The sequence below is a fragment of the Thiomonas sp. FB-6 genome (genome assembly GCF_000377645.1).
Lineage (GTDB): Bacteria > Pseudomonadota > Gammaproteobacteria > Burkholderiales > Burkholderiaceae_C > Thiomonas_A.
The window spans coordinates 1-47,583 of record NZ_KB898494.1; the positions used below are offsets into that span (position 1 = coordinate 1).

General features: G+C 70.3%; 39 protein-coding genes and 1 pseudogene. 21 read left to right on the forward strand and 19 right to left on the reverse strand.

What is annotated here, in order from left to right; genetic code table 11:
- Positions 1-206 precede the first annotated feature (206 nt).
- The 7 genes and pseudogenes from D466_RS0114750 to D466_RS0114780 all read left to right on the forward strand — a co-directional run bounded on the left by D466_RS0114750 (position 207) and on the right by D466_RS0114780 (position 10,751).
- Positions 207-1,679 (forward strand): DUF3375 domain-containing protein, encoded by a 1,473-nt coding sequence (locus D466_RS0114750; RefSeq protein ID WP_018914480.1) that lies wholly within the window; start codon positions 207-209, stop codon positions 1,677-1,679.
- Positions 1,680-1,706: 27 nt separating this feature from the next.
- Positions 1,707-2,384 (forward strand): DUF4194 domain-containing protein, encoded by a 678-nt coding sequence (locus D466_RS0114755; RefSeq protein ID WP_018914481.1) that lies wholly within the window; start codon positions 1,707-1,709, stop codon positions 2,382-2,384.
- 7 nt (positions 2,385-2,391) lie between these two features.
- Complete coding sequence (locus tag D466_RS21920; protein ID WP_018914482.1) at positions 2,392-5,814, forward strand: ATP-binding protein; 3,423 nt, start codon at positions 2,392-2,394, stop codon at positions 5,812-5,814.
- Entirely contained in the window at positions 5,811-7,034 is a 1,224-nt protein-coding gene (locus D466_RS0114765) for a DUF3322 domain-containing protein (RefSeq protein WP_018914483.1), read from the forward strand. Before D466_RS21920 ends, D466_RS0114765 begins: the two co-directional genes overlap by 4 nt.
- 765 nt (positions 7,035-7,799) lie before the next feature.
- Positions 7,800-8,038 (forward strand): annotated as a pseudogene (locus tag D466_RS24820) (type II toxin-antitoxin system PrlF family antitoxin); the annotation flags it as partial.
- Positions 8,039-8,040: 2 nt separating this feature from the next.
- Positions 8,041-8,490, forward strand: coding sequence for a type II toxin-antitoxin system YhaV family toxin (locus D466_RS22920; RefSeq protein ID WP_051083769.1), 450 nt, complete (start codon positions 8,041-8,043; stop codon positions 8,488-8,490).
- 176 nt (positions 8,491-8,666) lie between these two features.
- Positions 8,667-10,751 (forward strand): bifunctional diguanylate cyclase/phosphodiesterase, encoded by a 2,085-nt coding sequence (locus D466_RS0114780; protein ID WP_026285319.1) that lies wholly within the window; start codon positions 8,667-8,669, stop codon positions 10,749-10,751.
- A gap of 47 nt (positions 10,752-10,798) precedes the next feature.
- Here the strand turns inward: D466_RS0114780 and D466_RS0114785 are convergent, their stop codons facing one another.
- The 5 genes from D466_RS0114785 to D466_RS0114805 all read right to left on the reverse strand — a co-directional run bounded on the left by D466_RS0114785 (position 10,799) and on the right by D466_RS0114805 (position 16,357).
- Positions 10,799-11,731 carry a dihydrodipicolinate synthase family protein gene (locus D466_RS0114785; RefSeq protein ID WP_018914486.1) on the reverse strand — a complete coding sequence of 311 codons (933 nt, stop codon included), beginning with the start codon at positions 11,729-11,731 and terminating at the stop codon, positions 10,799-10,801.
- 82 nt (positions 11,732-11,813) lie between these two features.
- On the reverse strand, positions 11,814-12,626 hold the full coding sequence (locus D466_RS0114790) for an SDR family NAD(P)-dependent oxidoreductase (protein WP_018914487.1): 813 nt from the start codon (positions 12,624-12,626) through the stop codon (positions 11,814-11,816).
- 32 nt (positions 12,627-12,658) lie between these two features.
- The gene (locus tag D466_RS0114795) at positions 12,659-14,164 is read right to left on the reverse strand and encodes an aldehyde dehydrogenase (NADP(+)) (protein ID WP_018914488.1); all 1,506 of its coding nucleotides are present in this window, start codon (positions 14,162-14,164) and stop codon (positions 12,659-12,661) included.
- Positions 14,165-14,270: 106 nt separating this feature from the next.
- Positions 14,271-15,473: a fumarylacetoacetate hydrolase family protein gene (locus D466_RS0114800; protein WP_018914489.1), complete on the reverse strand. Its 1,203-nt coding sequence runs from the start codon at positions 15,471-15,473 to the stop codon at positions 14,271-14,273.
- Positions 15,470-16,357 (reverse strand): SMP-30/gluconolactonase/LRE family protein, encoded by an 888-nt coding sequence (locus D466_RS0114805; RefSeq protein WP_018914490.1) that lies wholly within the window; start codon positions 16,355-16,357, stop codon positions 15,470-15,472. Before D466_RS0114805 ends, D466_RS0114800 begins: the two co-directional genes overlap by 4 nt.
- Positions 16,358-16,428: 71 nt before the next feature.
- Between D466_RS0114805 and D466_RS0114810 the strand changes: the two genes are divergently transcribed.
- Complete coding sequence (locus D466_RS0114810) at positions 16,429-17,382, forward strand: LysR substrate-binding domain-containing protein (RefSeq protein ID WP_018914491.1); 954 nt, start codon at positions 16,429-16,431, stop codon at positions 17,380-17,382.
- 55 nt (positions 17,383-17,437) lie between these two features.
- Here the strand turns inward: D466_RS0114810 and D466_RS0114815 are convergent, their stop codons facing one another.
- Entirely contained in the window at positions 17,438-19,168 is a 1,731-nt protein-coding gene (locus D466_RS0114815; protein WP_018914492.1) for an IlvD/Edd family dehydratase, read from the reverse strand.
- A gap of 183 nt (positions 19,169-19,351) precedes the next feature.
- Here D466_RS0114815 and D466_RS0114820 point away from each other — a divergent pair, with 183 nt between their 5' ends.
- Positions 19,352-20,128, forward strand: coding sequence for an SDR family NAD(P)-dependent oxidoreductase (locus tag D466_RS0114820; RefSeq protein WP_018914493.1), 777 nt, complete (start codon positions 19,352-19,354; stop codon positions 20,126-20,128).
- A gap of 282 nt (positions 20,129-20,410) precedes the next feature.
- On the opposite strand, the gene D466_RS0114825 is transcribed toward D466_RS0114820, so the two are convergent.
- Genes D466_RS0114825 through D466_RS0114835 form a run of 3 tightly spaced genes read right to left on the reverse strand, consistent with a single transcriptional unit; the run spans position 20,411 to position 23,361 of the window.
- Complete coding sequence (locus tag D466_RS0114825; RefSeq protein ID WP_018914494.1) at positions 20,411-21,235, reverse strand: ATP-binding cassette domain-containing protein; 825 nt, start codon at positions 21,233-21,235, stop codon at positions 20,411-20,413.
- On the reverse strand, positions 21,235-22,272 hold the full coding sequence (locus D466_RS0114830) for an ABC transporter permease (protein ID WP_196803491.1): 1,038 nt from the start codon (positions 22,270-22,272) through the stop codon (positions 21,235-21,237). Before D466_RS0114830 ends, D466_RS0114825 begins: the two co-directional genes overlap by 1 nt.
- 6 nt (positions 22,273-22,278) lie before the next feature.
- Positions 22,279-23,361, reverse strand: a complete 1,083-nt coding sequence (locus tag D466_RS0114835; RefSeq protein ID WP_018914496.1) for a sugar ABC transporter substrate-binding protein — start codon at positions 23,359-23,361, stop codon at positions 22,279-22,281.
- Between the two features lie 342 nt (positions 23,362-23,703).
- On the opposite strand from D466_RS0114835, the gene D466_RS24495 reads away from it, so the two are divergent.
- From D466_RS24495 to D466_RS0114860, 5 genes are all read left to right on the forward strand, one after another.
- Positions 23,704-24,750 (forward strand): type I secretion system protein TolC, encoded by a 1,047-nt coding sequence (locus D466_RS24495; protein WP_196803492.1) that lies wholly within the window; start codon positions 23,704-23,706, stop codon positions 24,748-24,750.
- Positions 24,743-25,927 carry an efflux RND transporter periplasmic adaptor subunit gene (locus tag D466_RS0114845; RefSeq protein WP_018914498.1) on the forward strand — a complete coding sequence of 395 codons (1,185 nt, stop codon included), beginning with the start codon at positions 24,743-24,745 and terminating at the stop codon, positions 25,925-25,927. Before D466_RS24495 ends, D466_RS0114845 begins: the two co-directional genes overlap by 8 nt.
- A 35-nt stretch (positions 25,928-25,962) precedes the next feature.
- Positions 25,963-27,519 carry a glucan biosynthesis protein D gene (locus D466_RS0114850; RefSeq protein WP_018914499.1) on the forward strand — a complete coding sequence of 519 codons (1,557 nt, stop codon included), beginning with the start codon at positions 25,963-25,965 and terminating at the stop codon, positions 27,517-27,519.
- The gene (gene mdoH, locus D466_RS0114855; RefSeq protein WP_081629973.1) at positions 27,516-29,336 is read left to right on the forward strand and encodes a glucans biosynthesis glucosyltransferase MdoH; all 1,821 of its coding nucleotides are present in this window, start codon (positions 27,516-27,518) and stop codon (positions 29,334-29,336) included. Before D466_RS0114850 ends, mdoH begins: the two co-directional genes overlap by 4 nt.
- A gap of 136 nt (positions 29,337-29,472) precedes the next feature.
- Positions 29,473-29,811, forward strand: a complete 339-nt coding sequence (locus D466_RS0114860) for a hypothetical protein (RefSeq protein WP_018914501.1) — start codon at positions 29,473-29,475, stop codon at positions 29,809-29,811.
- Between the two features lie 131 nt (positions 29,812-29,942).
- Here the strand turns inward: D466_RS0114860 and D466_RS0114865 are convergent, their stop codons facing one another.
- The 4 genes from D466_RS0114865 to D466_RS22925 form a co-directional block, all read right to left on the reverse strand.
- Positions 29,943-30,551, reverse strand: coding sequence for an OmpH family outer membrane protein (locus tag D466_RS0114865; RefSeq protein WP_018914502.1), 609 nt, complete (start codon positions 30,549-30,551; stop codon positions 29,943-29,945).
- A 131-nt stretch (positions 30,552-30,682) separates the two neighbouring features.
- Complete coding sequence (locus tag D466_RS0114870) at positions 30,683-30,985, reverse strand: FeoC-like transcriptional regulator (RefSeq protein ID WP_018914503.1); 303 nt, start codon at positions 30,983-30,985, stop codon at positions 30,683-30,685.
- Positions 30,982-33,375: a Fe(2+) transporter permease subunit FeoB gene (feoB, locus tag D466_RS0114875; protein WP_018914504.1), complete on the reverse strand. Its 2,394-nt coding sequence runs from the start codon at positions 33,373-33,375 to the stop codon at positions 30,982-30,984. The genes D466_RS0114870 and feoB overlap by 4 nt, the downstream gene beginning before the upstream one ends.
- Positions 33,372-33,704, reverse strand: a complete 333-nt coding sequence (locus tag D466_RS22925; RefSeq protein WP_018914505.1) for a FeoA family protein — start codon at positions 33,702-33,704, stop codon at positions 33,372-33,374. The genes feoB and D466_RS22925 overlap by 4 nt, the downstream gene beginning before the upstream one ends.
- Positions 33,705-33,941: 237 nt before the next feature.
- On the opposite strand from D466_RS22925, the gene D466_RS0114885 reads away from it, so the two are divergent.
- The 7 genes from D466_RS0114885 (at position 33,942) to D466_RS0114915 (ending at position 41,083) form a co-directional block, all read left to right on the forward strand.
- Entirely contained in the window at positions 33,942-34,925 is a 984-nt protein-coding gene (locus tag D466_RS0114885; RefSeq protein WP_018914506.1) for an efflux RND transporter periplasmic adaptor subunit, read from the forward strand.
- 23 nt (positions 34,926-34,948) lie between these two features.
- Positions 34,949-35,908, forward strand: coding sequence for an ABC transporter ATP-binding protein (locus D466_RS0114890; protein WP_018914507.1), 960 nt, complete (start codon positions 34,949-34,951; stop codon positions 35,906-35,908).
- Positions 35,905-36,843 (forward strand): ABC transporter ATP-binding protein, encoded by a 939-nt coding sequence (locus tag D466_RS0114895; protein ID WP_018914508.1) that lies wholly within the window; start codon positions 35,905-35,907, stop codon positions 36,841-36,843. The genes D466_RS0114890 and D466_RS0114895 overlap by 4 nt, the downstream gene beginning before the upstream one ends.
- Complete coding sequence (locus D466_RS0114900) at positions 36,840-37,976, forward strand: ABC transporter permease (protein WP_018914509.1); 1,137 nt, start codon at positions 36,840-36,842, stop codon at positions 37,974-37,976. Before D466_RS0114895 ends, D466_RS0114900 begins: the two co-directional genes overlap by 4 nt.
- A 3-nt stretch (positions 37,977-37,979) precedes the next feature.
- Positions 37,980-39,116, forward strand: coding sequence for an ABC transporter permease (locus D466_RS0114905; RefSeq protein WP_018914510.1), 1,137 nt, complete (start codon positions 37,980-37,982; stop codon positions 39,114-39,116).
- A gap of 166 nt (positions 39,117-39,282) precedes the next feature.
- On the forward strand, positions 39,283-40,605 hold the full coding sequence (locus tag D466_RS0114910) for an ABC transporter substrate-binding protein (RefSeq protein WP_018914511.1): 1,323 nt from the start codon (positions 39,283-39,285) through the stop codon (positions 40,603-40,605).
- Between the two features lie 10 nt (positions 40,606-40,615).
- Positions 40,616-41,083 (forward strand): DUF3237 domain-containing protein, encoded by a 468-nt coding sequence (locus D466_RS0114915; RefSeq protein ID WP_018914512.1) that lies wholly within the window; start codon positions 40,616-40,618, stop codon positions 41,081-41,083.
- 37 nt (positions 41,084-41,120) lie between these two features.
- On the opposite strand, the gene paaE is transcribed toward D466_RS0114915, so the two are convergent.
- From paaE to D466_RS0114945, 6 genes are all read right to left on the reverse strand, one after another.
- Entirely contained in the window at positions 41,121-42,212 is a 1,092-nt protein-coding gene (paaE, locus tag D466_RS0114920) for a 1,2-phenylacetyl-CoA epoxidase subunit PaaE (RefSeq protein ID WP_018914513.1), read from the reverse strand.
- Between the two features lie 38 nt (positions 42,213-42,250).
- Positions 42,251-42,784, reverse strand: a complete 534-nt coding sequence (gene paaD / locus D466_RS24825) for a 1,2-phenylacetyl-CoA epoxidase subunit PaaD (RefSeq protein ID WP_018914514.1) — start codon at positions 42,782-42,784, stop codon at positions 42,251-42,253.
- Positions 42,781-43,551 (reverse strand): 1,2-phenylacetyl-CoA epoxidase subunit PaaC, encoded by a 771-nt coding sequence (paaC, locus tag D466_RS24830; RefSeq protein WP_018914515.1) that lies wholly within the window; start codon positions 43,549-43,551, stop codon positions 42,781-42,783. Before paaC ends, paaD begins: the two co-directional genes overlap by 4 nt.
- 11 nt (positions 43,552-43,562) lie before the next feature.
- Positions 43,563-43,862: a 1,2-phenylacetyl-CoA epoxidase subunit PaaB gene (gene paaB, locus D466_RS0114935; RefSeq protein WP_018914516.1), complete on the reverse strand. Its 300-nt coding sequence runs from the start codon at positions 43,860-43,862 to the stop codon at positions 43,563-43,565.
- Between the two features lie 25 nt (positions 43,863-43,887).
- Positions 43,888-44,895 (reverse strand): 1,2-phenylacetyl-CoA epoxidase subunit PaaA, encoded by a 1,008-nt coding sequence (gene paaA, locus D466_RS0114940; RefSeq protein WP_018914517.1) that lies wholly within the window; start codon positions 44,893-44,895, stop codon positions 43,888-43,890.
- A 355-nt stretch (positions 44,896-45,250) separates the two neighbouring features.
- On the reverse strand, positions 45,251-46,807 hold the full coding sequence (locus D466_RS0114945; RefSeq protein ID WP_018914518.1) for a sodium/solute symporter: 1,557 nt from the start codon (positions 46,805-46,807) through the stop codon (positions 45,251-45,253).
- Positions 46,808-47,583: the final 776 nt, after the last annotated feature.

Consider the following 47,583-nt stretch of genomic DNA (forward strand, 5'->3'; position numbering starts at 1 on the left):
CCGGCCCTGGGGGCGCTCTCAAGAAAACGCCGGGCCGCCCCAAGTTTTCTTGACCCCCACGGGGGGCGGGCTGGGCGCAGCCCGGCCCTGGGGGCCCTCAAGACGAAGCTGGTTGTTGCGCGTGAGGCGCACTTTCGGTTGGGGTCGGCCGCGGCATGAACCTCGTTTTCGCCACTGCCAGCTGCCTGTGTGTCTAGCGCAAGTTCATGGACCACGCCACCCTCGCCACCCAGCGCGACCGCCACCCGGCCTGGCGCCTGCTGGCCTCGCCGCACGCGCCGCTGGTGGCGAGCTTCCTCCACCGGGTGTTCGTGGCGCCGAACGTCCGCGTGATGAGCGAGGCCGATTTGGCGGAGGCGTTGGAGGACGAGCTTTTCGCTCTGCGCGAGCAGGTGGGGCCGGAGGCGTACCCCAAGGGCGCACGGGACTACCTGACCGACTGGGCCGCGCCGGACAAGGGCTGGCTGCGCAAGTTCTACAAGCCGGGCACGGATGAAGCGCAGTTCGACCTGACGCCGGCCACTGAGAAGGCCATCGCCTGGTTGCTGTCGCTGACCGAGCGGCCGTTCGTCGGCACCGAGTCACGCTTGCTGACACTGTTCGCCCTGCTGGAGCAGATCAGCGCCGGTACCGAGGCCGACCCGATCAAGCGGGTCGCGGATCTGCGCAAGAAGCGCGACGAGCTGGACGTCGAGATCGCCCGCGTGCTGGCGGGCGACGTGCCGCTGCTGGACGACACGGCGGTCAAGGACCGGTTCCAGCAGTTCCAGCAACTGGCGCGCGAACTGCTGGCCGATTTCCGCGAGGTCGAACACAACTTCCGCCTGCTCGACCGAAAGGTGCGCGAGAAGATCGCCCTTTGGGAAGGCGCCAAGGGCGCGCTACTTGACGAGATCATGGGCGAGCGCGACGCCATCGGAGACTCGGACCAAGGCCGCAGCTTCCGCGCCTTCTGGGACTTCCTCATGTCCAGCCGGCGTCAGGAGGAGCTCTCCGAGCGGCTGGACCAGGTGCTGGCGCTGCCCGCCGTGGCGGCGCTGAAGCCCGAGCCGCGCACGCGCCGCGTGCACCACGACTGGCTGGAAGCCGGCGAACACGCGCAGCGCACCGTGGCCCAGCTGTCACAGCAGCTGCGCCGCTTCCTGGACGACCGGGCCTTCCTGGAGAACCGCCGCATCCTGGACCTGCTGCACGGTATCGAGAGCAAGGCGCTCGGCATTCGCGATGCCACGCCCAGCGGCACGTGGATGCCTATCGACGCCATGGGCGCTGATATCGAACTGCCGCTGGAACGACCCTTGTTCGCGCCGCGCGTCAAGCCACGCCTGACTGATCTGGCGATCGCGGCCGGCGAGGACGACATCGACACCGCGCGCTTGTTCGACCAGATCGTGGTGGACAAGGCGCGCCTGCGGTCGGCCGTTCAACGCGCACTGCGCCGCCAGCCGCAGATCACGCTGCGCGAGTTGCTGGATGCCGAGCCCTTGCACCAGGGTCTGGCAGAGCTGGTGGCTTATCTGGAGCTGGCCCACGCGGGAGATGGCAGCAACGCGCTCGACGGACTGCGCGCACTCGTCGATGAAGCCGTGGAAGATTCGATCCGCTGGGAGGCCCGCAACGCAGCGGGTGATGCTGTGATGCGCGAGGCTCGCTTGCCCCGCGTGATCTTCACCCGCTGAAGGCGCTGGGCCAGGGAAGAGAAGAACATGAACGACGCGCTGCACGAGAACGATCCGCCCGAAACCTCGCCCAGCTCGCTGCCAGCCGTGCCTGAGTTGTCGCAGCTGATGGTGCATCTGCTCAAGGGTGTGCATTACCGCGAGGATGACGAGCGTTTGTGGGCCAGCCTTCTGCGGCTACAGGCACGAGTCAGGGAACAGGCCGCCGTGCTGCTACTCGACCTGGTGCTGGACGAGGCCGAGGGCCACGCTTTCCTGAAGAGCCGCCCGGACCCGGATGAGTCCGAGGGCGCGTTCCGCCTGCCTCGGCTCGTTGCACGACGGCCGCTCTCCTACCCGGTGAGTCTGATGCTGGCGCTTCTGCGCAAGCGCATGGCCGAGTTCGACGCCAGCGGTGGCGACACGCGGCTGGTGCTTTCCCGTGACGAAATCGCCGAGCTGATGCGAGTGTTTCTGCCCGATGGCACGAACGAGGCCCGGCTGATCGACCATGTGGACGCGACCATCGCCAAGGTGGTCGATCTGGGCTTTCTGCGCCGGCTCAAGCCCGCTGCCGGCAGTGCGCAGGACCGAGGGCACTACGAGCTGCGGCGCATCCTGAAGGCCTTCGTGGACGCACAGTGGCTGGCCGAGTTCGATGCGCGGTTGGAGGTCTACCGCTCGGCGCTGTCGGGTGGCGCTGGCAAGGAGGCGGGCGATGCTTGAGGCGCCGATGGACTCGCCGACATTGGGCCTGGACTTCGTGGCGGACGACAGCCGGGTCGGCTTTCGGCTGCAGCGGCTGGAGGTGTTGAACTGGGGCACCTTCGACAAGCGTGTCTGGCGCTACGAGCTCGACGGTCGCAACGGCCTGCTCACGGGCGACATCGGTTCAGGCAAGTCCACGCTGGTCGATGCCATCACGACCTTGCTCGTGCCGGCGCATCGCGTGGCCTACAACAAGGCGGCCGGGGCGGATTCACGCGAGCGCTCCTTGCGCTCCTACGTGCTGGGCCACTACAAGAGCGAGCGCAACGAGGTCACGGGCAGCGCCCGGCCTGTGGCGCTGCGCGATGCGTCGAGCTACTCGGTCATCCTCGGTGTCTTCCGCAACGAGGGCTACGACCAGGCCGTGACGCTGGCCCAGGTATTTTGGCTGAAGGAGCCGCAAGGCCAGCCTGCCCGCTTGTTCGTAGCCGCGGAGCGGGCACTCGCCATCGCCGACGACTTCAGCGGCTTCGGCAGCGATATCACTGCGCTGCGCAAGAAGCTGCGCGGCGCGGGCTGCGAGCTGCTCGACAGCTTTCCGCCTTACGGCGCCTGGTTCCGCCGTCGCTTCGGCATTGAGCACGAGCAAGCCCTGGAGCTCTTCCACCAGACCGTCTCGATGAAGTCGGTGGGCAACCTCACCGACTTTGTGCGCAGCCACATGCTGGAGCCCTTCGACGTGGGCAGCCGCATCGAGGCCCTGATCCGCCACTTCGACGACCTGGACCGTGCGCATCAGGCGGTGCTCAAGGCCAAGCGGCAGGTGGACTTGCTGACGCCCCTGGTCGAGGACGGCAAGCGTCACCTGGCGCTGACGGCCGAGATCCAGAACTGGCGGGATGCGCGCGACCAGCTTCGGCCGTACTTCGCCCGGCTCAAGGGGGAGCTGCTGGACCGCCGCCTCGGCTTGCTGGCGGAGGATACTGCCCGGCTCGATGCGCAGGTCGAGCGCCTGGATGCGCAGCGTGAGACCGAGCGCGTTGAAGTCGGCCGTTTGGAGCGGGCCCTGCGGGACAACGGCGGCGATCGCCTGGAGGATCTGGCGGCGCAGAGTCGCCGTCTGGAGCAGGACAAGGAACAGCGCCAGAAGAAGTCGGACCGCTTCCAAGCGCTGCTGGCCCGCATCGATGAGGCGGCGCCGGCCGATGAAGTCGGCTTTCTCGCCCAGCAGCAGAGCATTGCCCAGCGCGCGGAAGGTTTGCGCGAGCGCATTGCCGACTTGGACAACCGCGAGCGCGAGGAGGACTTTGCTTTCCGCAAGGGCCGTGAAGAGCGCAGTGCCTTGTCCGACGAGATCGACAGTCTGCAGCAACGCAAGAGCAACATCGACGCCACCCAGATACGCATCCGCGATGCGCTTTGTGCGGCCCTCTCGATTGGTGAGGACGAACTGCCTTTCGCGGGCGAGCTCATCCAGGTGCGTGAGGACGGGCGTGATTGGGAAGGTGCCGCCGAGCGGCTGCTGCGCGGCTTCGGCCGCGCGCTCTTGGTCCCGGACGCGCACTACAGGGCCGTGGCGGATTGGGTGGACCGTCAGCATCTCGGTGCTCGGCTGGTGTACTTCCATGTGCGTCCACGAAAGGCAGCGCAGGGCGCGGCGCTGCATCCGCAGTCGCTGGTGCGCAAGCTCGTCATCAAGCCGGATTCGCCGCACTACGAGTGGCTGGAGCAGGAACTTCGCCAGCGCTTCGACGTTGCCTGCTGCGACACCGGGGAGCAGTTTCGCCGCGAGGCCCGCGCCATCACGCGCGCCGGTCAGATCAAGGATCCGAGCGGGCGCCACGAGAAGGACGACCGCAGCCGCATCGACGACCGCGGCCGCTACGTGCTCGGCTGGAGCAATGCCGACAAGCTGAGGACCCTGCGAGACCAGTTGGAGCGCCTGGAGGCAAGACTTGCCACGCTGGGGCAGCGTATCGGCGAGATCCAGCAGGCGCGAAACGAACTGCGGGGCCGGCTGGATGCACTCAGCAAGCTGGAAGAGTTCACGCGCTTCGCCGATATTGACTGGATGAGCCTGGCTCGCCAGATGGCCGCGCTCACCGAGGAACGTGCGAAGCTGGAAGCCGCCTCGGACATGCTGCAAGCGCTGGGTCGCCAGCTCAACGCGGCGCAAGGTCGGCTCACGGAGGTGGAAGGCCAGCGCGACGCGGCGCGCGACAAGCGCTCGGCGGTAGCTACCAAGCAGGAAGCGGCGCAAACCCTGCGCGATCAGGCCCGCACCGCTTGGGCCGATGCGCCGCTGACCGAGGCGCAGATCGAGCGCCTGGACGCCTGGCGTTCGCAGGCGCTGGACGAGCATCAACTCACGGTTGAATCCTGTGACAACCGCGAGCAGGAGGTGCGCAAGTGGCTGCAGGAACGCATCGACGCGGAGGACAAGCGCCTGGCCCGTCTGACCGAACGCATCGTCAATGCCATGCGCGGCTTCAAGGAGGAGTTCAAGGCCGAGACCGTCGAGATGGACGTGAGCCTGGCGGCGCTGTCGGAGTACGAGCGGATGCTTGCGGGCCTCAAGGGCGATGACCTGCCTCGATTCGAGGCGCGTTTCAAAGAGCTGCTCAACGTCAACACCATCAACGAGATCGCCAACTTCAACGCCCAGCTCGCTCGCGAGCGGGAGACGATCAAGGAGCGCGTCAACTTCATCAACCAGTCGCTCCAAGCGATCGACTACAACCCCGGCCGGTACGTCAAGCTGGTGGCGCTGCCCAGCCCGGATGCGGAGATCCGGGACTTCCAGCAGGATCTGCGCGCGTGCACCGAGGGCGCGATGACGGGCTCGGTGGACGAACAGTATTCGGAAGCCAAGTTCCTGCAGGTCAAGGCCATCATCGACCGCTTCCGGGGCCGCGAGGGCCTGTCGGACGCCGACCGGCGCTGGACCGTCAAGGTCACCGACGTGCGCAACTGGTTCTTGTTCTCGGCCAGCGAGCGCTGGCGCGCCGACGGGGCCGAGCACGAGCACTACTCGGACTCGGGCGGCAAGTCAGGCGGTCAGAAGGAGAAGCTGGCCTACACCGTGCTGGCTGCGAGCCTGGCCTACCAGTTCGGGCTGGAGTGGGGCGCTGTTCGTTCGCGGTCGTTTCGCTTCGTCGTCATCGACGAAGCTTTCGGGCGCGGATCCGACGAGTCGGCGCAGTACGGGTTGCGCCTGTTCCAGCAGCTCAACCTGCAATTGTTGATCGTCACGCCGCTGCAGAAGATCCACATCATCGAGCCCTTCGTGTCAAGCGTGGGATTCGTCCACAACGAGGGCGGGCGCGACTCGCGGCTGCGCTGTCTGTCGATCGAGGAGTACCGGGCACACAAAGCAGCAGGGACCGTATCGGGGCGGGCCGAAAGGATGGCCGCCGCAGGCGCGGCGGAAGGCGACGCGGCACCATGAGCTGGACCACGCCGGCAGACCTCCGAGCCCAGGTCCAACGCCTGTGGGACCGGGGCGAGTTGCTGCGTGCGACGGTCACGGACGCTAGTGCGTGGCCCCTGCGCCTGAGCTTGAAGGCGCCCAGCGCTGCGGACTTGTCCGATCGCTTCGAGTCGGTACGTGATTGGGTGCGCGCCGTCGCCGGGACCCCGCAGGTTCGGATCGAATGGCGTGAGTGGAACCACCGCATTCAAGGGACGCAGCGTCTTCCTGCAGCGGTCTGGCTCGACACCCTGCAGGAGGCCTTGGTCTTCATCGGCAAGGCTCGTCAGGCGCAACGCTTCGAGGCTTTGTGGCAGCAGACGGCAGTCGCGCAGCCAGCGCTGCTGGCGTGGCTGTCCCGACGGCCGATCCATGCGCTGGACCTGGCCGACCGTTGGGCGCGACTCCTGTCCATCGTGGCATGGATGCAAGCGCATCCTCGCCCGGGCGTGTACCTTCGCCAGGTCGACGTGCCTGGGGTGGACAGTAAGTTCATCGAGGCCCACCGAGGGGTTTTGGCCGAGTTGCTGGACTTGGGTTTGCCGCCCGAGGTCATCGAGACTGGAGCGACCGGCGTCGCGCAGTTCACTCGCCGATTCGGCTTTCTGGACAAGCCTGTGAGGATCCGGTTTCGGCTGTTCGGCCCGGCACTGTCCAGCTTGCCGGGCTGCCAGGCCTTGCCCGGTGGGCTGGCTGACATCACCCTGGACGCCACCAGCTTCGCGGCACTGGCCCTACCCGTCGAGCGCGTATTCATGACCGAGAACGAGACCAACTTCCTCGCCTTCCCGGCCGTGGCGGGATCCATCGTCGTCTTCGGCGCTGGCTACGGTTGGGAGGCGCTGGCGCGCGCCGCGTGGCTGCATCGATGCGAGCTGCTCTACTGGGGTGACATCGACACCCACGGGTTTGTCATCCTCGATGAGCTGCGGGGCTACTTTCCCGACGCGGTGTCCTTCCTCATGGACCGGGAGACGCTCCTTGCCCACCGCCTGCACTGGGGCGAGGAGCCCGACCCTGCGCGCCACGACTTGTCACGTCTCACGCCAGAGGAGACGGCGGTCTATGACGACCTCAGATTCGATCGCCACCAGCCCCGGCTGCGCCTGGAGCAGGAGCGCGTGGGGTTTGACTGGTTGTGCGATCGACTGGCGGGTCTCCCCTCGGGAGCCCGCGCGGCGCCGCCCCGATGCGCGTAAGCTCGGGAGGCACTGCGTGACCTGGACTGGCAGTGTGTTCCATAACGTCTCCCTTGGTTGACATTGGCATGCAATATGGAACATCAAGCTGTCATGTCAACCGGTGCGCAATCCATCCTGGGACTCGCGAAATCACGTGGATTGGTGCGGCCCCTTGATCGGGTCAGATTGGGACTGCCTCGGGCTGTCCTGACGCGACTTGTGCGCGCGGGGGCTCTACGCGTTGCCAGACCGCTCGGTCTCTGAGCACGCACTCCTCGCCGAGGTGGCGCGTATGCACGCAAGGGGCATCGTCTGCCTGCTGTCTGCGTTGCGGTTTCATGGTCTCGCCACCCAGGCTCCGTTCGAGCGATGGCTTGCGATTCCGAAGTCAGCGCGGGTGCCCAAGGCCAGCTATCCACGGTTGCGGATCGTCCGGTTTTCCGGCGATGCGCTGACTCTAGGGATCGAGGAGCACATGGTCGACGGGGTCCCGGTCCGCATGACGAGCGTCGCCAAGACCGTGGTCGACTGCTTCAATTACAGGAACACGACGCCGCACGATCGACGGATGGCGAGTTCGCCCAGACCTGGACGCCAGGGCGTGGGTGGACTTGATCGATGGCGGCTCCATCGACGCGGGTGCGGTTGGCCGCCGGTCAATCGAACGCGGAATTGGGGTGTTTCACGCCAATCCGCAGCATCTGCAGGCAATGCCATTGCATTGACGGGGTAATTCGATTGCATTGCCGTGCGGCTGTCAACCCAGCTCCGCTGCACACCGCCATGGCCGCGACCCTCGAAGTCGAATCCACACTCACTGATCGCTACCAGACCACGGTGCCGGAAACCGTGCGTCGTGCCCTCAAGCTGGGCTGGGCAAGCGCGACAAGATCCACTACACCATTCGCCCCAGTGGAGAGGTGGTGCTGACGCGCGCCGAAGCATCCGACGGGGAGGACCCGGTGCTGGCTCAGTTCCTCGGCTTCCTGGCCGCCGACATCGCTCGCCATCCCGAGCGGCTGCACTGTTCCTGGCGCAGATTGAAGCGCTGGCGCGGCAGGTCGAGACCCTGAGGCGGCAGGACCCGCCAGGGTACGTCAAGAAGAACGCCAGCAAACGGCTGGCCGCGATCACCAAACTGGCGTTCGATGTCATCCCGCAAGACCCGACGCGACCGGAGTACCGCCAGGGTGGGGCGCTCGGTGACGATCACAAGCACTGGTTCCGGGCCAGGTTCTTCCAGCAGTACCGACTGTTCTTCCGCTACCACGCTCCGAGCAGGGTGATCGTCTACGCCTGGGTGCATGATCAGGACACCCAACGCGCCTACGAAAGCAGGGACGACGCTTACCGGGTGTTTCGCAAGATGCTTGAAAGTGGGCATCCGCCCGATGACTGGGATCAGCTCCTGGCCGAGGCACAGAAGGAATCGCAGCGGATGAAGGAATCACAGCCCATCTGGATATCGACGTGATCGAGGCGTTCCAAAAGCGTGCCGAGGCCAAGGCGACACGACACCAGGCTCCTGGCAGACGCTGAGCGTGGCGTGGGGCGCCGCGCGCCGGAAGGTCGCGCCGGTGTGCGGCCCCGCGGCCTGCTTGCACTATGCTGGCGGGTCGCCGCTCCGATGCCAGTCATCTGCTCTCGCGCATGAACGAACTGCTGGATGATCCGCTCGCGGACCTGCTCAGGGAATCCGAGGTCCTGCTGCGGGGCCTGCTGGGCAATGCGATGGTGGGCATGTACCTGGGGCAGGACGGACGTTTCGTCTACGTCAACCCCTGGCTGGCCGGCCTGTTCGGCTACAGCCAGCAGGAGCTCTGCGCCGGCATGGGGCCGCTGGACCTGACCGCGCAGGAATCCCGCGAGCGGGTGGGCGAGGAGATCGAGCGGCGTACGCGCGGCGAGGTGCCGTCGAGCCACTACGGATTCAAGGCCTTGCACCGCGACGGCAGCACTTTCGAGGTCGAGGTGTTCGGAGTCGCCACCCGCCTCGGCGGCCGCCCGGCCGTGATCGGCATCCTGCACGACATCTCCGCGCGGGAACGCGCGGCGCGCGCGCTGGCGGACCAGTTGCGCCTGACCGAGACCCTGATCGAGACCATCCCCGGTCCGCTGTTCTACAAGGACGAGCGCGGCATCTACCTCGGTTGCAACCGCGCCTTCGAAGCCTTCCTGCGCCGTCCGCGCGAGCAGATCGTGGGCAAGTCGGTCTACGAGGTGGCGCCGAAGGAACTCGCCGACGTGTACTACGCGGCCGACGATTGGCTGTTCAGGCATCCCGGGACGCAGACCTACGAAACCGTGGTCGAGAACGCGCAGGGCGAGCGCCGTGACGTGGTGTTCTACAAGGCCACCTTCGACAAGGCCGACGGCAGCCTGGGCGGGCTGCTGGGGGTGATCCTGGACATTACCGAGCGCAAGGAACTCGAGCGCAGGGTCTGGGAGCAGGCCCACCATGACGCGCTGACAGGGCTGCCCAACATGCGCCGGCTGCGCGAACGCCTGGCGGCGGCGGTGGAGCTGGCCGGGCGCAGCCGCGACAAGGGTCTGGCCCTGCTGTTCATCGACCTCGACCGCTTCAAGGAGGTCAACGACACGCTGGGCCATGCGGCGGGCGACGAACTGCTGGTGGATGCCGCGGGGCGCCTGCGCGGCGCGCTGCGCGCGTCCGACCTGGTCGGACGCCAGGGCGGCGACGAATTCCTCATCCTGCTCGACGACCTGGAGACCGAGGAACAGGCGGAGCAGGTCGCCGCCAAGGTGGTGGAGGTGCTGTCGCGGCCCTTCGTGCTCGAGGGCCAGGAAGTGCGCCTGTCCGCCAGCGTGGGCATCGCGCTGGCTCCGCAGGACGCGCAGGACGTCGAGACCCTGATCCGGTTCGCGGATCTGGCCATGTATGCGGCCAAGGCGGCGGGCCGCGCGGGGTACCGGCGTTTCTCGCGGGAGATGCAGGAGCAGGTGGCACGCCGCCGTGCCGTCGGCGAGGCGCTTCGCCGCGCGCTGGAACTGGGGCAACTCGGCGTGCATTACCAGCCCATCGTCGAGCTGGGCAGCGGCCGCGTGGACAAGGCCGAAGCCCTGTTGCGCTGGAGCCATCCCGGCCTGGGGGCCGTGAGCCCGGCCGAATTCCTTCCCATCGCCGCCGAGGTCGGGGTGCTCGAGGCCCTCTCCGAATGGTTCATCGAGCAGGCGCTGCGGGCGATGCGCGAGGCTTCGAGCGCACGCCCCGGGCGACCGCTCCAGGTGGCGATCAACCTCTCTCCCAGGCAACTCGCCGGCGGCGCCTGCGAGGCCTGGCTGTCGGCATTGCGCGGCGCCGGACTGTCGCCGGGGCTGCTCGCTGTGGAGGTCACCGAGGAGACCCTGCAGGATGGAGGTTCCGCGGTGCTGCGGGGCCTGCACGCGCTGCGCGCGGCGGGGATCGATATCGGCCTGGACGATTTCGGCAGCGGCCACTCCGCGTTCTCGCATCTTCGCGACCGCCTGGTCAGCCACATCAAGATCGATTCCTCGCTGGTCTGCGCCCTGTCGTCCGAGCCGAACGGGCATGTCATCGTCGATGCGCTGATCGCCATGGCGCACACCCTGGGCCTGCGGGTGACGGCCGAGGGCGTGGAGACCGAAGCTCAGCGCGAGCTGCTGGCGCAAGGGGGCTGCGATTTCGCGCAGGGGCTGCTGCTGGGCGAGCCGATGCCCCTGCCGGAACTGCTGGAGTTCATCGCCCGGCGTTGAGCTCGCGCCTTGCTGCCCCTGCCCGCAGCGCCCCTCAGGAACGCCCCTCAGGAACGCCCCCAGCGCAGCACCAGCGGATCCAGGCGCCTGGCGGTATCCAGCAGGCCGCGCAGGGTCTGCGGGTGCAGGGGGGGCAGCGGGTGGCGCCCCGCGGGGCAGGCGATCACGCCGCCGGCGTGCATCAGCGCCTTGGCGGCGAGCAGCCCGGCCTGGCGGTTCTCGTAGTTGATCAGCGGCAGCCAGCGCTGGTAGTGCTCCCAGGCCTGGTCGCGCCGGCCGGCGGCCCAGTGTTCCAGGATCGGGCGGATGCCGTCGGGGTAGGCGCCTCCCGTCATCGAGCCCGTGGCGCCGGCCTCCAGGTCGGGCAGCAGGGTGATGGCCTCCTCGCCGTCCCAGGGCCCCTCGATGGCCTCGCCGCCGAGCTCGATGAGTTCGCGCAGCTTGGAGGCCGCGCCCGGGGTCTCGATCTTGAAGTAGGCCAGGGGCTCGATCTCGCGCGCCATGCGCGCCAGGAAGGCGGCGCTCAGCGGGGTTCCGCTGGCGGGCGCGTCCTGCACCATGATCGGGATGCGGATGGCCTCGGCGACCCGCGCGAAATGCTCGTGGATGCCGGCTTCGCCCACGCGGAAGGTGGCCCCGTGGTACGGGGGCATCATCATCACCATCGCCGCGCCCAGGGCCTGCGCCTGCACGGCGCGCGCGCGCACGATGGGCGTGGCGTAGTGGCTGATGGTCACGATCACCGGCACGCGTCCGGCCACGTGTTCGAGGATGGCGCGCTGCAGCTGGTCGCGCTCGGCGTCCGACAGCGCGAACTGCTCGGAGAAGTTGGCCAGCAGGCACAGGCCGTCCGAGCCCGCGTCGATCATGAAATCCACGCAGCGCAGCTGGCTCTGCAGGTCGAGGCTGCCGTCGGCGTGGAAGGTGGTGGGCACCACCGGGAAGATGCCGCGGTAGCGCGCGGCGCGGGAGGGGGTCATCGGGAAGTCTCCGGGGAGGGTTCGCGGCACGCGTGCGGGCGCGGGTGCCTGCGTGCGGGAAGGGGCTGGAGCCGCGGCGCGCTCAGGTCCAGCCGGCGTCGACCTTGAACTCCTGGGCGGTGCACATCAGCGCGTCGTCCGAGGCCAGGAACAGCACCATGCGGGCGATGTCCTGCGGCAGCATCTTGTCGGGCAGGCATTGCATGCGCTGGATCTCCTGCTCGCCGTTGGCGTCCAGCCACAGGCGCATCTGGCGCTCGGTCATCACCCATCCGGGCGAGACGGTGTTGATGCGGATGCGCTCGCGCCCCAGCTCGCGTGCCAGGCCGCGGGTGAGCCCGTCCACCGAGGACTTGGCCACCGCATAGCAGGGGTAGCCGCTGCCCTTGGCCTGCCAGCCGGTGGAACCCAGGTTGATGACGCTGCCGAAGCCCAGGCGGCGCATGCCGGGAACCACCGACTGGATGGCGAACAGGGCCGGGCGCTGGTTGATGGCGATGCGCTCGTCGTAGTACGCGGGCGTCACCTCCTCGAGCGCGTGGCGGTCGTCGCTGGCCACGTTGTTGACCAGCACCGCGAAGTCGCCCAGCTGCGCCGCGGCGCGCGCGATGGCGCCCTGCAGCGCGGCGATGTCGCGCACGTCGCAGCGTTCCCACCAGGGGCGTGGCAGGCCGGCCGCCTGCAGGTGTGCGCACAGCGCTTCGCTGGACTTCGCGTCGATGTCGACGAAGCCCACCCGCGCGCCCTGCTCGGCGAAGGCGGCGACGATCCCGGCGCCGATGCCGCTGCCGCCGCCGGTGACGAACACGCTGCGTGCGCGCAGGCTGGGGTAGGCGGCCAGGCGCTCGGCCTCGACGGGGGCGCGCAGGGCGCCGGCGGGAGTCTGTTGGCTCATGGTGTCTCCTGGTATGGCGATTGGAAGGGACTTCAGCGCGCCGCGGGCGCCTGCCAGCGGCCGTCGACCAGGCGGCGCAGGCCCAGCGGGTTGGCCTCGCGCAGCGCCTCGGGCAGAAGCGGGTCGGGGCAGTCCTGGTAGCACACGGGGCGCAGGAAGCGTTCGATGGCCAGCGTGCCCACCGAGGTGCTGGCGGGCGCCGTGGTGGCCGGCCAGGGGCCGCCGTGCACCATGGCATGGCATACCTCGACCCCGGTGGGAAAGGCGTTGAACAGCAGGCGTCCGACGCGGCCTTCCAGCGCGGCGATCAGCGCCGCGTGGGCGGCCAGTTCGGCGCTCTCGCCGTGCACCGTGGCGGTGAGCTGCCCGGCCAGCGAGCGCGCCACCTCGGGCATGCGCGCGGCGTCGTCGAGTTCGACGATCAGCCCCGTGGGTCCGAACACCTCCTCGGCCAGCTTCGGCTGCGCCAGGAAGTCCTCGGCGCCGACTCGGAACACATGCGGCGCGACGCGCTCGCCGGCGTCCTCGCCCGCGGCCGCCAGGCGCACGCCACGCCCTTCGGCCACGCGGCGGGTGCCGGCGCGGTAGCCGGCGAGGATGCCGACGCCCAGCATGGCTTGCGCGCCTTGCTGGCGCGCGGCCTCGGCCAGCGCCGCGCAGAAGCTCTCCAGCGCCTCGCCGCGCTGCGCGAACACCAGCCCGGGGTTGGTGCAGAACTGGCCGGCACCCAGGCTGAGCGAGCCCAGGTAGGCGCGCGCCAGCGCCGCCGGGTCGCGCGCCAGCGCGCCGGGCAGCAGGAACATCGGGTTCACGCTGCCCATTTCCGCGTACACGGGAATGGGCTCGGCACGCGCCTGCGCGGCGCGCGCCAGCGCGCTGCCCCCGGCGAAGGAGCCGGTGAAGGCCACGGCGGTGATCAAGGGGTGCTCCACCAGCATGCGGCCGACGTCGTGGCCGGCGCCGTGCACCATGGAGAACACGCCCTCGGGCATGCCGCTGGCCTGCACGGCCCGGCGCAGCGCGCCGGCGGCCAGATCCGAGGTGGCCGGGTGCCCAGGGTGCGCCTTGACCACCACCGGGCAGCCCGCGGCCAGCGCCGAGGCGGTGTCGCCGCCGGCCACCGAGAAGGCCAGCGGGAAGTTGCTGGCGCCGAACACCGCCACCGGGCCCAGGGGCACGCGGTACTGGCGCAGGTCCGGCCGCGGCGGGCTGCGCCGCGGGTCGGCGTGGTCGATGCGCACGCCGAGGTGGTCGCCGGCGCGCACGACCTCGGCGAACAGACGCAGCTGCCCCGTGGTACGCGCCAGTTCCCCGCGTGCGCGGGCTTCGGGCAGCGAGGTCTCGCGCGGTACGGTCCGCGCGAAGCCGGCGGCCTCGGCCTCGAGTTCGAGGGCCATGCGTTCCAGCAATTCGGCGCGGGCCTGCGCGGGACGCGCTCGGAAGTCGGCGGCCGCCGCGGCCGCGGCGCGGCAGGCGCGGTCGATGTCGGCCGCGGTGGCCTCGGCGGGGGCGGGGGAAGGGGAGGCTTGGGGGCTCATGGCTGGGTGGCCGCGCGTGGCGGCTGCGAAGGGATGGACAAGGCGCACGCGGTGCCAGGGTCGTTGCGGGAGGCGCGTGCGCGGGGAAGGGATCGTGCGGACTGCGTCAGCCCAGCAGGCCGCGCCCGGCGAGGTTGCGCATCAGCGCGCCGGCACCCTGGGTCCACGGCGCGCAGCGGTCGCTGGGCATCACGCGGTTGCACAGGGCGCCCAGGTCCGGGGTGCGGATCGACACCACGTCGCCGAGGTGGTGGGTGAAGCCCTGGCCCGCCGCGCCGCGATCCTGGATGGGCGCGAACAGCGTGCCCAGCAGCAGCACCGCGCCGTCGGGGTACTGGTGCATGGCATGCAGCGCCTGCGCCAGCGCACGCGGCGAGCGGCTGATCTGCGCCATGTTGCTGGAGCCCTCGAGCACGAAGCCGTCGGCGCCCACCACGCGCAAGGCCAGTTCCACGCGCTCGAGTTCGCGCTCGCCCCAGCGGGCGTCGAACAGACGCACGAAGGGGCCGATGGCGCAGCTGGCGTTGTTGTCCTTGGCCATGCTCAGCAGCAGGGCCGAGCGGCCCTCGAAGTCGCGCAGGTTGACGTCGTTGGCCAGCGTGGCGCCGACCATGCGTCCGCTGCTGGACAGCACCAGCGCCACTTCCGGCTCCGGGTTGTTCCAGCGCGATTGCGGATGGATGCCCGCGTGGGCACCGAGGCCCACGCCCGACAGGGGCTGCGCCTTGGTGAAGATCTCCGGATCGGGCCCGATGCCCACCTCCAGGTACTGGGACCACAGTCCGCGCTCGGTCAGCCTGCGCTTGAGCGCCTGCGCCTGTTCCGAGCCCGGCACCAGCCGGGCCAGGTCCGTGCCGATCAGCGCCACCATGTCGCGGCGCAGTTCGGCGGCGCGCTCGGGCACGCCCTTGGACTGTTCCTCGATCAGGCGCTCCAGCAGGCTGGCGGCGAAGGTCACTCCGGCCGCCTTGAGCGCCTGCAGATCGACGGGGGCCAGCAGCCAGGGGCGGCCCGGGTCGCGCAGCTGTTCGTCGCTGTTGCGCAGCAGGGCGTCCACGCCGCCCAGGCTGCGCCCGGGGGCGGACGCCACCAGCGCCGCGGGATCGGTGGCCTCGAACAGGTCGCGCACCGTGGGCGCCTCGCGGCTGGTGATGTCGAACACCTCGCCTGCGCGCAGGGTGACCACCGCGGGGCCGCCGGCCTCGGGCAGCCAGGCACGGCCCACCAGCAAGGCGTCGGGGTCGGCGGGCAGCACCTGGCGGGCCGAGAGATCGAGCGCCGGCAGCGGCGCGGTGGAGTTCCCGGTCATCGTGCACTCTCCTGGGGGGCGGGTTTGCCGAAGCGGCCCGGCGGCAGGCCGCGCACGCCGGGGTGCAGCCGGAACAGCGCGCCGGCCAGGGGCTCGTCGTCACGCCCGCGGGCGGCGGTGGTCACGTACAGCTCGTCGAGGTGCTCGCCGCCGAAGGCGCAGGAGGTGACCTGCGAGGCGGGCAGGGCGATGCGGCGATCCAGCCGGCCGTCGGGCGTGAAGCGACTCACCCGGCTGCCGCCGAAATGCGCCACCCACAGGCCGCCGTCGGCGTCGCAGCACATGCCGTCGGGGTAGCCCTCGTCGCCCTCGAAGCGCAGGTGCGCGCGCCTGGCGCCGAGTTCGCCCTCGGGCGAGCAGTCGAAGGCGTAGATGGTGCGCGCCGCGGTGTCGGTGTGGTACAGCGTGCGCCCGTCGGGGCTGAAGGCGGGGCCGTTGGCGATGCCGTAGGGATGGTCCACGCGCAGCAGCTCGCGGCCGTCGATGCGGTACAGCGAGCCGCTGACGGCCTTCTCGGAGTTGTCCATGGTGCCGGCCCACACGCGTCCCTGGGCGTCGGCCTTGGCGTCGTTGAAGCGGTTGCCCGGCAGGTGGGCTTCGGGGCGCGCCCACTCGGACACCACGCGCGGTCCGGCATCGTCCACGCGCAGGTGCACGATGCGAGTGCGCAGGCCGGCCAGGAAGCCGTCGCCGTCGGCGCGCTCGATCAGCCAGCAGCAGGCTTCCGGCAGGGACCATTCCCGCTGGCGCGCGTCGCCGCGGCGCCAGCTCAGCAGGCGCGAGGCGTCGATGTCCACGAACAGCAGCGTATCCAGGCGCGGCACCCACACCGGGCCCTCGCCCAGTTCGGTGCGCGCCTGCCACAGACATTGCACGTCATGCATGACAATTTCTCCAGATTTTGCGCATTTACGATCTATATTCGGATATCTCGAACATCCTGCATCCGATTTTCATGACCACTCCCCACGGCGACTGGTTCCAGCGCGCGCGGCTCAAGTTGCGCCATCTCCAGTTGTTCGCCGCGCTGGACGAGCATCGGAACATCCATCGCGCCGCCGAGCAACTGGGCATGAGCCAGCCGGCCGCCTCCAAGCTGCTGGCCGAGCTGGAGTACCTGCTCGGGGTCAGCCTGTTCGAGCGCCACCCGCGCGGCGTGGAGCCGAACTGGTACGGCGAGGTGCTGATCCGCCATTCGCGCAGCATCATCGCCGAGCTGGACAACGCCGGCGAGGAGCTCGCCGCGCTGCGCGAGGGCAACAGCGGGCGCGTGGTGGTCGGAACCGTGGCGCCGGGCATCGACCTGTTGGCCCAGGCCATCGAGCGCCTGCACCTGGAGTCTCCCCAGTTGCGCGTGTCCATCGACACCGACGTGAGCCAGAGCCTGGTGGAGGCGCTGGCCGAGGGCAAGTACGACCTGGTGCTGGCGCGCATTCCCGACAAGCTGCAGGGCAATCGTTTCATCTACGAGAACCTGGCCGAGGAGCAGCTCAGCCTCGTGTGCCGCCAGGGCCACCCGCTGTGCACCCGCGACACCGTGGGCCTGGGCGAACTGGCCGAGTACCCCTGGGTGCTGGAGCCTCCCGACGGCCTGCTGCGCCAGCGGGTCAGCGAACAGTTCCTGCGCAGCGGCGTGGCGCTGCCGCGCCAGACCATCGAGACTCGCTCGGTGCTGGTGTCGATGGCGCTGATCGGGCGCACCGACGCCATCACCGCGATGTCCAGCGACGTGGCGCGGCTGGCCTTCGATCCCAGGCGTTTCCATGTGCTGCGCTTCGAGGAGGGCTTCAGCCTCAAGCCCTTCGGCATCGTGCGCCAGAAGGGGCGCCGCCTGTCCCCCGGCGCGATGCAGCTGATCCAGGCCGTGCGCCGCGCGGCCGAGCACACGGCCGCGCGCACGCAAGCCTGAAGGGCCGCGGCGGCCGGGCCCGAGCGGGGCGGCCGCGCGGGCCTCAGTGCGGGCCTCAGTGCGAATCGCGCGCAACCTCGGACCCGCTGCCGCCGACCAGGAAGTCCAGGTCGGCGCCGCGGCTGGCCTGCTGCACATGCTCCACGTACAGGCGGGCCCAGCCGCGTTCGGGCTTGGGCGGGGGCTGCCAGGCCGCGCGGCGCGCGGCCATCTCCTCGTCGCTGATCTCCAGGCTCAGGGAGCGCGCCGGCACGTCCAGGCTGATCATGTCCCCGTCGCGCACCAGGGCCAGCGGGCCGCCGGCCGCGGCCTCCGGCGAGGTGTGCAGCACCACCGTGCCGTAGGCGGTGCCGCTCATGCGCGCATCCGAGATGCGCACCATGTCGCGCACGCCCTTGCGCAGCAGCTTCGGCGGCAGCGGCATGTTGCCCACCTCGGCCATGCCGGGGTAGCCGCGCGGGCCGCAGTTCTTCAGCACCAGGATGCAGTTCTCGTCCACGTCCAGCGACTCGTCGTTGATGCGCTCGTGGAAATGCTCGATGTTCTCGAACACCACCGCGCGCCCGCGATGCCGCAGCAGTTCCGGCGTGGCCGCCGAGGGCTTGATCACGGCGCCCTCGGGCGCCAGGTTGCCGCGCAGCACGGCGATGCCGGCCTCCGGGCGCAGCGGCCGGTTCCACGGGCGGATCACCTCGCGGTTGAAACACTCGGCGTCGCGCACGTTGTCCCACAGCGAGCGGCCGTTCACGGTCAGCGCGTCGCGCTCCAGCAGGCCCTGCTCGGCCAGTTCGCGCAGCACCACGGGCAGGCCGCCGGCGTAGAAGAAGTCCTCCATCAGCGCCTCGCCCGAGGGCTGCAGGTCGACGATGCAGGGCAGGTGCGAGCCCAGCTTGTCCCAGTCATCGAGCTTCAGGTCCACGCCGATGCGTCCGGCCAGCGCCAGCAGGTGGATCACCGCGTTGGTCGACCCGCCGATCGCCGCGTTGGTGCGGATGGCGTTGACGAAGGCCTCGCGGCGCAGGATGCGCGACATGCGCAGGTCCTCGCGCACCATGTCCACGATGCGCCGCCCGGTGAGCTGCGCCAGCGTGAAGCGGCGCGCGTCCACCGCGGGGATGGCGGCGTTGCCGGGCAGGGCCATGCCCAGCGACTCCACCATGCAGGCCATGCTCGATGCCGTTCCCATGGTCATGCAATGCCCCTTGGAGCGGTGCATGCAGGACTCGGCCTCGACGAATTCCTCCATGGTCATGGTCCCCGCGCGCACCTCCTCGGACATGCGCCACACGCCGGTGCCCGAGCCCAGCGTGGCACCGCGGAAGCGCCCGGTGAGCATGGGCCCGCCGGACAGGCCGATGGTGGGCAGGTCCACGCTGGCCGCGCCCATCATCAGCGAGGGCGTGGTCTTGTCGCAGCCCATCATCAGCACCACGCCGTCGATGGGATTGCCGCGGATGGATTCCTCCACGTCCATGCTCGCCAGGTTGCGGAACAGCATGGCGGTGGGGCGCAGTTGGGTCTCGCCCAGGGACATCACCGGGAACTCCAGCGGAAAGCCGCCGGCCTCCCAGACCCCGCGCTTGACCCAGTCGGCGAGTTCGCGCAGGTGCGCGTTGCAGGGGGTCAGCTCCGACCAGGTGTTGCAGATGCCGATGATCGGGCGCCCGTCGAACAAGTCGTGCGGATGTCCCTGGTTCTTCATCCAGCTGCGGTAGACGAAGCCGTCGCGGTCCTCGCGTCCGAACCACGCCTGGCTGCGCCGCGCCGGCTTCTTGCTGTCTGTCATCCTGTCAAGCCTTTCTCGGCGCGAGGCCGCTTTTCGAAACGGAACATGTCGAAGGATGCTAGCAACCGGGCCCGGTGGCGTTAATGCCGCTTTCCTTATTCAGGCATGATGGTTTTGACATCCGCACGCGGGGATTTTGTGGTTCCAATATCGGACACTTCGACAACATGGAGGAGAAGCGAAATGCCCGATCAGGAGGCCGTCTACCCGAGCCTGCGCGAGCGCAGCGTGTTCATCACCGGCGGGGGCAGCGGCATCGGCGCCAGCCTCACCCGGGGCTTCGCGCGCCAGGGATCCAGGGTGGTTTTCGTGGATATCGCCGAACAGGCCAGCCAGGATCTGGTGGAGTCGGTTCACGCACAAACCGGGACGCGGCCGGAATTCATGCGCTGCGACATCCGCGACATTTCCGCGCTGCAGGGCTGCATCGAGGAGGCGCGCCGGCGCAACGGCAATATCTCGGTGCTGGTCAATAATGCGGCCAGCGACGACCGGCATCGCATCCAGGACGTGAGCGTCGACTACTGGGACGAGCGCATGGCCGTCAACCTGCGCCCGATGTTCTTCGCCGCGCAGGCGGTGGCGCCGCAGATGCAGGCGCTGGGCGGGGGATCGATCATCAACTTCGGCTCGGTGAGCTGGCGCATGGGCACGGCCGACGTGCCGGTGTACGCGGCCGCGAAGGCCGCCGCGCACGGGCTCACGCGCAGCCTGGCGCGTGACCTCGGGGTGCACAACATCCGGGTCAACACCCTGGTGCCCGGCTGGGTGATGACCGAGCGCCAGCTGCGCCTGTGGGTCAACCCCGAGTCCGAGAAGGTGATCGACGCCAACCAGTTCCTCAAGACCCGCGTGCGTCCCGAGCACGTGGCCAGCATGGCCCTGTTCCTGGCCGCCGACGACAGCGCGCTGTGCAACGCGCAGGAGTTCATCGTCGACGGAGGCTGGGTGTCGTCCTGAAGCTCCCGGAGCCGGACCTCCCGTCCGGCTCCGGGCCAGCCAGCCCTCAGTCGGCGCAGGGCCGCCCCAAGCCGACTGAGCCCCCTGGGGGGGCAGCGAGCGTTAGCGAGCGTGGGGGCTGTCCATCAGTCGGCGCAGGGCCGCCCCAAGCCGACTGAGCCCCCTGGGGGGGCAGCGAGCGTTAGCGAGCGTGGGGGCTGTCCATCAGTCGGCGCAGGGCCGCCCCAAGCCGACTGAGCCCCCTGGGGGGGCAGCGAGCGTAGCGAGCGTGGGGGTCGTCACTCAAGCCGTGGCCTGGGGCTGGCGCGCCTGGCGGTACTCGTTGACCACGATGTCGGTGAGTTCCTGGATCGAGGTCTCGCGGGTCTCGCGGTCGAAGGTGATGCGTCCGTTCTGCAGCAGGTTGACCCGGTCGCACACGTCGAACACCTGCGCGTAGTTGTGCGCGACGATGATCACCGAGACCTCGCCGGTGTCGCGCAGGCGCTTGATCAGGTCGAGGATCTGCGCGCTCTCGCGCACGCCCATGGCGGCGGTCGGCTCGTCGAGCAACAGGATGCGCGCCTTGGTGTAGACCGCGCGCGCCACCGCCACCGCCTGGCGCTGGCCGCCCGAGAGCTTGGCGATCTCCACGTCCACCGAGGGCACGTTGACCCCGATGTTCCGCAGGTGTTCGGCCGCCTGCTTGCGCATGCTGCGGTCGTCGAGGATGCGCAGGAAGCCGCCGCGGGTGAGCTCGCGCCGCAGGAACATGTTGCGGAACACGCTCAGGCCGCTGACCACGGCCAGGTCCTGGTAGACGGTCTCGATGCCGCATTCGCGCGCATGACCCACCGATTCGAGCTTCACCGGCTTGCCGTCCATGAACAGCTGTCCGCTGCTGGGCTGCTGGTAGCCGGTGAGGATCTTCATCAGCGTGGACTTGCCGGCGCCGTTGTCGCCCAGCAGGGCGAGCACCTCGCCGCGGCGCAGGCTGAAGTTCACGTCCTGCAGCGCGGTCACCGCGCCGAAGCGCTTGGACAGGTGTTCGCCGCGCAGCACCACGCCGGCGTCGCCGGCGGCCTGCGCCTGGGGCAGGGACTCGGGCAGGGACTGGGTATCGGACATCACTTGCTCCCCCGTTCGCGGATGCGGTTCAGGCGCACGTTCATGAACATGGTCACCACGATCGCCGCGCCCAGGATCATGTCGAAGGTGTAGGCGCTGACCCCGAGGATGGTGAATCCGTCCTTGAGCACGCCCAGCGCCACCGCGCCCAGCAGCGCACCGATGACGGTGCCCGAGCCGCCGGTCAGCAGGGTGCCGCCGATCACCGACGAGGCGATGGCCATGAACATGATCTGCGAGCCTCCCGCCAGCGGGTCGATGGAGCCGATGCGGAAGGCGTCGAGCACCCCGGCGAAGCCCGCCAGCGCACTGCACAGCACGAAGTTGCCCACGCGCACCAGGTCGATGGGAATGCCCACCTCGGCCGCACCGATCGGATTGCCCCCGGTGGCCAGGGTGTGCAGGCCCCATCGGGTCTTGGTCAGGAAGGCCTGGAACACGATGGCGATCGCCACGGCCCAGATCACGTCGACCAGCGCGTTCTGGCCCAGCACCACGGCCACGATGCCATGGGTGGCCGGTTGCACCGGGAAGCCGCCGGAGATGGTGAGGTTGAAGCCGTTGATGAAAAACAGCATGCCCAGTGTGGTGACGAAGGACGGGATGCGCAGCCCCACGGTGATCAGACCGTTGAGCAGGCCGACGACCCCCGCGGCCAGCACCGCCAGCACCACGGCGAGCAGGATGGGGGCTCCCGCGCGCTGCGCGAAGTACATGACGAAGGGAGCCATGGCGTAGACCTGTCCGGCGGACAGGTCCAACTCGCCGCAGATCAGCACCATGACCTCGCCGGCGGCGATGATGGCAGGAGCCGCGGCGTATTGGCCGAGGACTCCGAGGTTGTCCCAGGACAGGAAATAGCGGGAAGCGAACTGGAAATAGGCGAGCAGGAGCACGACCGCGACCAGGATCCCGGTCTCGCGCCACTGGAGGGCGCGCCGGAGCAGGCTCCGGCACCCCTGCATCACCCCCGAGGCGGGTCGCGCCGATGCCGTCCCGGCATCGCGCGATCCGTTCACGTTGGTTTCAGCTTTCATCGTTGCTCAGACCGCTCCGATCGGCCCCTTGCGGGCAATGAGCTTCTGATCCTTCGCATTGCCCTCGAAGCGGCTGGTGGTGTTCAGGTACGGTCCGACGCTGCTCGCGGTGACGAACTTCAGGCCGGTGTTGATGTCCGACGGGCCGGTCAGGCCGCCCGACATCATGTACAGGAACATCTCCAGCACGGTGTAGAAGCCTTGCAGGTAGGGTTGCTGGTCGATGGTGAAGTCCAGGTTGCCCTCGTGGATTTCCTTGAGGGTACCGGGCAGCATGTCGAAACCGCCCGCCTTGACCCCCTTCTTGGCCAGGCCGTGCTTGCGCATGGTCGCGCCCACCGCCTCGGTGCTGCCGGCGTCCACCGCGAACATGCCCTTCAGGTTGGGGTGGCCGAGGTAGAAGGCCTCGACGGCCGAGAACTCCTCGTTCACCTTCGCGCCGCTGGAGACTTCGTGCAGCGTGATCTTCTTGCCGGACTTCTTGATGGCGTCGCGCGCGCCGTCCAGGCGCGGCTGGATGTTGAGCTGGCCCGGGGTGGCGATGAAGCCGGCCACGTCGCCCGATTCCACCAGGCTGACGATGTGCTCGCCCAGCGCCATGCCGGCGTTGTACAGGTCCTGGCCGATATAGGCCAGGCGGTGGTTACCGCTCACGTCGGCGTTGTAGGAGAACACCGGGATGCCGGCCTGCAGCGCACGGTCCGTCGGGTCGTTGAAGGCATGCGGATCCACCAGGCACACGGCGATGGCATCGGCGTGGGAGGCGATGGCGGCATTCATCGAGTTGACCATCTCGGTCGCGATCGAATTCTGCGAACCGGTCCACTGGTAGGTACAGCCGAGCAGCCTGCAGGCATCCTCGATGCCGTACTGGGTCGGCACGAAGAAGGGGTTCGTGGTCACGTGGTTGACGAACACGAAACGCCATTTCGGGTGGTCCACGAAGGGAAACTGCCCGGTTTCCGCCGCCTGGGCCAGTCCCGGCAGTGCGGTGGCGCTCATCGCCGCACCGGCCAGCGCGGTCTTGATCAGGTTGCGCCGCGATTCCTGTCCGGGGCCGAATACTCGGCGGGGTTTTTCTGTAGCCATGGAAAATCTCCTCCTCATCGTTATGAAACGCAACATGTTGCGATGCGTCGCCCGGTATTCGCGGCGCGGAAAACCTCGGCATTTTCGGCCGCCGGGCCATTCCAGAGTGCAAACTTCTCCGCACCCGGTTTCCACCCAGCGCTAAACGCCTTGGCGACGACGATGCTATAGAAGGGCTTTATAGGGGCAAATACGCTTTATGGCTTGCGTCGATGTCGAATCGGTTATCCCGGGAGGGCATGCACCGCCGCCGCCCGCGGCGGCGCGCGCTGCCCCTACCCGGGGCATGAGCGCGCGCACCCGTACAATCCCGGATGCCGTCATTCCTGCCGCCCACCGAGCGTGCGAAGCACTATTGCCTGGAAACTGCTGGCCCTCGTGGCCGGATTGCTGCTGCTGACCTGCGAGCTGAGCGGATGCGCCGCGCCGCGAGCGCCGGCCGGCCGCTGCGTCCCCGCCGCGCGCGCGCAGGCCCAGCCGGCGCCCGTGCCGTGGTGGAACGAGGCCGGTGACCCGGTGCTGGCACGCCTGGTGGACTCCGCGCTCACCCACGACCCCCGGCTGCGCCGGCAGGCCGCCGAGCTCGAGGCCGCCCGCGCGCGCTCCGCGCAGTGGTCCTACCGCCTGCATGCCTGGCTGGGCGGCCTGCTCGGCTACCCCGTGCAGGACCCGCGGCTCCGTGCCTCGCGCCTGGCCGAGGCCCGCCAGCGCAAGGCGCAGGCGGTGGCGCTGGACTACCTGAAGCTGCGCCGCCTGCAGGCGGTGCTGGCCCTGGGGCAGCAGTTCCAGGACCAGTTCCGCGACAACGCCGACATCGCCCGCTGGCGTCGCGAGGCCGGCCTGGCCAGCGCGGTGGACGGCGGGCTCGCGGGCGCGATGCTGGGCGTCAATTCCAGCGCGCTGGACGCCGAACGCGAGCGCCTGTCCGCCGCCGTCGCCACGCTGGCGCAGGCCTGCGGCATGTCCGGGCAGGATCTGGAGTCCGTCGTGGACGACGGTGCCGGCGTGCCTCGCCTGCTGGCGCCGCCCACGGATTCGCTGCCCCATGGCGACGCGCGCGCCGCCTCGCGCCTGGCCGCGCTGCAGCGCGTGGCCGCGCGCGAGGAGGCGCTGCGCGGGGTCGAGCGCGACGCGCTGCGCAACGCGGCGGATGCGCGCGCCGCCTATCAGCTGGGCACCGGCGGCTTCGCCGCCGTGTACGCGGCCGAGGCCTCGGCGCTCGCGGCCCGCGAGGCGCGGGTGTTGCTGCGCGCCGAGGCCGCCCGCGCCACCGTGCATCTGTGGGCGCTTCGCCAGCGCGAACTGGACGCCGTGCCCGGCGTCGCGTCCGGCGTGCCGGACCCTGCGCCCGCGGCCGGCGCGACGGCGGGGGAGTGCGGGCATGGCTGAGCCGCAGCCGTCCTCCTCGGTCGATACCCTGCTGGGCGCGCGCCCGCGCAGCCGGGCCCGGCGCTGGATCAGCATCGGCTTGCTGCTGCTGGCGCTGATCGCCGCCGGCGTGCTGCTGTTGCGCTTCGTCGAGGGCAACAACACCCCGTACTACATGGTGCCGGTCACGCGCGCAAGCCTGCAGCCGCACGTCACGCTGCAGGGCACGCTGAGCCCCTACGGCGAGATCACGGTGCAGGCGCCCAGCGACGCCATGGTCAGCGCGCTGCCCAACGCGGTGGGCACGCAGCTGGCGCAGGGCGAGGCGGTGGCGGTGCTCGACACCTCGGAACTCGCCAGGGCCATCGCCCTGGATCGCAGCCGGCTCGCCGCCGCGGGCCAACAACTCCAACGCGCGCGCATCGGCCAGCGCAGCGCCTCCGAGCGACTGGCTCGGTTCGAGAAGGTCTGGCGCGAGTCCTCGGGGCGCGTGCCCTCCTGGAACGAGATGCAGCAGGCACGCGCGGATGCCGCGCGCGCGCTGCTCGAATCGCGCCGCGACGCCATCCTGCTCGATCTCGCCCGCCAGGGGCTGGACGCGGACATGCAACGTCTCGACGCCATGCTGCCGCGCGCGCCCATGGCGGGCGTGGTCAGCGAGGAGCGGATCGCGCCCGGCACCTGGGTGCATGCGGGCCAGCCCATCCTGCGCATGGCCCCGAAGGGTGCCGGCTCGCTGGTCACGGTGCCGCTGGATCCCAGCCTCGGCGCGCTGGCACCCGACACTCCCGCGCTGGTGAGCGTGGACGGCGCCCAGGCTCGGGAATACAGCGCCATGCTGCTGCGCGTGGACACCGATTCGGCCAGCCGGCGCCGCGCGGTGTTCGCGCTGCCGCCCGAACCCGGCGTGCCCCTGCATGCGCGGGTGCGCGTGAGCGTGACCCTGCCGGAGCGGCGCCATGTGCTGCTGGTGCCCAACGCGGCCCTGGCCTTCGCGCCGCAGTGCTCGGCACAGCTCGGGCGCTCCAGCATCTGCGTGCTGGGCCGCGACGGCAGCGCACGCAGCGTGGACATCGTGGCCGGACCCAGCGACGGGCGCCACACCCAGGTGCTCGCCGGAGCCCTGCGCCCGGGCGAACTGGCCATCATCGGCTGGCGTGACGTTCCGCCCGGATCCACTCCGAACCCCAAACCCTGAAGGCGGCCGGGCGCACGCCGCCCGGCCTTCGAGCCATGTCCCACGATTCCCCCAGACTCACGCGCCGCCAGGCCGGCACCCTCATCGCCTCGCTGGCCGCAGGCCTCTTGCGCCCGGGCGCCGCCTTCGCCGCGGATCCCGCGAATGCCGGGGATGCCGCGAACCCCGGGCGCTGGGGGCCGCCGCGTGCCTTTTCCTGGGAATGGCTGGTCGGAGCGGCCCGCGAACGCGCCGCCAGGCCCTTCGAGCCGCGCCAGCCCTCGGCCAGCGCGGTGCCCGACTGGGACAGCTTCGTGCGCCTGACCTACGCCTCGGCCGAGGCGCTGACCGGCACCGTGCGCCTGTTCCCCACGCGGCGCGAGGTGGCTCCCTACGCGGTGGGCATCCACGTCGTCGAGCACGGCATGGCGCGCGAGCTGCTGGATACCCAGGGGCTGTTCGGCGCCGACGGCAAGGCCGACCCGGCCGGCTGGCGCGTGCTCGACCCCAGCGGACGCACCGACTGGATGGCCTTCCTCGGCGCCTCGTATTTCCGCTGCTCGGGCACCGAGAACCGCTACGGCCTGTCCGCCCGCGGCATCGCCGTGGACACGGGCCTGCCGGGCGCGGAGGAATTTCCCGCCTTCACCGATTTCTGGATCCAGCAGCACGGGGACGACCACGTGGTCGTGCATGCGCTGCTCGACGGGCCTTCGCTGAGCGGGGCCTACGAGATCGACACGCGCTGGAACGTGGGCAAGGACATGGTGCAGGAGGTGCGCTGCGCGTTGTTTCCGCGGCGCGCCATCCAGCGCCTGGGCATCGCCCCGCAGACCAGCATGTTCCTCTACGACCAGACCCGCGCGGACGGCATGCCCCGGGCCCATCCGATCGGCGACTGGCGCCCCGAGGTGCACGATTCCGACGGCCTGGCCATCTGGAGCGGCAACGGCGAACACATCTGGCGCCCGCTGCACAATCCGCAGGCCGCGCGCATGCACAGTTTCCGCGCCGACCACCCGCGCGCCTTCGGCCTGCTGCAGCGCGACCGCCATTTCGACCACTACGAGGACGACCAGCTGTTCTACGACCGCCGCCCCTCGCTGTGGGTGCAACCCCGGGGCGACTGGGGAACCGGTTCGGTGATGCTGTACGAGATGGCCTCCATCTCCGAGACCGTGGACAACATCGGCGCCTTCTGGGTGTCCGACGCGCCGGTCCGGGCCGGGCAACGCCGTGACATGGCCTACCGCCTCACCTGGACCTCGGCCGACCCCAGCACCGACGCCAACGCCCATTGCGCCAACATCCTGATCGGCCCCGCCGGGCCCACCGACACGCCGCCCGACCCGGCCACGCGCAAGTACGTGCTGGACTTCGCCGGCCCGGTGCTGGCCGGACTGGGCGAGGGCAGCGGCGTGCGCGCGCTGAGCAATCTTCCCGCCTCGGCGATCCTGAACCTCCAGGCCCACCCCATCGACGGGCGTGACGCACGCTGGCGGGTCACGCTGGACATGCGCGTGGCCGGGCTGGCGCAGAAGGACTTCCGCGTGTTCCTGCAACGCGGCAGCCAGGCCCTGAGCGAGACCGTGGTGGTCACGCTGGAACGATGAGCGAACCCGGTTCCCAGGCTTCGGCCACGAGCTCCGCCGCGGCGCCCCCGATGCTGCCTGCCGAGGCGCCGCTGGATATGCCCGTGCAGCAGCTCGAAGGGCCGCCGCCGGCCTCCATCGAGGTGCGCACCCAGCCGCCGGGCCTGCTGGTCAAGCGCCTGCTGCTGATCGCCACCACCGCGGTGCTCAGCCTGTCGGCCTCCACCGAGGTGCGCCTGGCCTTCTCGCGTGCCGGGCTCGACCCGCTCGACCTGGTGCTGCTGGTCCTGTTCGTGCCGCTGTTCAGCTGGATCGCCTTCGGCTTCGTCAATTCCGCCATCGGCTTCGTGCAACTGATCAGTGGCGATCATCCGGGGTTCACGGCCATTCCCGGCCCGGCCCGGGCACTGCGCCACCGCGTGGCGGTGCTGATGCCGGTGTACAACGAGAACGTGGACGCCACCTTTGGCCGCGTGGCGGCGATGGCCCGCTCCATCGCCGCCTCGGGCGGCGCGCCGTGGATCGATTTTTTCATCCTCAGCGATTCCAGCGCCGAGAACGGCCTGCGCGAGCAGGCGGCCTGGCAGGCGCTGGCGCGCGAGGCGCCGATCACCGTGTATTACCGCCGGCGTCCCGTCAACACCGCGCGCAAGCCCGGCAACATCGCCGATTGGGTGCGCCGCTTCGGCGCCGCCTACGAGAGCATGCTGGTGCTCGACGCCGACAGCCTGATGACCGGCGACGCCATCGTCGGCATGGCCTCGATCATGGAGGAGCGCCCCAGCATCGGCCTGCTGCAGACGGTGCCCATGATCACCAACGCGCGCACCCTGTTCCAGCGCTGGATGCAGTTCGCCAGCGAGGCCTACGGTCCCATCGCCACCGCCGGGCTGCTGTGGTGGTCCGGCTCGGAGGCCAACTTCTGGGGCCACAACGCCATCGTGCGCACGCGCGCCTTCGCGCAGAGCTGCGGCCTGCCCGAACTGCCGGGCAAGCCGCCCTTCGGCGGGCATATCCAGAGTCACGACATGCTCGAGTCGGCGCTGCTGCGGCGCAGGGGCTGGGCCGTGCACATGGTGATGATCGACGGCAGCTACGAGGAATACCCGCCGACCATGGTCGACCACGCGATGCGCGACCGGCGCTGGATGCAGGGAAACCTGCAGCACCTGCGCGTGCTCGACAGTACGGGCCTGCACTGGGCCAGCCGCCTGCACCTGGTGATCGGCGCCTCCGCCTACCTCACGTCGCCGGGCTGGCTGCTGCTGCTGCTGACCAGCGCGCTGCAGGTGTTCTTCTCGGGCCAGGCCACGCTGATCGGCGTGACCTCGCCGGTCGTGCTGTGGCTGACCGTGCTGCTGCTGTTCGGCCCCAAGCTCATGGGCACCGTGTGGCTGCTGTCCTCGCCCGTGCGCAGGCGCGCCTTCGGCGGTGCCGGCGGGGTGCTGCGCTCGGTGGCCCTCGACGTGCCGATGGCCATCCTGATGGCCCCGGTGACCATGATGAACCAGACCAAGGCGCTGGCGGCGCTGGCGCTGGGCATTCCCTCCGGCTGGGCCAGCCAGACCCGCGAGGCCCGGCGCATCCCGGTGCGCTCGGTGTTGCGCAACCTGCGTGAGCACCTGGCGCTCGGCGTGGGCTTCGCGGCCATCGCATGGGTCGATCCGACCATCGCGCTGTGGTTCTCGCCCATCACCCTGGGACTGCTCAGCGCACCCTGGCTGATCAGCTGGACCTCCAGCGAGGCCCTCGGCGAGCGCGCCCAGGCCTGGGGTTTCTTCCGCGTGCCGCCGCCGCAGATGGGCGATCCGGGCGAGGCGGACGCTACCAAAGGTTAGCTCGGTTACGCCGGGTCACCGGCGGGCCTGGATTAAGGGTTTACACCAACAACAGGGACAGCTACCCGTTCGTTGTACGGGTATACGCGGCCCTCGCCGAGACCAGGGCCCGGAGCCCTGGACCCAGGAATCTGCGATGCCCGCCAACCCCTACGCCGCGCAGATCTACCAGGACCTGCTGGTCGAACTCGAACACGCGCGCCTGCTGCTCGCGCAGGCCCGCCTGGGCTGCCGTGCGTCCGAGGCCTCGGCGCAGCGGGCCATCGAAGCCATCGACCACGTCGAGGCGGCCTGGGGCTCCTTCGGACGCCAGCACCTGCATGCCACGCGCGCGGCCTTGCGCTGGCTGCTGCACGGTTCGCTTCCCCGCACCGAGGAATGCATCGAAGCGGTACGCGAGCTCTCGGCCCTGCTGCAGGAGCACGCGCCAAACGACACGCGCCTCAGCGCCACGCGGCACTACGCCTTCCAGTAAGGGCCCGGCAAGGCCTGCGCGCACAAAAGAAACCCGGCGCGATGGCCGGGTTCAAGCACTGCCTGGCAGACACGAAGGCGGGGCCTTCGTGCTCCGCGAACCAGTGCAGGGGGAGACAAGAGGAGAAAGCTTCAGGGCTTGGCGTCCTTGCCGGCGCCAGGCTGCGCGAGTGCCTGGATCACCGTGTTGGTCAGGTCGAGCTTGGGGTCGATGTACACGGCGCTCTGGAACACGGCGTCCAGGTGCCGTTGCGCGGCGATACGCTTGACCACCAGGCGCGCGCGCTTGAGCAGCGACTGGATGTCGGCGCTGCGCTGGGTGTCCAGGTCCTCGTTGAAGGCCTGCTTGGCGTCCTGGATGTGCTGGGCGAGTTCGGTGATGCGCGTGCGCGCGGTGATGCGCTGATCCTCCGACATCACCAGGGAGTTGTCCTGCAGCTTGGCCCGCTGCGCGGCGAGGTCCTGTTCCATGGCCTTGATCTTCTGGCTGCGGGGCAGGAACTCCTGACGCAACTGCTGGGCTTCCTGGCGCGCGGGCGCCGATTCCTGCAGCACGCGCTCGATGTCGATGTAGCCGATGCGCGCGGGCGCGCCGGCCGCCTGGGCCAGCCCGGCGCTGCCCAGCATGGCCGCGCACAGCAGCGGGCGCAGGGCCTGCCTCAACGCTCGGGCCAGTGCGGGCAGGCCCCGGGCCTTCGCGTTCTCGGGCACCAGCGAGGAGGGCAGCGGGGAATGCGCCATGGGAAAGGGGTTTCGGTGCGAAGGAAGCTGTGACATGGTTTTCCCGCATCCTAGGCAGCGAACATGAGGCGAGTCTTAAGGCCCCGACGCGCACAGGCTCGCGGGGCGGGCGGCGGCGCGCCGCCGCGGGCTCAGGCCCGCGCCAGGATCGGGATGCTGCGCGGCGGCCGCTGCGCCTGGGCCTCGCGCCAGCGGTACAGCACCGCCGGCGCGGCCGCGCTGGCGCATTGGCCGCAGCTGGCACAGCCGCCGCCGCTTGCGCAGGCCCCGCTGGCCGGGGCTTCGGCTCCCGCCACCAGGCCGCGGCGGCTCCAGTGGGCGAGCATGTCCTCGACCACCCCCGCGGGCAGGCGCAATTCCGCGGCCAGCTGCGCGGCCGAGGCCATGCCGCGCCGGCGCAGCAGATCGCGTAGCTGGAACAGCGGTCCGTTCATGCCGAAGCCCCTCCCGAGGCGCGATGCATCCCGCCGAGGCGGAACGAGCCTCTACCGTACTGGCGCAGTGCGACGATCAGCAGCGCGTAGCCCAGCAGGCAGGCGCCGATCCAACCGGCCGAGCCCGCCGGGTGCTCGGCGAAGGTTCCAGCCTGGAACACGATGGTGGCCGCCGCCCACGCCACGCCGATGCCGTAGGCGATGGAGAAGGCCATCCAGCCCCAGCCCACCTCGCGGCGCAGCGCGCCCATGGTGCTGGCGCAGGGCACGTACAGCAGCACGAATACCAGGTAGGCGAAGGCGGACAGCGGGGTGAAGGCCGAGGCCAACCCCGCCAGCGTGGCATTGCTGGCGCCCGAGGCCTGCACGGCCTGCTCGGTGGTGCCCAGGTCGTGCAGTCCGAGCGGGTCGATCAGGGCGCCCGCGAAGGCCTTCGCATTGGCGGGGATCGTGGCCAGGGCTTCGCGCAACTTGTCCAGCACCCGCGGGTTGCGGTAGTTCTCCAGCGCGTCCGCGGCCTGCTGGCGCTGGTAGATGCCGTTGAGGGTGCCGATCACCACTTCCTTGGCCGCGGCGCCCGCGACCAGCCCGGCCACCGCGGGCCAGTCGCCGCGGCGCAGGCCCATGGGCTCGAACACCGGGGCCACGGCGCGGCTGGCCTGCGCCAGCAGCGAGTGGTCGATGGGCGTGGCCCGCAGCCCCTGCGGGGTCCAGCCGATGCCCGGCAGGATGAACAACACCAGGCCGATGGCGGTGATCACCTTGCCCACGCGCAGGATGAACACCTTCAGGCGCTGCCAGCTCTGCAACACCACGCTGCGCAGGCTGGGCAGGCGGTAGGGCGGAAGCTCCATCACGAAGGGGGTGGCCTCGCCGCGGATGGCGGTGCGCCCAAGCACCCAGGCGGTGAGCAGCGCCACCGCGATGCCCAGCGCATACAGCAGGAACACCACCTGCCCCCCGTTGGAGCGGAAGAACACCACGGCGAAGGCCATGTAGATGGTCAGGCGCGCCGAGCAGGACATGAAAGGCTGCATGAGCACCGTCAGCAGGCGCCCGCGCCGGTCCTCGATGATGCGCGAACCCATGATGGCCGGCACGTTGCAGCCGAAGCCGATGACCATGGGCACCAGCGAATTGCCGGGCAGTCCGAGGCGGCGCATGAAGCGGTCCATCGCGTAGGCCGCGCGGGCCATGTAGCCCGAGTCGTCCAGCAGCGCCAGGAACAGGAAGGTCAGGCCGATGGGCGGAATGAAGGCGATCACCAGGTTGACCCCGCCGCCCATGCCGCCGGCCACCACCGAGACCACCCAGTCGGGCAGCCCGGCCTGCAGCAGCACATGCCCCAGGCCGCCCACGAGCAGCGCGGCCGAGCCCTGGTCGAAGAAATCGGTGAAGATGTTGCCGCCGTTGAAGCTCAGCACGAACACCAGGTACAGCACCAGCAGGAAGATCGGCACGCCCAGCCATTCGTGCAGCACCACGCGGTCGACCAGGTCGGTCAGGCGCTGGCGCGCGCCGGGCTTGCCGCGGCGCTGCAGGGCCTGTGCCGCCAGCACGTGGGCCCATTCGAAGCGGGCTCCGGCCACCATGTCGGCGGCGGTCTCGCCGCTGCTCGCGGCGATGTCGGCCCGTGCCTGCTGCAGCGCGGCCTCGGCGGCCGGCCCCGGCGCCTCGGCCAGGTCTTCCAGCAGGCGGATCGCCTCGATGCGCGCCTTGCCCTGGGGCCGGCCGGCCGCGGGGCCGGCCACCGATTCGGCCACGCGCGCGATGGCGGCATCCACCTCGGCCCCGTACTGCGGGGCACGGGGATGCGCCGGCTGGCGCAGCGCCTGGTCGATCGCTTCGTTCAGGGCCTTGCGCCCGCGCCCGCTGCGCGCCACCATCGGCACCACGTGCAGACCCAGCAAGTCCGACAGGGTCTGCAACTGCGGCTCCAGGCCCAGCGCCTGCGCCTCGTCCACCATGTTCAGCGCCAGCACCATCGGCCGCCCGCTCTCGAGCAGCTCGGCGCTGAGCGCGAGGTGGCGCTCCAGGTTCGAGGCGTCGACCACGTTGACCACTAGGTCCACGTCTCCGCCGAGCAGGAATTCGCGCGCCACGTCCTGGTCCACGCCGCCGCCGCCGAGCAGGCTGTACACCCCGGGCAGGTCGATCACCGTGACGCGCTGCGTGCCCGTCTGGGCCAGGCCGCTGCGCTTCTCCACGGTGACGCCCGGCCAGTTGCCCACATGCTGGCGCGCCCCGGTGAGCAGGTTGAACACGGTGGTCTTGCCGCAGTTCGGGTTGCCCGCGAGCGCCACCACCGGCAGGCGCGAGCCCTCCCGCCCGCGCCGGCCCTGGGCCTCGCGGGCGCCGTCGTCGCAGGCGCTGTCGTGGCAGGCGCTCATCGCGCGGCCTCCAGGGCTTGCGCGGGAGCGGCGGCTTCAGCGCCTTGCGCGGCCGGGGCCAGCTGCACGCGGATGAGTTCGACCACGTCGCGCCCCAGGGCGATGCGCGCGCCTCCCACGCCCACCACGGCACCGCGGGCGCCGGGGCCGTGCAGCAGGCGCAACGGCGCGCCCCGGCGAATGCCCAGCATCAGCATGCGCTGCATCATCGCGCGCCCGCCGCCCACTTCCTGCACGACGGCGACGGCACCGCGCGCGACGGCCGACAGGGGAATCGCGGGGGAGCCGGGCGCAGGCGCCGCCTCGGACAGCAGGGGTTGGGAATCCATGGATCTGGAAAAAGCTATGAAACGAGAACCGTTCTCGTTTGGCATCATACTAGCCTTTGCACGGATGCGAATCAATGTCATTCGCGCGCTTTCCTGACCCAACGCAGGGTCTGGCAGGGGTCTGTTGCGTCGCAGCAATGCGCCGCGGAGCCCGATGATCCAGGTCAAGGCCGGGGGAGCAGCCGGGGCGCACACTCGTCGCCGGGTGTGTCCAGGCGCTGCCGCAGGAGTCATCGAATGCAAGTCGGGCGCCGCAAGGCGATGGTCCTTCTGGTGGCCGCGGCCTGCGTGGTGGCGCTGGCGGGGGTCGCGCTGAGGCAGTGGTTCGGCGCACGGCCGCCCGCCGACATCGTGCTGGTGGGCAACATCGAGGCGCACGAGAGCGTGCTGGGCTTCAACGCCGTGCAGGCACCCATCGTGCGCCTGGCCGCCGACGAAGGGCAGAGCGTGGCCGCCGGCAGCGTGCTGGCGGTGCTGGACGACAGCAGCTACCGCCAGCAATTGCGCATCGACGAATCGGCGCAGCAGGTGGCCGAGCGCCAGTTGCAGGTCAACCGCGCCAGCGCGCAGGCAGCGCGCGAACTGCTCTCCTCCGACCGGCTGGACCGTCTCGAGAAGCAGCGCGAGTTCGAGCGGGCCCTGGCTCAGTGCGCCGCCGGCGCCCTGTCCACGCAGGCCTGCCAGCAGGCCGAGACGGCGGCGGGGCAGTCGGACGCGGCCCTCGCGCGCGACCGCGCCCTGGCCCGCGTGGCGCAGGACAATGTCGCCCTGGCGCAGGCCGCCATCGACCAGGCGAGGGCGCGGGTCGCGCAGGACCGCATCACCCTGGGCTACACCGTGCTGCGCGCTCCCTTCGCCGGCACCATCGCCGTGCGCGAAGCCGAGCCCGGCCAGCTCGCGGGCCCGGGCGTGGCGGTGTTCACTCTCGACGACCTGGACCATGTCTGGATGCGCGCCTATCTGGAAGAAACCGATCTCGGTCACGTACGCCTGGGGCAGGACGTCGAATTGCGCAGCGACGGCGCGCCCTCGCGCGTGTTCCACGGGCGCATTTCCTTCATCTCGCCGCAGGCCGAGTTCACACCCAAGACGGTCGAGACCCAGTCGCAGCGGGTCACCCTGGTCTACCGCATGCGCATCGACGTCCCGAACCCCGGCCACCAGCTGCTGCCGGGCATGCCGGTACAGGCCAGCATCCGGCGCCTGCCGGCGGCGCGCTGAACCGCGGCAGGGACGGGCGCGTCATGCAGCCTCCGCGCGAACTCGCGCTCCGGGTCCGGGGGCTGCGGCGCGGCTTCGGCGGTCTCGCCGCGGTGCAGGATCTGGAATTCGACGTGGCGCGCGGCGAGATCTTCGGCCTGGTCGGCCCCGACGGCGCCGGCAAGACCAGCACGCTGCGCATGCTGGCCGGGGTCATGCGCGCGGACGCCGGCAGCATCGAACTCGACGGCATCGACGTGCGCGCCGACCCCGAGGCGGCCAAGCTGCACCTGAGCTACATGCCCCAGCGCTTCGGGCTGTACGAGGATCTGAGCGTGCTCGAGAACATCGCCTTCTACGCCGCGCTGTTCGGCCTGTCGCGCTCCCGGCGCGATGCGCGCGCCGGCGAACTGCTGGCGGCCGCAGGGCTTGCGGGCTTCGAGCGCCGCCTGGCCGGAACCCTCTCCGGCGGCATGAAGCAGAAGCTGGGACTGGTATGCGCCTTGATTCACGAACCCCGTGTTTTGCTGCTGGACGAGCCGACCACCGGGGTCGATCCGGTTTCGCGCCGGGATTTCTGGGAAATCCTCTACCGTCTGCGGGACGGCGGGGTCGCCATCGTCATGGCCACCGCCTACATGGACGAAGCCGAACGCTGCTCCCGCCTGGCGCTGCTGCATGCCGGACGCATGCGCCTGTGCGACACCCCGCGAGGCCTCAAGCAGGCGATGCCCGGTGCCTTGTTCAGCGTGAGCGGGGGGCCGGCCCGGGCGATACGCGACGCCCTGCGCGGGGCCCCCGGAGTGCTCGGCGTGCTGTTGATGGGCGACCGCGTGCACGTGCGCGTGCTCGACGCCGCGCAGGGGCCGGGCCTGATCGCCGGGGCCCTGTCGGCCCATGGGCTGGCGCGGCCGGAGCTGGCCGAAGCCGAGCCGGGCATCGAGGACGTGTTCGTGGCCCTGCTGGGCGAGCCGGCCGCGGGCGAGCCGGGGAGGGCGCCATGAACGCGCCCGCCGCCGTGCTGGCGCGGGGTCTGAGCCGGCGCTTCGGGGATTTCGTCGCCGTCGACGCGCTGGACCTGGACATCGCCCGGGGCGAGGTGATGGGATTCCTCGGGCCCAACGGGGCCGGCAAGTCCACCACCATGCGCCTGCTCTGCGGGCTGCTGAGTCCCTCGGGCGGCAGCGCCACGGTGGCCGGATTCGACGTGGCCGCGCAGGCCCAGCAGGTGCGCGAACACATCGGCTACATGTCCCAGCGCTTCTCGCTGTACGCGGACCTGACGGTGCGCGAGAACCTGCGCTTTTTCGCCGGCATCTATCGCGTGCCCCGCGCCGAGCAGGCCGCGCGCATCGAGGCGGCGCTGAGCATGGCGGATCTGCGGGGCCACGGCGACGACAGGGTGGAACACCTGGCCGGCGGCTGGAAGCAGCGCCTGGCGCTGGGCTGCGCCATCCTGCACCGCCCGCCCGTGCTGTTTCTCGACGAGCCGACCTCCGGCGTGGAGCCCGCCGCGCGCAGGCGCTTCTGGGACCTGATCCACGACCTGGCGGGCGAGGGCGTCACGGTGCTCGTGTCCACCCACTACATGGACGAGGCCGAATACTGCCATCGCATCGCCCTGATCGACCGCGGGCGCCTGGTGGCCTGCGGCAGTCCCGGCGAGCTGCGGGCGCGCGGCCTGGGCGGCCAGCTCTGGAGCCTGGGCTGCGACGCCCCCGCGCGTGCCGTGCAGCTGCTGCGCGGCGCGCCCGGCGTGCTGGACGCCAGCATGTTCGGCGACCGCCTGCATCTGCTGCTCGATGTCGCCGGGCCGGGCATGGAGCCGCTGCTGGGCCGCCTGGCGGCCGCCGGCCTGGGCGCGGAGGCGCCCAGGCGCATCGAGCCCAGCCTCGAGGACGTGTTCGTGCGCCTGGTGGCGCGCCGGGGGGCGCCGTGAAGCTGCGTCGCCTGCTGGCGATGGCCTGGAAGGAAGCGCTGCAGATCCGGCGCGATCCGCGCAGCCTGGCCATCGCGCTGCTCATGCCCCTGATGCAGATGGGGCTGCTCGGCTACGGCGTCAGCCTGGACATCCACCATGTGCCGCTGTGCGTGGACGACCGCGTGCACAGCCAGCTCAGCCGCGCGCTGAGCAGCCGCCTCGCGGCGGGACAGTGGTTCGACATCGTCGCCCTGCCCAGCGGTGACGCACAGCTGCGCGAGGACCTGGACCGCGGGCGCTGCATCGCGGCGGTGGTGATCCCGCAGGACTTCTCGCGCCGCCTGGCCGACACCGGCGTCGCATCGCTGCAGGCCGTGTTCGACGCCAGCGACGCGAACACCGCAAACGTGGCGCTGGGCTACCTGCAAGGCATCGTCGCGCAGGAGAACGCCGAGTTGCAGGCAAGCTGGTACGCGGCGCAGGGCCGGCGCCCGGAGGCCCGCGGCCAGGTGGACCTGGAGCCGCGCACCTGGTTCAACGAAAGCCTGGACAGCCGCAACTTCATCATTCCCGGCGTGGTCGCCGTGATCCTGGCGTTGATCGGCGCGCAACTGACCTCGCTGACCATTTCGCGTGAATGGGAGCGCGGCACCATGGAGCAGCTGATCTCCACGCCGGTGACCGCTCTCGAGCTCATGCTGGGCAAGCTGCTGCCATACCTGGCCATCAGTTTCGTCGACGCCCTGCTGTGCCTGGGGCTGGCGGTGTTCTGGTTCCAGGTTCCCTTCCGCGGCAGCGTGGTCTCGCTGCTAGGCGCCACGCTGCTGTTCAGCATGGTGGTGCTGGGCATCGGCTACCTCATCTCGGTGCGCATCCGCAGCCAGCTCGGCGCCAGCCAGATCGCCCTGCTCGTGACCATGCTGCCCACCACGCTGCTGTCCGGCTACACCTTCCCCATCGACCAGATGCCCGCGCCCATCCGCGCCATCACCTATCTGGTGTACGCGCGCTACTACGTGAGCATCCTGCGCGGCCTGTTTCTCAAGGGCAGCGGCCTGGCCGCGTTGTGGCAGCCCCTGCTGGGCCTGCTGAGCTTCGCCGTGGTCATCGTCTGGCTCGCCGCGCGCGCCTTTCACAAGCGGCTGGATTGAACCGTGTTCGAGCGCATCCGGGTCATGCTCTTCAAGGAGTTCCTGCAGATCCGCAGGGACCGCTGGGCCATGCTGCGCCTGGTGCTGCCGCTGGTGCTGCAGATGCTCGTGTTCGGCTACGCGGCGACCTTCACCGTGCACCACGCGGCCACGGTGGTGCTCGACCTGGACCACAGCCAAGCCAGCCGCGCGATGGTCTCGCGTTTCGTCGCCTCCGGGCATTTCGACGTGGTCGAGCAGGTGAGCACCGAGGCCGCGTTGCGCCAGGCCCTGGACGACGACCGGGCCGTGATCGGGCTGCGCATCGACGCCGGCTTCTCCCGCGCCTTGCTCGGCGCCGGCAACGCTCCGCTGCAGGTGGTGGTGGACGGCACCAATTCCAACACCGCGCTGATCGCCCTGGGTTACGTCGGGCAGATCGCAGCGGCCTTCGGTTCCGCCTATGCCGCGCCCCTCCCGGGCGCGCTTCCCCGTGCGCTCTCCCCGGCGGTCGTGCCGTCGATCCAGCTGCAGGCCACGCCCTGGTTCAACGCCGGGCTCGAGGACCGCTGGTTTTTCATTCCCGGGGTCATCGGCAGCCTGGCCCTGCTGCAGGTGGTGAGCCTGACCGCCTTCGCCATCGTGCGCGAGCGCGAGGTGGGCACGCTGGAGCAGATCATGGTGAGCCCCATCCGCCCGGTGGAGTTCATCCTGGGCAAGACCCTGCCGTTCCTGCTCATCGGGCTGGCGGACATCGCGCTGGTCAGCGCCATCGGTGTGTTCTGGTTCGGCGTGCCCCTGCGCGGCAGCCTGGGCACCATGCTGCTGGCGGCCGTGCTGTTCCTGGGCGCCGCGGTCGGGCTGGGCCTGCTGCTGTCCACCTTCTCGCGCACCCAGCAGCAGGCCTTCGCGCTGAACTTCTTTTTCGTGAACCCCTTTTTCATTCTCTCGGGCTTTGCCTTCCCCATCGCCGCCATGCCGGCGGCGCTGCGTGCCTTCACGCTGATCAATCCGCTGCGCTACTACCTCGTGGTGCTGCGCGCGGTGTTCCTCAAGGGCGTCGGCCCCGCCGCTCTGTGGCCCGAGCTCGGCGCCCTCGCGCTGCTGGCCGCCGCGATGCTGGGCATCAGCGTGCTGCGCTTTCGCGCATCGATGGACTGAAAATTACCAGAGGCAAGCATCTGCCTGCGCCGGGTCGAGGCAAATCTCCTCTGGTTTTCCCGGGGACATTCGTTCATTGCGATAAATAAACTGCAGGAATCGCCAACACCCGCGGCAGGCGCTGCCGCGGCCCGGCCGTGGGGCCGGGCGCAACCTGGAGTGCATCATGTCCGAACGACAAGCAGCCCGCCGTGCAGACGGCGCCGAGGCCGGCGGCGGCCGCCGCGAATTCCTGGGGGCCGCCGGTGCCGCGGCCGCCGCGCTGGCACTGCCGCAGGCCGCGCGCGCCGCGGGCAGCGACGCGGTGCGCGTGGGCTTCGTCAGCCCGCTGACCGGGCCGCTGGCGGGCTTCGGCCAGACCGACCCCTTCATCATCGACCTGGTGCGCAAGCGCACCGGCGGCAAGCTGAAGTCGGGCGCCTCGACGCTGGCCCTGGAGATCCTGCCGCGCGACACCCAGTCCGACCCGTCGCGGGCCTCCCAGCTAGCCAAGGAACTGATCAACGAGCATCACGTGGACCTGATGCTCGCGACCTCCACCCCGGAAGTGGTCAATCCGGTCGCCGACGCCTGCGAGGCCGCCGGCGTGCCCTGCCTGTCCACGGTCGACCCCTGGGAATCCTGGTATTTCGGGCGCGGAGCGAAGCCCGGGCAGCCCTCGCCCTTCCACTGGACCTACCACTTCTCCTTCGGCGTGGCGCAGTTCGCGGCCATGTACCTGTCGATCTGGGACCTGATGCCCACCAACAAGGTGGTGGGCGCGCTGTACCCGAACGACGCCGACGGCAACGCGCTGCGCGAGCACCTGGTGCCCGCGCTGGAGAAGGCCGGCTACAAGGTGGTGGACCCGGGCGCCTACCAGGACGGCACGACCAACTTCTCCGCGCAGATCCAGAAGTTCAGGTCCGCCGGGGTGCAGATCCTCACCGGCGCGCCGCTGCCCAACGACTTCGCCGTGTTCCTGCGCCAGGCGGCACAGCAGGGGCTGGCGCGCCAGCTGCGCATCGTCACGCCCGCCAAGGTGGGGCTGTTCCCCTCCGACGTGCAGGCGCTGGGCCGGCTGGGCCTGGGCATCGCCACCGGGGCCTACTGGTCGCCGGCCTTCCCCTACGTCTCGCCGGTGGCCGGCGTGGGCGGCCAGCAACTGGTCGACGCCTACCAGAAGGCCTCGGGCAAGCAGTGGACCCAGCAGCTCGGCGCCTCGCTGTCGCTGTTCGACGCGGGCCTGGGCGCCTTGGCGCGCAGCGGCGCGCCGAAGGACCGCAACGCCGTGATCCAGGCCATCCGCGAGCTCGACGTGGTCACCACGGTGGGGCGCGTGAACTTCCGCGACGGCCCGGTGCCCAACGTGGCGACCACGCCGCTGGTGGGCGCGCAATGGCTGGCCGCACCCTCCGGCAGCCGCTTCCCGCTGGAGTACCTGACCGTCGAGCACGCCGACGATCCCAAGGTGCGCATCGAGACCAGGCTGCATCGCTATCACATCTGAGCCCCGAGCCATGCAGCAGATCCCGACGCCCGGGCTGGAATGGTTCGCCGACTTCGAGGTCGAGGTCGGCGCGCCCATCGAGGTCGGGCGCACGCAGCACGGGCTGCGGCGCCTGATTCCCATCCTGGGCGGCAGCGCCCGCGGCGAGGGCTGGAGCGCCAGCGTGCTGCCCGGCGGCGCCGACCACCAGGCCGTGCTCACGCCGCGCCTGGTGGAACTCGACGCCCGCTACGTGCTGCGTACCGACGGGGGCGACTGCATCTACGTGCACAACCGCGCCATCCGCTGCGCGCCCGAGGCGGTGACGGCACGGCTCATGCGCGGCGAGCCGGTGCCGCCCGAGGAGGTGTACTTCCGCTGCACGCCCAGTTTCGAGGCCTCCGCGCCGGCCTGGCAGTGGATCACCGAGCAGGTGTTTCTCGGCTCCGGCGTGCGCACGCCGGACAAGGTGCTGATGCGCTTTTTCCGCGTCCTGTGACCGCCCCCGGGGCCGGGCCGTGCCCGGCCCGCGCCCTTCAGCGCTCGTCGAAGGAGATCTCGACCTTCTCGGTCAGCGGGTGGGCCTGGCAGGCCAGGATGAAGCCGGCCTCGAGGTCGGCCTTCTCCAGCGCGAAATTGCGGTCCATGCGCACCTCGCCGCACAGCAGGCGGGCGCGGCAGGTGCCGCACACGCCCGAGGTGCAGGAGTAGGGCAGGTCCAGCCCGGCGGCTCCCGCCACGTCGAGGATGCTGGGGTCGCCCTGGCGGAAGTCCACCGTGTGCGACAGGCCGTCGCGCCGGATGGTCACGCGCGCCAGCGGCGGGTCGCGGGTCTCGACATGGTGCATCACCGCGCCGGCCGGCTGCTCGCCGGCCTGGCCCGGTGCCACGCCGAAACGTTCGATGTGGATGCGCTCGGCCGGCACCCCGGCGGCCAGCAGCGCGCTCTCGGCCTGGTCGTTCATCTGGTAGGGGCCGCAGATGAAGGCGTGGTCCACCGTGGCCGCCGGCACCACGCGCTGCAGGAAGGCGCCCACGCGCTCGGCGTCCAGCACCCCCTGGTGCAGCTCCGAGTCGCTGTGCTCGTCGGAGAACACGTAGTGCAGTTGCAGGCGCGCGAGGAAACGGTTCTTCAGGTCCTCGAGTTCCTCCTTGAACATCGTGGAGCGCAGGCCGCGGTTGCCGTACAGCAGCGTGAAGCGGCTGCGCGGCTCGTGGCTGAGCACGGTCTTCAGGATGGACAGCACCGGCGTGATGCCGCTGCCCCCGGCGATGCCCAGGTAGTGACGCGCGTCGCGCGGGTCCAGGGGCACGTAGAAGCGCCCCTGCGGCGGCATGATCTCGATGCTGTCGCCGGCCCGCAGGGACTGCGCGATCCAGTTGGAGAACACGCCGCCGCGTACCTTGCGCACGCCGATGCGCAGCAGCGCGTCGCCGACGCCCGCGCACACCGAATACGAACGCCGCAGCTCCTTGCCGTCCATGTGCGTGCGCAGCGTGAGGTACTGCCCCTGGGTGAAGGCGAAGCGCTCGCGCAACTCGGCCGGCACGTCGAAACTGACGATGACCGCTTCTTCGGTGTCGGGTTCGACGGCACGCACGCGCAGGGAGTAGAAATGGGTGTCCATGACGTAGGCGCTGCGCTCGCGCGCGCTTGTTGCGGGTTCTAGAAGGGCTTGAAGTAGTCGAAGGGCTCGGCGCAGTCCAGGCAGCGCCAAAGCGCCTTGCAGGGCGTGGAGCCGAAGCCGGCGATCTGCGCCGTGTGCGTGCTGCCGCAGCGCGGGCACGCGGGTGCATCGCGGCGCGGCAGCACGAACACCTCGCCGCCGGCCGGCAGCGCCGCCTGCGCCGCCGCGCAGGCCGGGGGCGGGGCGATGCCGTACTCGCGCAGCTTGCGCCGGCCGTCCTCGCTGATCCAGTCGGTGGTCCAGGCCGGCGCGCGGCGCAACTCGGTGCGCACCGGGCCCAGGCCGGCGTCCAGCAGCGCCTGGCGCACGTCGCGCTCGATCATCTCGGTGGCCGGGCAGCCCGAATAGGTGGGAGTCAGCACCACCTGCAGCGCGCCGTCCTCGCCTTCGCTCACGTCGCGCACGATGCCCAGCTCGCACACCGACACCGCGGGGATTTCCGGGTCGGGCACGCCCGCCAGCACCTGCCAGGCGCGGCCCGCGCGGGCGCCGGCCTGCGCCGTGGAGTTCACCAGGAGCCCCCCGGATAGGCGCGCTGCAGGTACTGCATCTCCGCCAGCAGGTGCCCCATGTGCTCGCTGTGCACGCCCTCGCGCCCGCGGCTGCGGAAGGCGCTGTCGGCGCCAGGGCGCAGGGTGGCGGCGCGAAGTTCCGCGGCCATGCGCTGCTGCCAGGCCTCGCGCAGCTCCGCCCAGCGCGGGCCCAGGCCCGAGCGCGCCGCGGCCTCGTCCACCGGGTCGGGCTCGAACAGCTCGTGGTGGTAGGGCCACAGCTGGTCCACCGCGCGTTGCGCGCGGCGCTGCGATTCCTCGGTGCCGTCGCCCAGGCGCTGCACCCAGTCGCCGGCGTGGCGCGCGTGGTAGCGCGCCTCCTTCACCGCCTTGCCGGCGATCGCCGCCAGCTGCTCGTCGCCGGACTCCTGCAGGCGCTGCCACAGCAGCTCCAGCAGCACGGCGACCATCAGGTTGCGCACCATGGCCCAGGCGAAATCCCCGCGCGGAAGTTCCACCAGCGTGGGGTTGAGGTAATCGCGTTCCTCGCGCAGGAAGGCGAGCTGGTCCTCGTCCAGCCCGCCGGCGAGTTCGCCGGCGCGCGTAAGCACGCCGCGCGCCTGGCCCAGCAGGTCCAGCGCGATGTTGCTCAGCGCGATGTCCTCTTCCAGGATGGGTGCGTGCCCGCACCATTCACCCAGGCGCTGCGCGTGGATCAGGCACAGGTCGCCCAGGCGCAGCAGGTAGCGCAGCTCCGGGGCCTGGGAAACTCGGATCGACTCTTGCATGGGGCGCCTTCTCACATGTGGTCGACTTCGGCCGGCAGCTTGTAGAAGGTGGGGTGGCGGTACACCTTGTCCTCCATCGGGTCGAAGTACATGTCCTTGTCTCCCGGGTCGCTGGCGGTGATCTGGTCCGAGCGCACCACCCAGATGCTGCAACCTTCCTGGCGCCGCGTGTACACGTCGCGCGCCAGCTCCAGGGCCAGCTTCGAATCCGGCGCGTGCAGGCTGCCGCAGTGCTTGTGGTCCAGGCCCGCCTTGCTGCGCACGAAAACTTCCCACAGCGGCCAGCCGGCCGCGTCCTGCTGCTGGTTCATGATGCTTGCTCCGTGGATGGGGGAATCAGGCCGCCTGCCGTTGCTGGCGTGCCTGCTGCTTGTCCGCGTGTGCCCGTGCCGCCTCGCGCACCCAGGCACCGTCCTCCCAGGCCTGCACGCGCGCGGCCAGGCGCTCGCGGTTGCAGGGCCCGTCGCCGGCGACCACGCGGCGGAACTCCTCCCAGTCGATGGGGCCGAAGTCGTAGTGGCCGCGCTCTTCGTTCCAGGCCAGCAGCGGGTCGGGCAGGCTCACGCCCAGCACCTTGGCCTGCTCGACCGTGGCGTCGACGAACTTCTGGCGCAGATCGTCGTTGGACATCCGCTTGATGCCCCAGCGCATGCTCTGCGCGCCATGGGTGCTGGAGTCGTCCGGCGGGCCGAACATCATCAGGCTGGGCCACCACCAGCGGTTCACCGCGTCCTGCACCATCTCGCGCTGGGCCTGGGTGCCGTCGCGCATCATGGTCAGCAGCGCGTCATAGCCCTGGCGCTGATGGAAGCTCTCCTCGCGGCAGACGCGGATCATCGCCCGCGCATAGGGCGCGTAGGAGCAGCGGCACAGAGGCACCTGGTTCATGATGGCCGCGCCGTCCACCAGCCAGCCGATGACTCCGACGTCGGCCCAGCTCAGCGTGGGGTAATTGAAGATGGAGCTGTACTTGGCGCGCCCCTGGTGCAGCGCGTCGAGCATGTCGTCGCGCGAGGTGCCCAGGGTCTCCGCCGCGGCGTACAGGTACAGGCCGTGGCCGCCTTCGTCCTGCACCTTGGCCAGCAGGATGGCCTTGCGCTTGAGGGTGGGCGCGCGGCTGATCCAGTTGCCCTCGGGCAGCATGCCGACGATCTCCGAATGCGCGTGCTGGCTGATCTGGCGCACCAGGGTCTTGCGGTAGTGCTCGGGCATCCAGTCCTTGGCCTCGATGAAGCCGCCGCCGTCGATGCGGGCGTCGAAGCGGCGCAACAGTTCCTGCTCGGCCGCGTGCTGCGGGGCCTGCGCCTGGTCCTGCGGGCCGATGTCCATGGCTTGGGTGTACATGGCGGGCGAATCGGTGGGGGGGATCGGAGCACGACCGCTGAACGGCCGCACGAAGCCGGCTGAAAGCAAATTCAACCAACCGGTCGGTCAATAATACGGGCGTGCCGAGGCCCCGTGCAAGGCGCGCCACCCGGTACAAACCCTGGGCGTGCGTCCCAGGGCAGGCCGCTGCGTGGCTGGCGGGCAGGCTAGGAGGAGCCTGGGCGGCAGAGGCCGAGCCTGCTGCAATTCGCCAGGGCCGGTCCATTCCGGCGTCGACTCGTCGCCCATAGTGCCCACTATGGGTTCCTCGCCGCCCCCGAACTGTCCTCGCTCCTGACGAATTTCGCGACGGCTCCCTCTGCCGCCCAGGTCCCTAGGCGAAGGCCAGCAGAATCCCCAGGCAGCCCAGCAGCACGGCCAGCGCCCCCAGGCGTACGTCCAGGGGCAGGCGGGGCAGGTTGTCCCGGCGCACCAGTTCCAGGCGGGCCGAACCCGGCTCCGGCCGGTCGGCGGCGCCCACGGCGCGCATCCAGCATGCCGCCAGCAGCAGCGTGATGGCGAACACCACGCTGCCCACCACCGCATAGTGCAGGCTCAGCCAGCCCATCAGCTTGGCCCCGAACAGCAGTGCGCTGGCGGCATGCGCGCTGGCCAGCGTGCGCAGCGCCGCGGCGGGGCCGAAGCCCCGGCAGGCCAGGCCGAGCGTGAACAAGGCCAGCACCGGCGGCACGATGTAGGCGAGCAGTTCCTGCAGATAGGCCCAGAGCCCCGGGAAATGCTGGATGTTCGGTGCCCACAGTCCGGCGCCCAGGGCGAACAGCACGGTGGCCACCCGCCCGATCCGCGCCGAACGGGCGCTGCTCAGCCAGGGCCGGGCCGGCTGCACGAAATCCGAGACCAGCAGCGTGGCCGCGGAGTTCAGCGTGGCCGAGCAGGTGGACATCAAGGCCGCCAGCAGGCCGGCCAGCACGATGCCGGCCAGGCCCGCCGGCACGAAGCGCGCCACCATGGTGGGCCAGGCCTGGTCCGGCTGCTCCAGCCCCGGCAGCAGCGGAATGGCCAACGCGCCGGGCAGGGTCATCAGGAACAGCGGCAGCAGCTTGAGCGCGCCCGCGATCATCGCGCCGCGGGAGGCCGCGGCCAGGTCGCGCGCCCCCAGCACGCGCTGGGCGATGTGCTGGGCCAGGTTCCAGTAATAGAAGCAGGCCACGGGCACGCCGGTGAGCAGCCCGATCCAGGGTAGCCCGGGGTCGTCCGAGGGGCGGATCAGGTGCAGGTGCTCGGGCGGCACCTGGCGCAGCACCTGGGCCCAGGAGAAGTCGAACTTGCTGAACACGATCAGCGCCAGCGTGGCCGAGCCGAGCAGCAGCACCACGGTCTGCATCACGTCCGTGTAGACCACCGCGCGCAATCCGCCCGCGGCCGTGTAGAGGGCCGTGAACAGCGCGATGGCCAGCGTGGCGTGCAGCATCTCCAGGCCGGGCAGGAAGGTGCGTAGCACCAGCGCGCCGGCATACAGGCCGCCCGAGGTGTCCACGACCATCACCAGCACCAGGGTCATGCCGGAGAGGTACTTGCGCAGGCGCGAGTCGAAGCGCCGTTCCATGAATTCGGGGATGGTGGCCACGCGCGAGCGCACCAGGACCGGCAGGATGAGATAGGCCGACACCACCAGCGTGAGGCTGGCCATCCATTCGTAGCTGGCCACCGAGATGCCGTGCCGATACGCCTCGCCCGGCAGGCCCAGCAGCGTATCCGAGGACATGTTCGACGAGAACAGCGAGAAGCCCACGGCCACCGGGCCCAGCGAGCGTCCCGCCAGGAAGAGTTCCAGCGAGGTGGTCTTGCCGCGCGCGGTCCACAGCCCGATGGCCGCCGTGAGCACGAAGTACACGGCGATGGCGATGAAGTCCAGGGGCTGCAGGGTCATGGGCATCCACGAAGTCCCGCGCACCTTAGCAGCGGCCCCGGCGCGGCGCCGGGGCGCGCCGCCTTGTCCCTGCAAGGCCAGGGGCCTCGACGATTTCCCGTGCAACGGTCCGCTAACTCCGCGGTCACGCCAGGGCCTCAATAATCGACACCACGGGCGCGCTTCAGGGCGCGCACGACCAGGGCGCGCAGAACCACGGCGCGCATGTCCCGGCGCATCGAGGAGCGAACATGCAACCCAGGCTGCATCACGCAAGGGCCCACCCCCGGCCGGCCGCGGGGCTTTGCGGGCCCGCGGCCGTTGCGCGCGCCACGCCGGCTACGCGCTGAGCTTTGCCCATGCGCGGCGAACTCGACGCTCCGGTCCTTGCGGGCTTTCCGGCCGCCACGCGCGGCGGGCCTCGCAGCGGCCTGCGCGTGGGAATCACGCTGGGCGCGCGGGACGAGCCCGAGAGCCAGGCGGAGCAAGGCATGCGGTGTGTGCGCCGATGCAATTCTGAGCCACCGTGCCGACCCAATAGTGAGCCAGGGATGGGAGCCGGTCTGATGATGTCCGGCGGTGGATAAGTGTAGGTCGTGGCCTGGGTCGGTGATCTCCTGGTGGTCGGTTTGATCGAGGGGGAAGCCGTGGAGGGCGTAGCCCGGAACGGCTTCCCCCTCGGTGTCTTAGGTGGTCTGTGCTGGCGCCTTGCGAGCCTGTTCCCGGCTCTTGATCCGCGTCCTGGCGTCGGCACTGGAGCGCATGAAGCGGATCGACTCGTTGCCGGTCTCGACGAT

What these genes read in the sequence shown, in the direction of transcription:
- D466_RS0114815 (WP_018914492.1), bottom strand. Translation starts at nt 19,168, where the DNA reads ATGACAGACAGCAAGAAGCCGGCGCGGCGCAGCCAGGCGTGGTTCGGA.
- D466_RS0114755 (WP_018914481.1), top strand. Translation starts at nt 1,707, where the DNA reads ATGAACGACGCGCTGCACGAGAACGATCCGCCCGAAACCTCGCCCAGC.
- D466_RS21920 (WP_018914482.1), top strand. Translation starts at nt 2,392, where the DNA reads ATGGACTCGCCGACATTGGGCCTGGACTTCGTGGCGGACGACAGCCGG.
- D466_RS0114795 (WP_018914488.1), bottom strand. Translation starts at nt 14,164, where the DNA reads ATGAGCCCCCAAGCCTCCCCTTCCCCCGCCCCCGCCGAGGCCACCGCG.
- D466_RS0114785 (WP_018914486.1), bottom strand. Translation starts at nt 11,731, where the DNA reads ATGACCCCCTCCCGCGCCGCGCGCTACCGCGGCATCTTCCCGGTGGTG.
- paaC (WP_018914515.1), bottom strand. Translation starts at nt 43,551, where the DNA reads ATGCAAGAGTCGATCCGAGTTTCCCAGGCCCCGGAGCTGCGCTACCTG.
- D466_RS0114865 (WP_018914502.1), bottom strand. Translation starts at nt 30,551, where the DNA reads ATGGCGCATTCCCCGCTGCCCTCCTCGCTGGTGCCCGAGAACGCGAAG.
- D466_RS0114850 (WP_018914499.1), top strand. Translation starts at nt 25,963, where the DNA reads ATGTCCCACGATTCCCCCAGACTCACGCGCCGCCAGGCCGGCACCCTC.
- feoB (WP_018914504.1), bottom strand. Translation starts at nt 33,375, where the DNA reads ATGAGCGCCTGCCACGACAGCGCCTGCGACGACGGCGCCCGCGAGGCC.
- D466_RS0114810 (WP_018914491.1), top strand. Translation starts at nt 16,429, where the DNA reads ATGACCACTCCCCACGGCGACTGGTTCCAGCGCGCGCGGCTCAAGTTG.
- D466_RS0114895 (WP_018914508.1), top strand. Translation starts at nt 35,905, where the DNA reads ATGAACGCGCCCGCCGCCGTGCTGGCGCGGGGTCTGAGCCGGCGCTTC.
- D466_RS0114820 (WP_018914493.1), top strand. Translation starts at nt 19,352, where the DNA reads ATGCCCGATCAGGAGGCCGTCTACCCGAGCCTGCGCGAGCGCAGCGTG.
- D466_RS0114825 (WP_018914494.1), bottom strand. Translation starts at nt 21,235, where the DNA reads ATGTCCGATACCCAGTCCCTGCCCGAGTCCCTGCCCCAGGCGCAGGCC.
- D466_RS0114790 (WP_018914487.1), bottom strand. Translation starts at nt 12,626, where the DNA reads ATGAGCCAACAGACTCCCGCCGGCGCCCTGCGCGCCCCCGTCGAGGCC.
- paaA (WP_018914517.1), bottom strand. Translation starts at nt 44,895, where the DNA reads ATGTACACCCAAGCCATGGACATCGGCCCGCAGGACCAGGCGCAGGCC.
- D466_RS0114805 (WP_018914490.1), bottom strand. Translation starts at nt 16,357, where the DNA reads ATGCATGACGTGCAATGTCTGTGGCAGGCGCGCACCGAACTGGGCGAG.
- D466_RS22925 (WP_018914505.1), bottom strand. Translation starts at nt 33,704, where the DNA reads ATGGATTCCCAACCCCTGCTGTCCGAGGCGGCGCCTGCGCCCGGCTCC.
- paaB (WP_018914516.1), bottom strand. Translation starts at nt 43,862, where the DNA reads ATGAACCAGCAGCAGGACGCGGCCGGCTGGCCGCTGTGGGAAGTTTTC.
- D466_RS0114830 (WP_196803491.1), bottom strand. Translation starts at nt 22,272, where the DNA reads ATGAAAGCTGAAACCAACGTGAACGGATCGCGCGATGCCGGGACGGCA.
- mdoH (WP_081629973.1), top strand. Translation starts at nt 27,516, where the DNA reads ATGAGCGAACCCGGTTCCCAGGCTTCGGCCACGAGCTCCGCCGCGGCG.
- D466_RS0114835 (WP_018914496.1), bottom strand. Translation starts at nt 23,361, where the DNA reads ATGGCTACAGAAAAACCCCGCCGAGTATTCGGCCCCGGACAGGAATCG.
- D466_RS0114885 (WP_018914506.1), top strand. Translation starts at nt 33,942, where the DNA reads ATGCAAGTCGGGCGCCGCAAGGCGATGGTCCTTCTGGTGGCCGCGGCC.
- D466_RS0114860 (WP_018914501.1), top strand. Translation starts at nt 29,473, where the DNA reads ATGCCCGCCAACCCCTACGCCGCGCAGATCTACCAGGACCTGCTGGTC.
- D466_RS0114765 (WP_018914483.1), top strand. Translation starts at nt 5,811, where the DNA reads ATGAGCTGGACCACGCCGGCAGACCTCCGAGCCCAGGTCCAACGCCTG.
- paaE (WP_018914513.1), bottom strand. Translation starts at nt 42,212, where the DNA reads ATGGACACCCATTTCTACTCCCTGCGCGTGCGTGCCGTCGAACCCGAC.
- D466_RS0114945 (WP_018914518.1), bottom strand. Translation starts at nt 46,807, where the DNA reads ATGACCCTGCAGCCCCTGGACTTCATCGCCATCGCCGTGTACTTCGTG.
- D466_RS0114890 (WP_018914507.1), top strand. Translation starts at nt 34,949, where the DNA reads ATGCAGCCTCCGCGCGAACTCGCGCTCCGGGTCCGGGGGCTGCGGCGC.
- D466_RS0114870 (WP_018914503.1), bottom strand. Translation starts at nt 30,985, where the DNA reads ATGAACGGACCGCTGTTCCAGCTACGCGATCTGCTGCGCCGGCGCGGC.
- D466_RS0114915 (WP_018914512.1), top strand. Translation starts at nt 40,616, where the DNA reads ATGCAGCAGATCCCGACGCCCGGGCTGGAATGGTTCGCCGACTTCGAG.
- D466_RS0114750 (WP_018914480.1), top strand. Translation starts at nt 207, where the DNA reads ATGGACCACGCCACCCTCGCCACCCAGCGCGACCGCCACCCGGCCTGG.
- D466_RS0114910 (WP_018914511.1), top strand. Translation starts at nt 39,283, where the DNA reads ATGTCCGAACGACAAGCAGCCCGCCGTGCAGACGGCGCCGAGGCCGGC.
- D466_RS0114845 (WP_018914498.1), top strand. Translation starts at nt 24,743, where the DNA reads ATGGCTGAGCCGCAGCCGTCCTCCTCGGTCGATACCCTGCTGGGCGCG.
- D466_RS0114780 (WP_026285319.1), top strand. Translation starts at nt 8,667, where the DNA reads ATGAACGAACTGCTGGATGATCCGCTCGCGGACCTGCTCAGGGAATCC.
- D466_RS0114800 (WP_018914489.1), bottom strand. Translation starts at nt 15,473, where the DNA reads ATGACCGGGAACTCCACCGCGCCGCTGCCGGCGCTCGATCTCTCGGCC.